The following is a 56,288-nucleotide window of genomic DNA, read 5'->3' on the forward strand; positions in this document are numbered from 1 at the left end:
GCGCCTGGCCCAGACCACCGTGCAGGGCAGCCAAAAGAACCCGTTGAAATTCGCCGTCGATGCCGGTGAAGCGCTGGGCATTCTGTTGCAGGGCAACAAGCCGGGCCAATTGCCGGCCGAGCAAGCGATCTCCCGTGCGTTCCGCGATTTGCAGGCGCATCAGGTGGCCTTGCTGACCGCCAGCCGCGCCGCCGTTCGCGGCACTCTTGAGCACTTCTCGCCACAACAGCTGACCCTGCGTTTCGAGCGCGACAACAAGCCGTTGCTCGCCACCTCCGGCAGTCGCTGGAGAGCTTATGGGCGTTATCACCAGGCCCTGCGTCAGGACGATGACTGGAGCGAACGTCTGTTGGCCCGCGACTTCGCCCAGGCCTACGAAGAACAGATCCGCCTGATTTCCACCCTTCACACCGACCACCAAGGATGATGCGCATGTCTCGCTGTTCCACCGCTTTTTTCAAGATGCTGACTGCGTTCGCTGCTTTGGTGCTGCTGGCCGGTTGCTCGTCGCTGTCGCCGTATTCCACCGTGACCAAACTCAACCTGAAGCTGACCGCCAGCGATCAATTGAACCCGGACCTCAACGGTCGTCCGTCGCCGATCGTCGTGCGCCTGTTCGAGCTCAAGCACCCGGTGGCCTTCGAGAACGCTGATTTCTTCAGCCTCTACGAACGCGCCAAGGAATCCCTGGCCCCGGACCTGGTGGCCAGCGAAGAACTGGAACTGCGCCCAGGCGAAACCGTCGAGCTCAAGCTCAGCGTGGAAGAGGGCAGCCGTTACGTTGGCGTGCTCGCCGCCTACCGCGACCTGCCGGAAACCAAGTGGCGCTACACCGTGCAAATCACTCCGGTGCAAGTCACCGCGGCTGACCTGACCCTCGATCAGGCCGGCATCCGCAACACCCATGAAACGCTCGCCAAGGCGGATGACTGAACATGAATGCCCATAAAGTCATTTGGCAGGAAGGCATGCTGCTGCGTCCGCAGCACTTCCAGCACAACGATCGTTACTACGACCACCAGATGAAGACCCGCACCCAGTTGCTGGGCAGCTACACCTGGGGCTTCCTCAATCTGGAAATCGACTTGCAGTTCCTCAACATGGGCAAACTGGTGATCAGCCAGGCCTCGGGGATTCTGCCCGACGGCAGCCTGTTCGAACTGGGCGGTAACACCGAGCCGTTGGCCCTGGACGTGCCGCCGAACACCGGCAATACGCCGATCTACCTGGCACTGCCGTTGGTGACGGGTAACCACATCGAGGCCCGCCGCCCGGAGCAATCCGACGTGCTGGCGCGCTACACCGCGTATGAAGCGGAAGTGGCCGACTCCAACGCCGGTGATGACTCCGCCAGCCAGGTCAGTTGCGCCCGTCCGGACTTCAAGCTATTGCTCGGCGAGCAGCAGAGCGATCAGGCCTACGTGAAGCTGAAGATCTGCGAAGTGCTCGACACCACGCCTGACGGCGTGATCAGCCTCGACCCGGATTTCGTGCCGACCTACATTCAGGCGCACTCGTCCAGCTACCTGCTGTCATGCCTCAAAGAAGTGATCAGCATGCTCGGCCACCGGGGCGACACCATTGCCGACCGGATCCGCTCCAACGGCAAGGTCGGTGGCGCGGAAGTCGGCGACTTCATGATGCTGCAACTGATCAACCGCACTGAACTGTTGCTGCGCCATTACCTCGGCCTGGAACAGGTTCACCCGGAAGAGTTGTACCGCACGCTGCTGACCATGCTCGGCGATCTGGCGACGTTTTCCAGCGACAGCAAACGCCCGCGTCTGGACAGCCGTTACCAGCACAGCGACCAGGGCGCGAGCTTCCGCAAACTGATGGAAGCGATTCGTCAGGTGCTGTCGATGGTGCTCGAACAGCACGCCATCGAACTGGTTCTGCAAGCGCGTCAGTACGGGATCATCGTGTCGCCGTTGCACGACCACAAACTGCTGGGCTCGGCTTCGTTCGTGCTCGCGGCCAGTGCCAACTGCGACTCCGAAGAACTGCGCCATCGCCTGCCGGCGCACCTCAAGGTCGGCCCGGTGGAGCGCATCCGCCAACTGGTCAACCTGCACCTGCCGGGCATCAAGGTCAAACCGTTGCCGGTGGCCCCACGGCAGATCGCGTTCCACTCCAACAAAACCTATTTCATCCTCGAACTCAGTTCCGAAGACCTGGCGCAACTCGAACGCTCCGGCGGCTTCGCGTTCCACGTGTCCGGCGAATTCGCCGAGCTTGAACTGAAATTCTGGGCCATCAGGAACTGACCGACATGATCAAGGACATGGAACACACCCAGGACGACAAAACCGTCCTGCTCGACCGCCAGGGCCACGGCCCGGCCTCGAGTCCGCTGACTGACTTCGCGGCACCGCCGCGTTTTGAACAGTTGGAAGAACGGATGATCTACGCCGCGCGCCTGCGCCCGGCCGAAGCGTTCAACATCAGCCTCAATTCGCTGGTGGCGGCGGCGTCCGAGCTGCTGTCGGAAGTGGTGCGGCTCAAACACAGCGACACCCGCGAAGACCTGTACGCGCTCAACGAGCGGCTGACCGCCGGGCTGAAACTGTTTGAAGTGCGGGCGCTGCACAATGGCGCCGAAAGCAGCCAGGTGATGGCCGCCCGTTACGTGCTCTGCACCGTGGTCGACGAAGCCGTAGTCACCACGCCGTGGGGCAACGAAAGCGAGTGGTCGCAGATGAGCCTGCTCAGCAGCTTCCACAACGAAACCTTCGGTGGCGAGAAGTTCTTCCAGCTGCTGGATCGTCTGTCGAAAAACCCGGTCAAGCACCTGCCGATGCTGGAGCTGATGTACCTGTGCCTGTCCCTCGGCTTCGAAGGCAAGTACCGCGTGCAAGCCCGCGGCATGCTCGAACTCGAAGGCATCCGCGACGCTTTGTATCGGCAGATTCGCCAACTGCGCGGCGACGTGCCTCGCGAGTTGTCGCCGCATTGGGAAGGCTTGAACGATCAGCGTCGCAGCCTGGTGCGCATCGTGCCAGCGTGGATGGTGGTGCTGTTCACCGTGGTGTGCCTGGTGGTGATGTATTCGGGCTTTGCCTGGGTGCTGGGCGAACAACGCGAAACCGTTCTGCAACCTTATCAGCAGCTTGATCCGGCCACGGCTCAGCCGCAGTCGAAGCCGTAAACAGGGACGTGTGATGAAAAAGTTTTTCAAGAAAGTCGGCGCATTCCTGCGCCAGACCTGGGTATGGACCCTGTTGCTGGTGCTGTTCGTCGCGCTGCTGGTGTGGTTCGTCGGGCCGCTGCTGGCGGTCAATGACTACAAATTCTGGGAAGGTTCGACCTCCCGGTTGCTGACCATCAGTGTGTTGTTCCTGATCTGGGGCCTGACCATGGTCTTCGTCAGCTGGCGTGCCGGTGTGCGCAAAAAGGCTGTGGAAGCCACCGAAGACGGCCAGGACCGTATCCGCCGTGAAGAGCTGATCGACGAAGAAGAGAAAGAGTTGAAGGTGCGTTTCAAGGACGCCCTGAAAACCCTGAAAACCTCGAGCCTGTATCGCGGCCGCAGCGAACGCTGGCGCAGTGATTTGCCGTGGTACTTGCTGATCGGCCCGCAGGGCAGCGGCAAGACCAGCCTGCTGGACTTCTCGGGCCTTGAGTTTCCGATCAACAAGATCGACCGCAAACTCACCCGCGACACCCTCGGCACGCGGCACTGCGACTGGTACTTCGCCGACCACGGCGTGCTGATCGACACCGCCGGGCGTTACCTGACCCAGCCGGACGCCGAAGTCGATGGCAGTGCCTGGAGCACCTTGCTCGACCTGCTGCGCAAGCGTCGCCGCAACCGCCCGTTGAACGGCGTGCTGGTGACCATTCCGGTGGAAACCCTGCTGGGCGGCAGCGAGCAGGACCTCGAAACCCTGGCCCGCCAGGTGCGTGCGCGCCTGCAAGACGTGCATCAGAAACTGCACGTCGATGTGCCGATTTATCTGGTGTTGAGCAAGGCCGATCGCCTGCTCGGTTTCGACGAGTTCTTCGATCAACTGACCCGCGAAGAAAGCGATCAGGTCCTCGGCACCAGCTTCCGCAAAGAGCAGAGCGGCACCGATGTGGCCGTGCTGCGCGCCGAGTTCGAAGAGCTGCTGCGTCGCCTCAACAGCCAGGTGATCATGCGCATGCACCAGGAGCGCGACACCCAGCGCCGTGGCCGCATCCTCGACTTCCCGCATCAACTGGGGCAGATCGGCGAGCGCCTGTGCCTGTTCGTCGACCTGGCGTTCACCGGCAACCGCTACCAGCGTGTCAGCCAGTTGCGCGGTTTCTACCTGACCAGCGCACCGCACCTGACTCAACAGATGGACCAGACCACCGCCAGTATCGGCGCCAACCTGGGCATGAGCGCCGGCATGCTGCCAACCCTGCGCAGCGGCCGTTCGCGGTTCATTCACCATTTGCTCAGCCGGGTGATCTTCCCCGAGGCCGACCTGGCCGGTCTGGACAAGCGCGAGCGCAGCCGCATCCACTGGGGTCAACGTGCCCTGTACGTGGGCGCACTGGCGGCATTGGCGCTGTTCGGCATGCTCTGGGCGGGCGGCTTTTCGGCCAACTATGAGCGTCTGGAAAACCTGCGTTCCCTGGCACAAACCTGGAACCAGCAACGCTCGGCCCTGACTGCGCGCGATGATTCCATGGCGGTGCTCAAGACCCTCGACACCAGCTACGCGGCGACACAAGTGTTCCCGAACAAAGGTGACGTGTCGTACCACGAACGTGGTGGCCTGTACCAGGGCGAAGACGCCAATCCGGTGGTCAAGAGCGCCTACGAGCGTGAGCTCGAAGCGCAACTGCTGCCACGGGTTACGACGCTGCTGGAAGGGCAGATCCGCGCCAACATGAAGGACCGCGAACGCCTGCTCAACAGCCTGCGCGCATACCTGATGCTGAACATGAAAGATCGCCGCGATGCGGCATGGCTGAAGGATTGGGTCGCTACCGAATGGTCCCAGCGTTACGCCGGCAACACCGCGGTGCAGAACGGTTTGAACACCCACTTCGAGCGTTTGCTCAAGCAGCCGTTTATCTACCCGCTCAACGAACAACTGGTGGCGCAGGCGCGTCAGGTGCTGCGCAGCGAGTCGCTGGCCAACGTGGTTTACCGGATGCTGCGCGAGCAGGCTCGCAACCTGCCGGAATACCGCCTGAGCCAACACATCGGCCCGCAGGGTTCGTTGTTTGTCGGCACCGATTACGTGATTCCGGGGTTCTACACCCAACAGGGTTATCAGCAGTATTTCTCGGTCCAGGGTTCGGCGCTGGTCACCGATATCCTGCGTGATAACTGGGTGCTGGGCGAAGGCTCGGGCATCAGCGGCATGGACTTGCGTCGCCTGATGGTCGAGCTGGAGCAGCTGTACTTCCGCGACTACGCCAACTTCTGGAGCGAAGCGGTCGGCCAGGTGGCTCTGCCCGCGATCAGCGATTTCAGTGAGGGTGCCGAGCAACTGGCGGGCCTGACGTCGGCCAATTCCCCGGTGCTGCAACTGCTGGTGGAAGTGCGCGAGAACACCCGTTTCCCGGCGGAAGCCGAACCGGTTGATGAAGCCGCCGATGCCGCCGCGAAACTGGGCGAGCAGAAGGGCAAGCTCGGCAAGTTGGGCAAACTGGCGTCGGCCGCAGCGGACGCGGCGTCTGACATGGCCGCGACCAAAAACCTGCCGGACACCGCGAAGAAATCCCTGCAACGTCGCTTCGAACCGCTGCACCGCTTGCTGGATGACAACAACGGCCCGGCCGCTGATTTGACTCCGGCCCTGCAAGCACTCAACGACCTGCAAATGCAAATGGCAAGCCTGGCCCGCGCCAGTTCACCGGAGCAGGCCGCGTTCGAAATGGCCAAGACCCGCATGAGCGGCCAGCGTGATGCGCTGAGCACCCTGCGCAATGCGTCGAACCGTCTGCCGCGCCCTGTCAGCGTGTGGTTCAACGTGCTGGCCGAGGACACCTGGCGTCTGGTGCTCAACGATTCCTACCAGTACCTGAACCAGCGTTATCAGAGCGAGCTGTACAGCTTCTACGGCAAGGCGATCAACAAGCGTTACCCGTTCAGCGCCCACAGCACCAGCGACGTCGCGATCAGCGATTTCCGCGAGTTCTTCAAGGCCCAGGGCATCGCCGATCGGTTCTTTGATACCTACATGCGTCCATTCGTCAGTGGCGACCCAGGCAACTACCGCCTGCGCAGCATTGACGGTCACAGCATGCCGATCTCCAAGGTCTACCTCGACCAGATGGCCGCGGCACAAGTGATCCGCCAGAGCTTCTTCGCCATCAACCCGGCCGAGCCGCAAGTGCAGTTCAAACTGGAGCCGTACACCCTCGACCCGGCGGTCAGCCGTTCCGAGTTCAAGTTTGGCGACAAGACCATCGAATACCGCCACGGCCCGATCGTGCCGGTGTCGTTCAAATGGCCGACCGATGCCGAAGACGGTCGCACCAGCCTGGTTCTCGACAAAATGGCTGGCCGCCCGATCGGCATCGAGAAGAACACCGGCCCATGGTCGTTGTTCCGTCTGTTCGACCTGATGCAGACCGAGTACCTGACCGGTCGCGACGTGCTGGTGCTCAAGGCTGATGTGGGTGGCCTGCGCGCCAACTACTTGCTGTCGAGCCAACGCACGCCGAACCCGTTCGACATGGGCGTGCTGCGCACCTTCCGTATGCCGGTGCAGCTCTGATGCTGGTTGCCGGCCCCTGGCGCAGCGCTGCGCGTACCGATCCGGGCAAGGTTCGGGCGCGCAACGAAGATGCCTTTCTCGACTGTCCACAGCAGGGGCTGTGGGTGGTCGCGGACGGCATGGGCGGTCATCAGGGTGGCGACATCGCCAGCCAGTTGATCGTCGCCAGCCTGGCGGAATTGCCGGTGCAGGATGACTTCGACGAACGACTCAAAGGTATTCGCCAGTGTCTGCACTGGCTCAACCGCCGCTTGGGTCAGGAGTTGACCGTCACCGCCGGCCGTCACGACAGCATCATGGGCAGCACCGTGGTGGCGCTGCTGGTGGAAGGCAATCGCGCGGCCTGCATCTGGGCCGGCGACAGCCGCTGCTACCTGTGGCGCGGCCAGCGTTTGTATCAGCTGTCCAAGGACCATTCGCTGCAACAACAACTGATCGACGAACAGAACATGAGCGTCGAAGACGCTCGCGCGCATCCTGCCGCTCATGCGCTGACCCGTGCGGTCGGCGCGGCCGAGCAACTGACGCTGGATGTGTTGGAACTCGAGGTCTATCCCGGCGATGCGTTTCTGTTGTGCAGCGACGGTTTGTATCAAGGGCTGACCAGCGATGCCCTGGGCAACGCCCTGAGCCTGACCGCGCCGCACGTTGCGCTGGAGCGTCTGTTCGACGGCGCTCTGCGTGGCTCGGCCCGGGATAACCTGACTGCCGTGGTGATCCGCCAATGACTGAACTCATGCCACCGATCGACGACCTGCTGGTGACCGAGGAAGAAGCCAATAACCTGACTTACTTCGCTTTCGCCACATCGCTAAACGGAAAGCCGCATCAGGCCAAACCTGCGCTGGCGCCGACCCGGGCCAGCATCAGTGAACTGCCCGACGTGCTGGCGGGACGTTACCGCATTGAGCGTCTGCTCGGTGCCGGTGGCATGGGCGCGGTTTACCGTGCACGGGATCTGCTGCGCGAACAGTTCGGCGATCCCGACCCTTACATTGCGCTGAAAATCCTCAGCGAAGAATTTGCCGAATCGCCGGACGCCAGTGCCTTGCTCTACAGCGAGTTCACCCTGACCCGGCGACTGCGCCACGACAACGTGCTGCGTTTGCACACCTTTGAAGTGGACACCGACTGCCAGCGGGCCTTCATCACCATGGAACTCATGCGTGGGCTGACCCTGGACAAATTACTCTGCGAGCGGCCCCTGGGCCTGCCGTGGTTCGAGCTGCGCGACATCGCGCTGCCGCTGCTTGATGCGCTGGCCTACACCCACGCCCGCGGCGTGCTGCACGGCGACCTGAAGCCGAGCAACGTGATGCTCAGCGAAGAGGGCGTGCGTCTGTTCGACTACGGCCTCGGCCAGGCCGAAGAGGGCATCTTGCCCGGCCTGCCGCACCTGAGCCGCGACCGCTTCAACGCCTGGACCCCCGGCTACGCCGCCCCCGAACTGCTCGAAGGCCAGCAACTCTCAGCCAGCGCGGACGTGTACGGCGTGGCCTGCGTGCTCTACGAATTGGCGGGCGGCAAACACCCGTTCCGCCGCTTGCCGTCGACCGAGGCCCGCGACGGCCATCTCGACCGCGAGCTGCACGCACCTCGGAATCTACCCAAACACTGCTGGCCAGCCCTGCGAACGGCGCTGGCTTTCGATGCGGCCAAGCGCACCATCACCGCCGCCCAATTGCGTGACGCCCTGGGCGCCACTTCGTCTTTGCTGCAACGCCTGCGACTGCGGGCGTAACGGATGACTACCGAACAGGGAGCAAGCAATGTTCAACTCAGCTAACGAAACGCACTTCAGCCTCACCGTCGAAGACTATGCCGGCGACCTGCAAGTGCTGTCGTTCACCGGCACCGAAGGCATCAGCCAGCCGTATCGCTTCGACCTGGAACTGGTCAGCGAAAACCCGGATCTGGACCTGGAAAAGCTCCTGCACAAGCAGGCATTCCTCGCATTCGACCCGAAGGGTTCTGGCATCCACGGCCAGATCTACCGCGTCGCCCAAGGCGATGCCGGCAAGCGCCTGACTCGCTACAAAGTCTCCCTGGTGCCGCACCTGCAATACCTGCATCACCGCACCAACCAGCGCATCTACCAGCAGATGTCGGCGCCGAAAATCATCGCCCTGATCCTCGAAGAACACGGCATCAAGGGCAACGCCTACCGCTTCCAGCTGAGCACCCCGTGCCCGGACCGCGACTACTGCGTGCAATACGACGAAACCGACCTGCACTTCGTCCAGCGCCTGTGCGAAGAAGAAGGCATTCACTACCACTTCCAGCACAGCGAAAAAGCCCACCTGCTGGTGTTCGGCGACGACCAGACCGTGTTCCCGAAACTCGGCCAGCCCACCGCCTACGTGCAAGGCAGCGGCATGGTCGCCGACGAGCCAGTGATCAAAGGCTTCAAACTGCGCCTGGAAACCCGCACCGGCCGCGTCACCCGCCGCGACTACGACTTCGAAAAGCCCAACCTGCGACTTGAAGCGGCGTACAAACCCGACGGCGAAAGCACCGAACCGGACCTGGAAGACTACGACTACCCCGGCCGCTTCCTCGACCGTGCACGCGGCAAATTCCTCAGCCAACGCGCCCTCGAACGCCACCGCGCCGACTACCAACAAGCCGAAGGCCATGGCGACCAGACCACCCTCGTCAGCGGCCACTTCGTGGAAATGTCCGACCACCCACGCACCGAGTGGAACGACCTCTGGCTGCTCACCGAAATCGTCCACGAAGGCAAACAGCCGCAAGTGCTCGAAGAGGCGGTGACCAGCGACACCACCGACAACAAAGACGACTTCCACCAGGGCTACCGCAACCGCTTCCTCGCCACCCCGTGGAACGTGTTCTACCGCCCAGCCCTGGAACACCCAAAACCCCGCGTCCTCGGCAGCCAGACCGCCATGGTCACCGGCCCCAAAGGAGAAGAAATCCACTGCGACCAATACGGCCGCATCAAAGTGCAATTCCACTGGGACCGCGAAGGCCTGGCCGACGACAAAACCAGCTGCTGGATGCGCGTCTCTTCGAGCTGGGCCGGCGACCGCTACGGCGCCATCGCCATCCCGCGCATCGGCATGGAAGTCCTCGTCACCTTCCTCGAAGGCGACCCCGACCAACCGCTGGTAACCGGTTGCCTGTACCACAAGGAAAACCAGGTTCCCTACGACCTGCCAGCGAACAAAACCCGCACCGTCTTCAAAACCCTCAGCTCACCGGGGGGCGGCGGGTACAACGAACTGCGGATCGAAGACAAGAAAGGGGCGGAGCAGATCTTCATCCATGCCCAGCGGGATTGGGATGAAAACGTCGAGCACGACCAGAAGATTCGGGTGGGGAATGAACGCCACGACACAGTGGTGAAGAACACCTACACCGAGCTGAAGGCCGAAGAACACCGCACCACCATCGCCGACCGCAAGACTGAAGCGCGGATGGATGATCACCTGACGGTGGGGCAGAACCAGCACATCAAGCTGGGGACTGCGCAGCTGACCAGTGCCGGGAAGGAGATTCACCTGAAGGCTGGGGACAAGATTGTCATCGAAGCAGGGATGGAACTGACGGTAAAAGCGGGCGGGAGCTTCATCAAGCTCAATGCCGGTGGGGTTACCGTGGTTGGGCCGGTGGTGAAGATTAATGCTGGCGGGTCGGCGGGGAGTGGGACCGGGATTGGGATTAAGCCACCGGTGCTGCCGGGGGCGGCGGATAAGGATAAGGCGGGGAGTTTGATGGATCAGGCGTTGGGGAATGCTTCGCCTGAGAAGGTTAAACCGAAGGCTTTTTTTGTGTTTTCTGAGTGATCGACATGAATGGTGTTTTGAAGAAGAGTGGTGGCCTCGCTGTAGCGGTTTTCACCGCGTCGCTGCTGAGCCTGTTTCATGGCAGTGCTTATGCGGATGAATGCCCGTCTGAGGATTTTGCCCAGTTCCTTCCGGCGTTCTCTGCGAATGCTGAAACTCAGCAGCGGTTGACTGCGATGACGGTGAAGTCGCTGGTTTTGAAACCGGTGGGAGAGCATGGAGTTTTTGAGCCACAAACGACGGGAGTTAACAGCTCCAATTTGGCGTTTCCGCTAATGGCGCCTGTGGGCACAGACAAGACTGAGGGTGTTGAGGTCGAAGCGATCGACGATAGTCATTTCAACGTAGTGGATAAGCGAGCGGGCAACAGCAACATCAAGATTTTCAACTTTTCTCGACAAGCGTGTTGGGTCTTGGAGGGAGTTGAGGATTGGTCGATTAGTGAGAAAGATCTCGTAGTGGCGAGCAATCCTCACATGAGCAAGGCAGAGAGCTTTTGCTTTCAACGTGCGGAAGCCTTTAGAGGTTTGGGGGGGCTGGAGCAGTACCGACTCACGGGGGAGTTGTTTGAAGCCTCTCTGGAAAACTATCTATGCGCTGCAGCTTCCGGCGATCCTCAAGCCAGTTTGAATGCTGCAAGTTTGAGTCTTTCCGGTATGGCGCCGCAGTTAAAAAACGAGAAGGTTGAGCAGCTATTCAAGGCAGCAGCAACCACCTTGCCGGAGGGGGCAATGAGTCTTTCGTTATTTTATTGCGTTGGTAACAACATTTCCTCTGACGGTCCTTGCCAGCATCCAGCACAGGCTGAAGAAGCGCTGACGCACGCTGCCCGTATGGGAAGTGCCTTCGCGATAAATGCACTCGGGCGTGCCTTTGAAACGGGAGAATTGGTTACAAAGGACATGTCCAGGGCGGTTGCTTGCTACCAACTCGCTGCCAAACAAGGCAGTAAAGGGGCTATCGCACATCTGGACCGCTTGAATAAGCAGCCAGCCGGAACTTTCAAAGCCAGCTATTGCTATTGATTATTGCAGGAAGCAGAAATGACAGAGCCACTTGATTTTTCGAGCAACTATACCAGCGCTAATTATAGATATAAGGAGGGAGGGAACGGTTTTGACGTTGAGAATGGAAAAAAAGTTGTCGACTGCTCTCATATGGTTAACTTGCTGCTTACAAGTGCCGGCTACGAAGTCCCTTATCAGAATACAGCGGCTCTCAATGACGGGGAGGCCCTTCAATACTATGATGTGATTAGTCCTGCTAATGTAAGGCGTGGAGATATCGTCCTCTGGATTAACGCAACGTCCAATCATGAAAATAAGACGTTAAATCATACGGGGATTGTCGAGTTTTATGACAGCACATTAGACTCTGAGTTTGGCGAGTTCTTTGGGGCACAAAGTTCTGGTCCAGCCACTGCACCATTCGGCGCTTTGGGGAAGGCTTGGTATTGGCCAGTTCCTACAAAGTTTTTGAGAGTTAAAGAGTCGACAAGGACGGGGGGGAATCCAACTCCGACACCTGCCCCTGCACCCGCTCCCGCCCCTGTTCCAGCGACATCGCCGTTAATGAACTTCCAATATCCTTTTAGAAAGGCTGACGGAAAACAGTTCACTGATGCTGAGGAAGTCTACAAAGCACTTGAGGGTGAAAAGTCAGGCCATTACCTACTGGGGAGCAACAAATTTTGGCATGGCGGCATCCACATCAGCGATGCAAGTGCCCCACAATGCGTACTGAATGAGCCGATACGCTGCATGGCCGATGGCGAAGTCGTTGCGTATCGCCTTAACGAGGATTATTTGGAGTCGACCTTCGGTGACAACGAGAAAAAGCTGAAATATTCCAACTCCTTCTGCCTGGTGCGTCACGAGTACAAGTCGGCACCCAATCCGGAAGAAGGGCCGAACAAAGGCAAGCAAAACAAGCTGAACTTCTACAGTCTGTATATGCATTTGTTGCCTTATAAGCGCTACCCGCTATCCGAGGAAGAAACACCAAAACCCAAAGTGACCATGAAGGTAAATGACTTCAAGGCATACGACGAGTTTCCCGAAACAAGCAGCGTTCAGTCACCCGGAAAACTGGCTATGGGCACCAAGCTTGAGGTGCTGGAGGAGAGACGCGTCGGTAACGTCACCTATGCCAAAGGAAAAATTCTTTCTGGCAGTGTAAAGAACGGGTCGCACAAAGTTCGTGAAGCAGGGAGAGAGGTCTGGTTCGCCTATTTGAAGAATGATGCACCTTACCAAAACTCCCAACCTAAACGTATTTGGCTCGCGGACGATGTTCCAGAACGTGCGAAGCCAAAGTATTGGCAAGGGAAAGTAAAAGCTAGGACGTGCAAACGCTTGGCGATGTATGCCGCACCAGCGAGCTCTACGAATGGGCAACCTGCAGGTGCGCGTATAGAAGAAAGTCGAGAGATAACGGTCAGCAGCACTATTGCGTTCGATAGCAAAGATGTTGTGAGCCTGGTTCTCGACAACAAATTGCGGCGAATGGCCCCATGTACACCGGTGGTAGCTAGCATATGGACAGGCACGGGGAACGTACCAGCAAATTTCTGGGCCATTGTCGAAAACGATCCGGATAGCCAGTACGTGCAGTGGGAGACGCTCACGCCTACAGAGTTTGAGGTTGTGACGACTAGCATTGGAATCAAGGCTGGCGACCCGATCGGTTACTTGGGTAAAACTGAAAATCTCGTCGACGAACAGGGCATGACGGACAGTAAATTCCAAGTTCATGTTGAGATATTCAGCGCCGAAGCCGACGTTAATGATTTCCTCGATAACGTCGCCGGTTTGAAAATTGGTAGGCAGTACCTGCATTTACCGGTAGGTACGCAGCTTAAGAAAAAATTGCCCGCTACCGGGACGAGTGATCCTTCCAAGAATGAGCATGCTATCGACTTGGGTAAGGTGCCAGTTGTCAAGGAGGGCAGCGAGGATTGGTATGAAGTCTCCGTCATTGAGGACGATCAACCGATTTCCGGATTGATAAAAAAATCTGACGCGAAAATGATCACTCCACACGATTGGAAGAAAATGGGCTTTCAAATTGTGGAGGAAAGTAACCCGAAAGCCGATGGCTTTCTTGATCCTGAGGATATGCCCCAGTTCTTTAAGGATCTTTTCAAGAAAATAGACAAAAACGGTGATGGTGAAGTAGAACCTACTGAGCTTGCTGAGGCATTGAAGGGTGCTGCCACAAGAGACCAATGGACAAAGCTAGTAGCCCACCATCCTACAGAGTGGAAAGAAGAGTCGGGATCTGAAAAATGGAAGAGACTAGACTCACTTTTGGAGGTTTCAAAGAAACGTCTGGCACATGAGAAAGAAAGAATAGATGGGTATGTTTTTTGGGATAAGTTGTCTGATAAGTCCCCGGTTGCTTCTGGGTTGATTTATCACTTTCATCCTGTCGGGTTTGTTGCCAATTTTCTAGCCATGGAAGATGACAATGACTTGAAGTGGCTTAAAGTCGATAAAGGTCAATTAACATTTGATGCGGAGGGAAATGATCTGGAAGATTCCGCGAACCCTTTGCACCAGTATTTCAGTCGGAAAGTGCATTGGCCAGGTGGTGCGTCCGGTATTACGATTGGCAGGGGATATGACCTTGGTCAAAAGTCGGATCCACAGGGTGATCTTGCAGCGGTAGGCATTTCTGAGCCATTACTAGGTTGGTTGATAGGGTCGAAGGGCCTAAGCGGTACTGCCGCTAGAGATTATCTTAATAATGCCAGTCCTGAGATTCGGAAAATCTTTATTACGCGTAAGCAGCAGTACAAATTGTTTACTTCTGTTTATGACGATATGAAAAATAAAGTTATTACAATATCAGGGCAGGCTTTTAATATTGGTGAGTACGGTGCGTTGAATTGGGATGCGATTGATCCAAAAATTCAAGATATGATTGTGGATCTGAGGTATCGAGGGGATTATACGCCGACATCAAGGATATTGGTTCAGCGGCCTTTTGTTCAAAACAATAGGGCTGAATTGAAGTCTATTATGTCCAATCAAAACAATTGGTCAAATGTTCCGTTAGATCGCTTTACTAGGCGTAAAAATTATCTATAAGGTGAGAAATGAAAAACTTAATGCTGTTGGTAGGTTTGGCTTTTTCCTGCTGCGCCTTGGCCGCGGATGAAAAAGATCCAGTTGTAAATATATATAAAGCCGATACGGCTGTCATTTCTGGTAAGTTAGTTCGCTACTATCAGTCGCTGGGCAGCCCTTGCATAAAAGTTCAGGTCCTAAAGCCAGGTGGCAAAGGTGCTGCCAGTAACTCAATGGATTTTTGCAGTATTTCTGGAAAAGGCTTCAACACCGATTTCTCGGAGGTTGTGCTGGAAAAAGGAGAGTTTTCCAATAATGAACTTTTATTCACTCTAACTCTTATGTCTCTAACACAGGGCGCAGACATTACTGAGGTATGTAAGTTTAAGATTGACGGTGAAGCGCTCAGTGGGCCGAGCTGTGATACGCGCTAATGCTCTTAACAGGCGTAAAGGGGGCGGATTTATTTGTGAGATGGATTTAACTTTCGATAAATAAATCTGTCCCGAATGGTACTTGTGTTAATGGTTGTTGCGAACGAAAAAGCATACACATATTACATTTATCGCATGAAATGGGGGCAGACCACGCTTCAATAATTATCTGTAAAGAAATGAAGTGGGGCCCGACCACGATTCAATAATGATCTGAAAAACGTGGTCGGGCCCCGTGTTCTCTGGGGGTCGCCGACTCTAACGATATACCGAAAATGACCAGGCGTATTAGAGGGGATGGTAATTTAGTTGGAACGGATTCGGAACATCCCTGGCCGCCTGAAGCTCATTTCACGGATCGAGAAGCAATGACAAATAAATTACTAAAGTTTTTTTGAGGCGTACCCGAATGATTCGACTGATCATACTATCGCTTTTTATCTACAGTGGCGCGGCTTGGTCTAACCCAGTAGAACATAAGCTATTGTGTAAAGATTCTGACCAAGATTCCGACTCAGAAGTTGGTTTGGTGCTCTCTTTCGAAGGGGGGACTTTTTCTCTTAAAAATCCTGATCGCGGGTGTCGGTCTGATTATATCTATAGAGAGGCGTCAGATAAACCTAGCGATTCCGTCATATTTTCTTATCCAACCAGTGATGATATGGGGCTTAATGCTCAGGTCATGATTTTTTCTGCTTCAGCTAAAGGCGGTGAAGCTAACTATATTGGATCTATTCCTGCTAGCGCCTCTGAGTTGCAGGACGGGAGCTACAAAGATATTCAACAATCTGGCGGCTCAATATACGAAAGTATTTATCGTATTGATGGCGCTAAAGTTTTGACTTTGACGCCAAGCAAGGAGTTGATCATTTCCGATGAACAATGTGTCTATAAAGAAAAAAGTAGTAGTGCTTGTCGGAAAATGCGGGGTAGCTTTAAACACCCTATATGTGTTTTTAACTACGGTGAACGTAAAGTTCTTGCCGACGCGGATGAATGCGCGGATATGAGCGAGAACCTTTAAAACTTGACAGCGAAAAGGGGACTGATTTATTTACAAGGTAGCTTTGGCTGTTGATAAGTAAATTTTTCCACTTTTCTGTTAGCATTCATGCTATGGATTGTCTGAATTGGTAACCTCTCCGCCGAGTGTGTTCCATAAGAGGGTATTATGATGAGGTTACACACTTGCTGGCAGTGGCTGATTGCGTCAATTCTGGCGTCTGGTGTTGCTCACGCAGATTCGTTAGAAGCGTGTGGGGCATTTATACCTGAAATACCTGGGTTTAAAGTGACGGTGAAATCGGAGAATAGTATTTGCTATGGGGAGTTGGTTTCTCTCGTAGAGTTAAGTCCACCAATCCTTGTTGAGGAAAACACTTTTACCATCCGGCCGATTTCATTTCGAAATGCGCTAAAGGAGTCTGGGCGCTTTAGTAGAAAAGGTGGCTATATTTATAATTACTCGGTAGATGGAGCTATTGAACAAGTTTCTGAGAAAGGAAAGGTGAACGTTGAACGTTCAGTTGCGTTTGGGGCAGCAGAGCTGCGAGTGACAATGTCCCCGTTTACTCTGTGGGATTCAGAAAAAAGCATTAGCAAAGTGCAGGAAAAATTTTCAATCTTGAAGTCTGGCTTAAAGTTTAGTTGTTTTTACGGTCTCGTGGGTGTGGGACGCTCGACAGCGACGTTGTCTGCGTGTGTACCTAAGTCCTCTAATAAAACGGACCCTACCATTGAAGATATCAAGGCTGCGTTTGAGAAAATAAAGCCTTTACGCGGATGAAGATGGGTAAGCGAAAAGGGGGCAGATTTATTTACGAAGGCCAGCCTCCGCAAAAAATAACAGCAGCTCTTTCCTACCCCTGTGACTAGTTCTAAGGCGCGCCCTTTTCTCCTGAACGGATTCGAGATGAAAAAGCTACTCCCGTTACTCATATTTTTCCTCCCCCTGACAGCCCACAGCCAAGTCACCTCCGACAACTACTGCTTCGAAGGCACCAACTCGATCAAGTTCGAGTTCCGAACCTTCTACGACCACGACAGCAATTGGTCGGGTGGTTTCGTCAAATACGCCAAGTCGAAAACGCCCATTTCTATCGTGCTGACGGATCACCAGGAGGAAATACTCGATCCTGACGCGCCATCGCAGCTCACCTCGACTTGGTCCGAGATTGTCGACGGCAAGGTCACGGGAACCTATGAGTGGGTCACCCAAGCGGCGATGAGCGTTTCGATGGTGTACACAAAGAAGTCCAACGGCAAGGAATACAGTTTCCTGCTTAACCCCAATGTCGATGTTTCTCTAGACGGTGGTTGCAAGTGGGAGCAGGGCGATCAATGACTCGGGTGAGTTTGGGTTTGGCGCTGTTCGGGTTATTGGGTTCGGCGTCGGCGGGGGCCGAGGTAACATCGTTCAACCCTGTTAAAAACGTTGAAGCGATGTTGGAAGTGAACGGGCCGAAGGTGACGGTGACGGTTCAAGTCGATGCTCGCGAGCCGCGAACCATCGACTTTGCCGCTGAAAAATCCCTGCACGTCGCTATCGATGATTTCAACTTCGATGGCATGAAAGATTTTTCTGTCTGGCAGATCGACGACGGCATGGGCACCTACACGATCCACCGGATTTTCATCTACCGGCCGAAAACCGCTGACTTCGAGGAAGTGCAGCCGGATTGTGGCGATGGTTTCGTCAATCTCCGTGTAGACAAGAAACGCAAAGTCTTGCTCAGCACTTACTGGGGAATGGACGGGCGGCAGTCATGCGTGACGCGCTTTCACAAGCGCTGAGCCTGAACCCGTCACGGTAAACGTTTAACGCTTGTGCATCTGACAACCCCCATTTTCCATTAAACTCCCCGCCCTCAAGGAATGCGCTCAGGACACGGAATGCCAGCCCCCTCTTTCTCTCTTCGCTCCACGATGGTGCTTTGGCTGTATGCCGCCGCGATCGTGCATGTGCTCGCCGGTCTCACGCTGACCTGGGCCGGTCATTCCGGATTACTTGACGGCTATCTTCACGCCCTCGAACTCGCGTTCTGGGGCGCCGATGCGGTTCCTGCTGCCGGTCACGAGCAGCAGGTCTGGTGGCTCGCGTTGTTCGGCGCGACGCTGCAAAGTTATTCGCTGTACATGCTCGCGTTGGTGCACCTCGGCAACCGTCTTAAAGCACCCGCAATTTGGGGATGGTTGATGGCTGGCGTTCTGTTATGGGCACCGCAGGACATGTGGCTTTCAGCGCAAAAACAGGTCAGGTCGCATCTGTGGCTCGACGGTTTTGCGCTGCTGGTGCTGTTGCCGCCGCTGGTCTGGTTGCTGCGCCATGATCGTCGGAAATCCCCTCCAGAAAGATAGTGAGCAAGTCCAACCCGTTTGCCGGCGGCGCCTACAAGCGGGTGCTGATCAGCAAAAAGGGGACGAATTTATTTTGTAAAGTAGGTTTTAACTTTCGATAAATAAATATCTCCCCATTTTTTAAACTAAATGGAATTAAGCTCTGTGGTTAAAAATACAATTTTCTTGGCGTGCTCAGCATTTTTTGTATTTAGCGTCGCTACCGTTAAAGCAGAACCGTTCTATTCCGCGAAGATATTACAGGCCGACTATTCTGCGGCCCCTAACTTGAGACTGCTAATTAGAATTCAAGATGTAGAAACGGGAAGTAATGAGCCGAGCGGCTCTACTCGAGCGGACTGTATGCGTGCTAGCAAGTCAGCTGCTCAGCCTGGGCCAACCCCTTGCTTTTCTTTCGAGCTGGATGAGGGAGATGGAAATGTCGGTGTTTTAAAGCAGACTCTGCTAAATGATCCGCAGCGGGGAAGCGACCCAATTTATATTGAGTTGCTTTACAAGTCGGAGCAGACAAAAAATCAATATGGGTGGTTTGATAATAAAACGGTTAAGCTAAGAGTTGATGACAATAATGGATTGAATAACTGGGATGCGGATCTGCCTCAGGGTTTGCCTCAAGTAAAAATAGTGCAAGAGAGCGATATTTATCAGTTGGTTTTGGCGGATGCGGATGCGCTGCTTAATTCGGCTTACCATGATAAGGCAAATCGTTTAAGTGACGAAAAAAGAACCGCGTTTCGTGAGGTTCAACGAGCTTGGATGAAGTTTCGGGATCTCGAGTGCGTAAAGTCTATATATGGTGAGCAATCTGCTAGTTGCTTGATTCGTCTGACCCTTGATCGTGCCAGGCAAATCGCGGTTGCTCCGCCATCAAAGTAGCTGAAATAAACTTAAAAATAGGTATGTTCCATAATCAAGGATTGAAGACAGTGAAACGCTTTGTTTTAGGGTTAACCAGTGTGCTAATCGCGTTCGCGCTACTGCCGGTTTCAGCCGCGTTCGCCCAAGACGACTGCAGTGAAATCAGCTCTAGCTCGCAGGTTGTCCCGTGTTCCGAGGCTGCAAAGAATTCCGCAGATTCTCAGTTGAATACGAGCTATCACCAACTGATGGCAAGGCTTGAATCTCAATATTCAGTTGACCCGAAATTAGGGGGGGAGTATTCGACGCAGGTAAAGGAATCCCAGCGTGCGTGGATCAAATTACGGGATACGAATTGCACCGTAGAGGCGTTCGAGATTGAGGCAGCCATGCCGGCTCATGTGGCGGTTGTGAACAATTGCATTGCAAAGATGAGTCGGGAGCGTTCGGCTTATTTGGATGGGATCGCGCCTGAGACTGTGGGTCGTTCAGGCAGTGGGGGCGGGGGAAGTGCTTCGTGTCCTTCCTCAGACTTCGCGCAGTTTCTGCCAGCGTTTTCCGCCAATGCCGAGTCCCAGAAGCGCCTAACCGCACTGGCGGTGAAAATATTGGTATTGAAGCGGACCTCGGACCCTGGTCGATTTGAACCGCAAATTACTGCGGAGACTGGCACCAGTTTGACGTTTCCGTTGATGGCAGCGATGGAGGGCAAGACTGAAGGGGTTGAGATCGAAACAGTCGATGACGCTCACATGAATGTTGTGGATAAACGGGCCGGTAACAGCAACATCAAGATTTTTAACTTTGCTAAAAAGTCGTGCTGGTCGCTGGTGGGGATTGAGGATTGGTCGATCAGCGAGAAGGAGCTTGTCGCACCCGATAGACCCGGAATGAGCCGCGCGGAGAACCTTTGTTATCAACGTGCTGAGGGCTTGGGTGGGTTGGGGTTTCTTGAACGATACCGGCTGACTGGGGAGTTGATTGAAGCGTCCCTGGAAAACTATGTCTGTGCTGCAGAATCGGGTGATCCACAGGCAAGTCTATCGGCGGCAAGCTTAAGTCTTTCGCAGATGGCGCCTCAGCTGGAAACCAGCAAGGTTGAGGCTTTGTTCAAAGCGGCATCGACGACAGCGAGCGGCGCGCTGGGTTATGCCACTTATTTTTGTAACGGTAATTCCACCGACTATAACGGCCCTTGCCTCCACCCCGAGCAGGCAGAAAGGGAAGTTATTCGCGCGGTTTCCATGGGATCCACAGAGGCGATGAACTACCTGGGGTCTTCTTTTGAGAGTGGTGAATTGGGAACAAAGGATATGTCCCGGGCGTTGGCCTGTTATCAGATGTCAGCTGATAAAGGTAGCCCGGGGGGTAGCGACGGCGTGAAGCGTTTGGTTTCGCAAGGCTCAGACATAAAGGCCAGTCACTGCCTGTAAATTTCGCGGTGCAGGTATAACGCTGAGGAAGGGGACGTTAAGTCCCCTTCATATTTTTCGCTACGCCTTCGCCCGATGCTCCGCCGGATTCGGCAAATCAATATGATCCAGCGCTCGCTCCACCAACAACTGCGCCCCATCCGCCATTCTGCTGAGTGCCAGGGCGACTGAGCGGCGGGTGCCTTCGATGTCGTCGGCCAGGTCGGCGGCGATGGCACTGATGGATTTCAGGTCTTCTGAGGCGTTGGCCAGGAGGGCTTCGGTGTCGATGTCGGGGGAGACGGTGAAGAGCTTGCCTTTGCGCTTGGGTTTTTCGTTGGGGGGTGGGGCGAAATGATGGTCGAGGGCGCGTTCAGCGGCTTCGTGGAGTTTTCTGGAATCGAAGGATTCGTAGGGGGATGTGGCTTCGTTTTCAGGAGGATTTGGTGTTGGCTTGAACATAGATGTAATCCCGTAATTAAGGAGCCGACACCGTTTCGCGTGCACTTCGAAAGAGGTGGCAGCTGTGCATAGGTGTGCAAGACCGGCGGGATTACCCGGCAGACCCGAAGGTCTCCCATACACAGCCGCCATAACGGTTCGCGAGCATAGAAAAATGCTCGATGAATTGCCATAACCATTGTGTATCCCGCCGGACTTGCACGTCCGTGTCACCGATTTTGCGGTGACGAACAGAGGTTATCGATGAGCGCGAGCGCTGGATAGTTCATGAACAGCCCGGCGTGTTGAAGGAAATGTCCGATGGTGTCGACGTCTACGTAGGCGGATGATTGAGCGTTTTTAAACACGACACCTGAGCCGTTTAAACCGTAGGTTTTTTGAGTGATCAACATGGATTGTATTTTTAAAAAAGGATACGGCTTCACGGCGGCGCTGATGGGCGCCGTTGTTCTGAGCCTGTTCCTTGGCGGCACGGATGCGTTCGCTGAAGATCAACCTTGCCCGTTCGACGTGCCTCAAACAGAACTGAAGGTTGCAAGCTGCGTTCAGGAAGGGGGCGTGAACGTACTCAAGCTTGTACCCCGTAACCAGCCGGACTACGCCAACAACTTCGATAGTCTCCCCACTGTCATTGTCACTGGGAAAAATCTGCAGGACATTTTGGCGGTTGTCGGAATCGACAATACACGGCGCTACAACAAGCTGATCGAACTGCCTGATGCTGAATCAATCATGGAGTTTTCGGACGCTACGGCGACAGCCAAAGCGTCGATGCAGCAGCAAGGCTGGAAGCTGCTGGACATGAAAAACGTCATTTATCCTGGGCCGGGCGGTGTTGAAGGGTTCGGATTAATCTGCAACACACTTCAAGCAGAAACAGCACAGGGCTTTGTCGTTGTTTCTCAGTGCAATACTTTTTATGAAAGCGAGAGATCAAGCCTGAAAAAGATCCTTTCCAGGATCACCTGCGAACCCCCAAAAAGTGAAGCATTCCCAGCGCTCAACACAGACTCGGGCTCTATCGTTTTCAACCACGCCAAACTGCCCGAAGACGAATCCCAAGACGCCGATGACGTCGCCATCAACGTCGATTATGTAAATTGTGCCGATGGTACAAAAAAGAACATAGGCGGCCTGCCATTTTTGGCGGCCACTGGACGAGTGCAAGCGGCTTTCTTTGCGCAGGCTGAACCCGAAGCCGAGCCGATGCTATTCGTCATTCATGCGGTCGGAATCAGAGCTGATACGGGCGTTAATTATTTGGGCGAGTATTACACCACTCATGCGTATTCCCGTACGGCGGCGGGTTATGTGAGAGATGAGCGGCTGTCGAATTATTTTGGTAATGGCGGCGATATTGCGCGCGATTCCGAGTCGTCGGAGTTGATCTACACGTTCCCTTATAAAACCGCTGAGGGGATCGTCGCCAAACTCAATTCTGCCGCCTATAAACGCTGGGCAGCGGGGGACAGGGTGACGCTCACGATTAACAAAAAGACCTCGATTCACAGTTCGCCCGTTTTGGCGGACATGACGAAAATGTATTTGATCAAGGGCGACTCGGTGTTGCAGGAAGGGGTTGAGGCCGGGTGGCTGCAAATCATGTTTAAAACCCCCAAAGGAAAGGAAATTCGGGGCTGGGTTCAATGCAACGATGCCGATGGTTGTTAGTCGACTTTCTATTAGAAATTTTAGAGGCGAGACCGGTCCTGTGATTAATCACTAAATCTCCCGATTTCCTTTAGACTTGCGCCCCTCAAGGAAGACCTCAGGACACGGAATGCCAGTCCCCTCAAATACCCTTCGCCAAGCCCTGGTCGTTTGGCTATACGCCGCCGCACTGGTGCATCTGCTCGTCAGCATCCTGCTGACCTGGGCCGGCCATTCCGGTTTGCTCGACGGCTATCTGCAAACTATCGAAAAAGCCTTCTGGTTGGCCGACACCGTACCCACCGCCGCCCGCGCGCAACAAGTCTGGTGGCTCGCCCTATTCGGCGCCACGCTGCAAAGCTATTCCCTCTACATGCTCGCCCTCGTGCACTTCGGCCATCGTCTTAAAACCCCTATGGCATGGGGCTGGTTGATTGCCGGCATCGTGCTCTGGGCGCCGCAGGACATGTTGATTTCCCTCCAGGCGCAGGTCTGGTCGCATCTGTGGTTCGACAGCTTCGCGCTGCTCACTTTACTGCCTCCGCTGATCTGGCTGTATCGCCACGACCGCCGCACCTCCACCTCAACACACACCGAGTGATGCCAACCATGCCTGACTTTTCTCTCCTGGATTGGGCGATTGCTCTGTTGATTGCCCAGGCCTGCCTGGGTGCGCTCGATACCCTGTACCACCACGAACTGACGGTGGCGTTGCCGTATCGCCACAGTGCCCGGCTGGAGTTGTCGATCCACGCGATGCGCTCGTGTTTCTACGGGATTCTGTTTCTGGGCATGGCGCATCTGGCATTCCACGGCACGTGGGCGATTGTGATTGCGCTGCTGTTCGCGCTGGAGATCGGCCTGACGCTGTGGGACTTCGTGGTCGAGGACCGCAGCCGCAAGTTGCCGGCCATCGAGCGCATCATGCATACCGTGCTGGCGGTGAACGGCGGGGCTTTCTTTGCTCTGTACGGGGGGCAATTGGCGCAGTGGGCGAGTTTGCCTACCGGCCTGAGCGCTATCGATTTCGGCTGGCGTGGCAGGTTGCTGACGCTGTTCGCTATCGGCGTTACGGCTTCGGGTATTCGTGACGGATTGGCGGCGTTGCGCATGCAGCGCGAAGGTAAGCCGTCTAACCCGTTCGCTGGCGGAGCTTACAAACGGGTACTGGTGACCGGTGGCACCGGGTTTATCGGTGAAGCCTTGGTCAATCAATTGCTCGACGCCGGCCACACCGTCAGCGTGCTGGCTCGCGATCCTTTGAAAGCCGCGTACCTGTTCGACGGCCGCGCCCGTTGCCTGCGCTCGCTGAGCAAACTCGGTTACAACGAAACCTTCGACGTGGTGATCAACCTGGCGGGGGCACCGGTTGCTGGTCCGCGTTGGAGCGCCAAGCGTCAGGCGCAACTGATCGCCAGTCGCGTCAATACCACCGAAGCGCTGATGACTTGGCTGAAAAATGCCACGCATAAACCGGCGTTGTGGGTTCAGGCGTCGGCCATTGGTTTCTACGGCGTGCGCGATGCCAGCGAACGTCTCGATGAAACATCGACCAGGGGCGATGGCTTCATGGCCGAACTCTGCGCGCAATGGGAAACGGCCGCGCAACCGGCCACTGAGTTCGGTGTGCGTCAGGTGGTGATGCGCCTCGGCGTGGTGTTCGGGCCGGGCGGTGCGTTGTTGCCGTTGCTGATTCCGTTTCGCCTGGGCTTTGGCGGACGCATGGGCGATGGTCAGCAGATCATGAGCTGGGTGCATCGCGACGATGTGATTCAAGTGATCGCACGCGCGTTCGATGATGAGAGCTTGAGCGGCACTTACAACTTGGTGGCGCCGGATACGGTCAGTCAGGCAGCGTTTGCGGAGCAGGTCGGCAAGGTCTTGAAGCGTCCGGTGTGGTTTCACATTCCGGCGGCACCGGTGCGCGCACTGGCGGGGGAAATGGCTCAACTGTTTTTCGACGGCCAGCGTGTGGTGCCCGAGCGTTTGAGCGAGGCGGGCTACACGTTCCGCTATCCAACCCTCAACGCCGCCCTGCGCGATCTGGCCTGAGGATTGTTCATGAGCAAGCCCCTGATGTACCTGCTGGCCGGCAACGGTAGCGCCGCCGATTGGTGGGATGATGCGCTGCCGCACTTTCAGCGCTATCAGGTGGTGCCGCTGGAGTTGCCGGGCTTTGGCAACAATCCACAGGCACCCTGCGAAGACCTCGCGGCGTACGCTCAAGCGTTGCTCGCGATGACGGTGCAGGGCAGCGCGATCATGGCGGTCGGGGTGAATGCGTTGCTGGTGTTGCATGCGCTGCAACGTCAGCCGGGGCACTTTTGCCGCAGTGTGTTGCTCGCGCCAGTCGGGGCGTTCTTGTGGCAACGACGGCTGCCAGCGTTGATGTCGCCGCTGCCGATTCGCAAGACCATTCACTGGTTGCTGGCGAACAAACCAGCGCTTTTTAAACACAAGTTCTCCAATCAGACTTGGACACCCGCGCAATACCAGCGCATGGGCGCCGGGTATGCCCGCTGCCGCGCGTTTGTGCCGCACTGGGACTTGGTGCGAGCAGACACCGCGTTGCCGCTGCTGGAGTGGATCACTGATCCGGTCGAGCTGGTCTGGGGCGATCAGGACAATGTGCTGGGCATCGCTCAGGCCGCAGCATGGTCAGCCATTCTTGCCCGCGCCGATTTGACCATCAGCCTGAAACCCGGTTGGGGTCATTACCCGTGGATCGACTCGCCGGCCGAATTCGCTGCGTGGCTGGAGTCGGGCGAGCGTGGGTTCGTCGCGCATACCAAGGGCGGGCGCTTGCGTCTGGCCGAGTTGGCCAGGCAAGCGGTGCCGCCGGCGCTGTCACTCAATGATTGTCACGATGAACGTCTGCCGGCGTTTCTCGCGAGCCAACCGGACGCCACGTGGGCGGTGCGCTCCTCCAGTTATGGCGAGGATCAAGCCGATGCGGCGAATGCGGGTTTGAGTACCACGTTCCTGCGGGAACCGACGCCCAACGTGCCCGCGCGCATTGCCGAGCTGAGCGCGGCAGGTGTGGAAGAAGTGGTGGTGCAACGCTTCATCACACCGCAGTTGTCCGGGATCGCTTTTGTGCGACATCTGTCGGTGGAACTGGAATGGGTCGAAGGTCATCTTGAGTCGTTGGCCGATGGTCGGGTGAGCCCCGAGCGGGCGATCCTTTCCCGCCTCGGCGACTCTTGGGGCAGCGATACTTTCAAACCTTCCCACGGCCTGACAGCGGACCTGTTGTGGCGTTTTCTGCAAGACGTGTTGCGAGTCTTCCATTACGTGCCTGGCGACGTCGAATGGGCCTGGGATGGCCAGCAACTATGGTTGCTGCAATACCGGCCGATCAGCGATTACGGCTGGCGTCGGCACCTGACTGCCGCCAACATCGCCGAGATCCTGCCGCCCCAACCCAGCACTTTGGTGGAGTACGCCCAACGGCGTGCAGCGGCGAGTATTCCAGCGATCATGGCGCGTTGGGATTCGCGGGTGTTGCAGGACAACGAACCGTTCACGGCGGTGTTTAGCGGCGCCTCGTACATCAACAACGATTTGTTTCTCGCACGACTCGCAGACTGGGGCATCTCTGCCAGCAGCTACGCCGGCGAAGTCGGTGGCGCGACTCCGTATCTGCCTTGGCGACCGCTACGGATGTTACATTCGCTACCGTTATTCCTGCGTATGCAGCGCGTTGCTCGCGGGCATTTGCTGAGCCTTGAGCATGGCTTGCGGCGCTTCGACGGTGAACTGTCCGAGCTCACCACCCAAGGCGCCGACGGCCGGCAACTGGCCGACTGGTTCACCCGATTTTATGTGTTCGTGGTGCAAGGCAATCTGTGCATCGCCACCTCACTGGCCAGCAGCGGCGGCGACCTGTTGGGACGGCCACCGACGGCTTATGACGACCTTGAACACAGCCCACATCGTCTGCCGTGGGAAACCGATCCCGCCACACCGCGCCCGGCACCAACCGACCTGCCGTTGCAGGCCTTCCCACAGTGGCCGGGGTTTATCCGCTTAGCCCATTCAACTGGCCTGCCGGGCCTGCGCGGCTACTACCTGCAAGTGCGTGAGTGGTATCGCGACAATCTCATGCGGATCTTCTTCCGCCTCCATCACGCCATGCCGCTGGCAGATCGAGAGCATTGGTTTGCGCCGCATCCCGACGTTCGTACCCGCGACGGCAGCTTCTGGCAGGACGGTCGCGAAGGCACGGAGCAGGCGACCGGGTTCATGATTTATCCGGGGCAGGTGCAAGGCGTGCTCGGCGCCGACATCCTGCTCGAAGACACCCTCGATCCGGGGCGTCATGCCCACTATCAGGCAGCGCGGGCGGTGATTGCGCGAATGGGCGGGCGCCTGTCCCATGGCTCGACGCTGCTGCGCGAGCTGTGTAAACCTTCGGCGGTGATGCCGCAGGTTGATCCGGGGTGGGTCGGGTGTGAGGTGTTGTATCGCGATGGTGAGTTGAAGCTGATCATTCCAGCGAACAAGGGATGAACCGACTGCTGTTGAGCAGTCGTCGATAACGTTATGCACAGGGATGTCGGTTGATGGGCTTAATCAAGTCTTCATGGCTGCGGAGTTCGCTACTTGGCTGGGTTGCGCTGACGCATACAGCTCTCGCCGCCGATGCCGTGGTGGTCGGCGGTGAGTCAGGCCAGTCGGCGGTTGCACACGGTCCGACCGAGGCTGTTGTCGAGCTGGATACGTGTCGGTTCTCCATGCCGTTGTTGCAAGACCAATGGCTGACGTTCGATCGCTTTTATCTGGTGTTTGTCGCGGGTAAACAACTGCCCGCTCGGGCCCGCGCGCCTGGTTTATGGCAGGCGGAAACATCGAGCGGTTATGACTGGCATTTCGAGAAGTCCGACAACCTGAGTCAGCCGTGGTTTGGCGTGATGTGTGAAAACGCTGACAGCTTCTCCCGGCTCACGGCCCGGAAGCCCCCGGAAGAGGACTCCATCGCGCTGCAAGTCCTACGTGATGACAACGACCGCAGATGCCCGGCGACCCTGACCGATCACGGTTGGGAGCCCACGTCGCTGGCGGGCCCCAAGAAAAGCTACACCTTCGAGGCACTGGGTGGGGAGAAGTCATCTGGGTTCATCTTCGGTTTCCATGACAAATCACGACGTCACATCACTCGCGTTGCTTTCTGCTTGCTCAGGGGCGAAAGCGTACTGATCGGCTCAGCAGAGTCAGGCTCATCCACTCCTTTGGCTATCAGCGCCGAAGGGTTTGAACAAATCAAAACAGCGGTGCGCAGTATTGTTTTTGAGAAAGCAGCCCAATGATGTACCCCATATACGGAGTTACAGCGTGAAAGGATGTTCAGTTCTACTCGGAGGCCTCTCGGTCATTGCCACGTCTATGGCTTTCGCCGCCGACCCGGACTTCAAGGACTACACCGTCACCCCAGTGTTCACCGGCACCAACCATGAACCGGTACCGCAAGAAAACGGCAACGCGATGATGGATCAAGCACGAGCGCGGGCTCTGAAAGGCAAGGTCAATTTCGCCGGTCATTACATCCTGTACAGGCTCGGTTGTGGCGGCAGCGCCATTTGCGGCGAAGTGCTGGATGCGCGTACGGGGGACGTTGTCGTCGGGCTGCCGAACGCATACGACGGCAGCACTTTCGATATGGCCTACCAGTCCGATAGCCGCTTGATCTTCATTTCCGGCCTCGCGCTCGATGGCGAAGAGGACGCGCAAGGCAATCGGTTGGAAAGTCGTTACCGGGATCGTTACTACGAGTTTGTGAACAATGAGTTTCGGCTGCTGACGATCACTGACGCGGAATCACCGCCGCTTGATTAAGGATGATTGGATGAACCGTTTTTTCATTCAGCCCACGCTGAATGCTCTTTTACTTTTGCCCCTCGCCTACGCCATCCCGGTAACCGCCGAAGCAGGAGCCGACGGCTATGCAAAGTGCCTCGCAAAAAAACAGCCCAGTTAACGGTGAAAGGGAATTTTCCATGAATCAGCGTCTTCTCGCGGGCAGCCTTTCGCTGCTGCTCTCGTTTCCAACTTTCGCTGCGCCTGCGGATGCCTACACCCAACGCGATGTCATGCAGTGTGACGGCGTTCAAGTGGTGTTGGTTTCGTCCTGTCGATCCGTGACGGTGCAGGAAACTGAAACCCACGTAATCCCGGTCTGCTCCGACCAGACAATCAACATCGGCGGCAAAGTGCTTCGGCGCAACATCGACAAGGTTTCACAGCTCACGTCCGACGGTGCGAAGACGAAGATGCTGAGTAACGTGGTAGTGGCGATGGATTGTGTGAAAGGAACCACGGGCAGCCTGGTTTCAATCGGCGGTTATGGCGGGTGCGGATCCTGCCCGGAGTGGCGCGGGTATTACTCCACGGCCGGCCGGTTAGAGCATTACAGCTACAGCAATAGCTATCGGTCGTTTGGTTCGAAAGGTTCTTGGGAAGGGCTCATCGAGGCTTATGGCGTCACGAAGAGACAACTGCAATCGGAAAGCCCTGCAGTGAAAAGGATTGTTTATGGCCAGCCTTAAGTGGGTGTTGATATTCGGCTGCCTGTTTGCCGCCAGAGCCTTTGCCCAAGACCTGCCAATAGTCGGTGTCGGCGGGCACACAGTGACGTTTCGGGCGACAGAATGGACGATGCCCGGTGTGGAGTCGGCGACCGCTTGGTTCACCGCAAACGGCAAAACTTTCCCGCTCTTCGGCCCCGATATTGGCGCCGATGCACACCCCGATTTGCTCAGTCCTGACAAGAAAACCTTGTTGCTCGACCCGGTGAGCTTCGGCATGTTGTCGGTCGAGAGTGGTGAAGAAAAACTGGTGTCGCAACAGCATTGCGATGTGATCTCGATGGAGACCGGTTGCGTGCTGGCTGAGCGTTCTGCCAGTTTTTGTGTCGGTAAATGGGTGGGCAATCAGTGGGTTTCCAACGACGGTGAAGTGTTCAATCCCGTCCTGGAGACGAAGCCCCCAAAGGACTTGTTGAGGCATGTCGTGGACATCGAGCCGGCGCAGTCCCGCGCGGAATCCATCGAATGGAGCCTGAGCTTTTTGAGTCCGGAGTCCTACATGGCGTGTCATCCACCGGCGCGTAATGTTCAGGCGTTCAATAACTTGGGTTTCTACTTGGCCGAGGGTGGTAACGATGAGCTTGCTCTGAAATTTTATCGCGGCGTTGAGGCGCTCGGTAAACGCACAGTGTTGATGTTGAACATCGCCGATTCACTGTGGCGCCTTGGTCGCGAAGACGAAGCGCAGCGCTATTACAGCCAATACCGCGACGCAATGAGCGCCGATGGCAAGGCGCAGAAAATTCCGCAACGTGTAGTTGAGCGATCTGTAATTCAGGGAATGAAAATTTGAATATGTTTGTGCGCTGTATCGCGTTGTCCTTTGGATGCCTGTTTGCCTCCATCGCGATGGCCAAGGACGAATGCAAAGAGACCACCGTGAGCTGGCAGATCGATCTGTGCGTGGAAGCGGCACGCAAAGAAGCCGACGTACAGCTCAATGCTAGTTACAAGAAACTGCTAGCGCGGTTCGAGTCTCAGCAGCGGCGCGACCCTGAACAGGGCAAGGCGTTGATGGCGATGGCCAGAGAGGCCCAGCGCGCGTGGATCAAGCTGCGCGACACCACGTGCCCGCTCGAAGCCACGGAAAGCGAGCCCGGTGTGGCGCTGCATATTACGACTATCAACAACTGCGTGGCCAGAATGAGCCTGGAGCGTGCGGCTTATCTGGACACTATCGTCGCTGATGAGCCGGGTAATGTGGTTGATCTCAACAAGGTGTTCCTGTCCGGCTCCCAGCGCTTCGGCGATGTCGTGGCGCGTTATGTCAGCACCTTTGGCAGCCCTTGTTTGACGGTTCAGATTCTGGCGCCTAACGGCGGTTGGAGAGTGCTTTCCTCCAAGCGGTTTTGCAGTTTTGACGGCAAATCGTTTTGGGATGGCTATGCCAGTGCGTTGTTTGAGGATCATGCATTTGCTGCCGATGGTTTACACCTGACGCTCAGCTTGTTCGAGCTTCGTGGGGACGGAGAGAAGCGCCTCGCCTGCGTGATTCCGATTCAGAATGAGCAAATCAAAGAACTGAAGTGCAGCGCTCCTGAAGCAGCGTGAAACCATCAGTGTAAATATTTGAAGATTGATCAACAGGGAAGTGGGTGGAATTGGCCAGGCTCTTAAGTTTTATTGCTGCGCTCGGATGCATGGTCGGTTTGTCGGCTCAACCGGCATCGGCAAGTGACCTACAAACCATAGGCGAGCTGCATCCGCCGGTGGTTGCTTCGTTGGGTGATCAAAAGATCACGGTGTTCTTTTTGAAGAACAACCTTAAAGGTCAGGTTGGGGGCGTGCATGTGCCTGATGCTGAAATTTTCTACGCACCCATGAATGCGGTGAAGCCTTCGCTGAATTATGTGTGGAAGGTCGAAGTCGAACAAATTGCCTCGGTGTTCTTCTTCGAGCGCAAATTCCCTGAGCGAGCGGGGAAGTCCATGTTTGTTCTGACAAAACACAAAGTCTCGCACAGCCATTTCGAAGGTGATTCCTATTCGGTGCTGGAACTGCCGCTCTTCAAGGACGGCGATCACTTGTCCTTGCGGTTTTTTCGCGGTGACCCGCCAGACCCTGAGTTGCAGAACTGCCGCGACGGTCTAAATCTGGAAGATGACGTAGAAGTCGAGTGTGCTTACAAGGATGCGGCGAGCATTAAGAAGCGCTTGGAAGACTTGGATGCAAAGATGATTGCGGATTCAAAACTGGGTCAGGGCAACCGTCAGAAGACACTACAAACCGATGGTGACGCGGCCAGTGATTCTTGCCCCTCGACCGACTTTTCAACGTTCCTCTCAGCTTTCTCCGAACGCGCAGACGTGCAAAAAGCCTTCGTCCAACAGCCGCTGAAAATGCTCACGACTGTGGCGGGAGATCCCGAGCCTGAGATGGAAAAGCGCAGCGTCAGCGGCGATCAGATCAAGTTTCCAATCATCCCGGATCGTGTGAAACGAGAGGCCGATGGTCTTACGTTGACCGTCAAGGAAGAGCGGGGCAACAACGCCACGGCGATCCTGCAGAAGCCGGATACCGATTATGTCTTCGAGTATCAGTTTGTTCGTGGGCAATGTTGGCGGCTTGCAAAAGTCTCGGATTTTTCACTTTAGGCATGCGGTAAGCTCTACTGAGAGCACGACATCGTTTTCAAAAAAATGAGATCAGAGGGATCTGTGAAGAAGTTATTTTTAATGCTGTTGTTGGTATTGCCGCTGACGGCCCGTAGTGAGATCACAACACAGGTCTCGTGTTTCCGTTCGCTGGAAGGTAAAAACATCAATTTCGAATTCAGAACCTATTACGACTCGGTTACCCAATGGAGCGGCACTGGGGTTAGGTATAGCAAGTCGAAGAAGGCCATTTCTCTAGTCCATCGAAGCACCGAGCAAGAAATCCTGGCAGAGGATCGGCCCTATCAATTCACGACAACTTGGGTGGAAGTTTCCGAGGGGGCACTGACGGGTGAGTATGAGATGGTCCGTCAGGGTGCTCGGATCTATGGGATGACCTATACGAATTACAAATCCGGTAAGAAATATTCGTTCGATCAGGATATCAGCATGGAGGCGTCACCAGAGACAGGCTGTCAGTGGTGAGTCGAGATCATCGAGAAAGGGGACTCAACGTCCCCTTTCTCTTTCCGCGATTTCGCTACGCCTTCACCCGATGCTCCGCCGGATTCGGCGAATCAATATGATCCAGCGCTCGCTCCACCAACAACTGCACCCCATCGGCCATTCTGCTGAGCGCCAGGGCGACTGAGCGGCGGGTGCCTTCGATGTCGTCAGCCAGGTCGGCGGCGATGGCGCTGATGGACTTCAGGTCTTCGGAGGCGTTGGCCAGGAGGGCTTCGGTGTCGATGTCGGGGGAGACGGTGAAGAGTTTGCCTTTGCGCTTGGGTTTTTCTTTGGGAGGTGGGGCGAAATGGTGGTCGAGGGCGCGTTCGGCGGCTTCGTGGAGTTTTCTGGAATCTAAGGATTCGTAGGGGGATGTGGCTGGGTTTTCTGGGGGATTCGGTGTTGGCTTGATCATAGATGTTAACTTCCTGGAGTTAAGAGGCTGACACCGTTTCGCTTTGCACTTCGAAAGAGGTGGCAGCTGTGCGTTGGTGTGCAAGACCGGTCCAGGTGCCCGGCAGACCCGAAGGTCTCCGACGCACAGCCGCCATAACGATCCGCGAGCATAGGAAAACGCTCGATGAATTGCCACCAACGATTGTGCACCTGAATCGGACTTGCACGTCCGAGTCACCGATTTTGCGGTGACGAACAGAGGTTATCGGTGAACGCCAAGGTCGCCTAGTTCACGGACAGCCCGGCGTTTTGAAGGAAATGTCCGAGTGGTTTGAGGGCATTAAGATCAAAAGATCGCAGCCTTCGGCAGCTCCTACAGGAATGTGTTTCTTTAGGTGTAGGTCGGGTCCCTCAGAATGAAGTGCAAAGCGTGACTTAGCGGTCATCATGCGGGAAAAGCGGTTCATCTTCTTCTAACACAACCCGACAGTGGCGTTCTGGCTTGGAGCCGCTACACTGCGCCGGCCGTTCATTTTTCTTTTGAGGCTGTGCGCATGAAATTTCGTTTTCTTCTGTGGATGCTGGGTTTGTTGATGGGTAAGGCCAGTCGGACTAATCCTGCGTTTCAGCAGCAGTTGGGTGACAAGGCGTTGGTGTTTCAGCTACAGACCCTGGACGGGAAGGTGGCTCGGCATTTCTTTGTGAAGGACCAGCGCATTACCAGCAAGTCGGGCGTGTATGCAGAGCCTGCGTTTGCGATTGCCTTTAAAGACGCGGCGTATGGCTTTGCCACGATGCAGGCGAAGAACAAGCAGCTGGCGTTTATGACGGGGATTCAGGACAAGTCGATTCAGATCAAGGGCAACCCGGCGCTGGTGATCTGGTTTCAGGGGTTGACCAAGTATTTGAAGCCTAGGAAGGCGAAGGCTAAGGCCTGAGAACCTTGATCCAGTCAGGAGTGGAGGAGGCTTTTGTGGCGAGGGAGCTTGCTCCCGCTGGGCTGCGAAGCGGCCCTAAACCTGAGATTGGGTTGTTTCAGGTCGACCGTGTGGGCCGGGGTTGCGACTGCAGCGCAGTCGAGCGGGAGCAAGCTCCCTCGCCACAGGGGTTGTGGTGATCAGGTAGATCGGCGGGGGATTCATCGCGGGCAAGCCACGCTCCCACAGGGATCACCTGAAACCTGTGGGAGCGTGGCTTGGTCCGGGCGGCGATCCGACGATGCTTTTAGGCTTGGCTAAATTGCGAAGCCAATTCGCGCAGCAGCACTTCAGCTTCAAGCACTTTGCTGACCACGTCGTTGGCCTTGTCGCGAGTCAGGCCCACACGCTCCAGCAAGGCATCCGGAATGTCTTCATCCGGACCCGAACCAATCCCGCGACTACGCAGCAAACGCACGGCCAAACATACGAGGTTCGGGTACTCGGCGTAGTCGCCGTCGTAGCTCGGGTCGTGCTGGAAGCGCAGGGCGGTGGCCAGTTCTTCTGGCATGTCCCAGTAGCGCATCAGCCATGAGCCGATCTGTTCGCGGCTGATGCCCAGCAGGTGTTGCTCGACGTAGCTGTGGCACAGGTGCGGGTTGACCTCCAGGTGGCGGCAGATCAGCGAGAAGTGCGGCGGGAACACGTGGGCCAGCAGCAGGTAGCCGAAGTTGTGCAGCAGGCCGGCGAGGTAGGTCAGGCCGGCTTCCGGGCGCTGGGCGCGGGGCATGGCGCGGGTCAGGCCTTCGATGACGGCGGCGGTGTAGATCGATTGCTGCCAGTACGGCGTGGAGTGTTGCGGGTGGTCTTTGGGCAGGCTCAGGGTTTTACCCAGGGCCAGGCCCAGCGCCAGGTTGATCACCAGGTCGAAACCCAGCACGCGGACGATGGCGTCTTCCACTGAACGAATCTTGCCCGGCGAGGCGTAGTACGGCGACGCTGCCCAGCTGACGACTTGCGCGGCCAGTGCCGGGTCGGTTTCGACCACGCCGGTGATGTCGTCGATGGTGGCGTTGGGGTCGACCCGCAATTTGATGATTTTCTGCGCGGTTTCGGCCAGTGGCGGAATTTCGATGGTCGCTTCCAGGCGTTGCTGAATGCGCCGCGCGGTGAACGCTTGCACGGCCTGGGTGATTTCCTCGCGGTCATCGTCGGGACGGTCGAGGTTCGGGCGGATGCTGTGCACGGCTTCGCCGAAGTTGCCGGCGCTGGCCTTGGTCAGCATGGTTTTGAAATCTTCGCTGGTGATTTCCAGCAGCACGCCTGGCTCGCCCGAGTTGATCAGCAACTTCGGTTCGCGCAGCAGGCTTTCTTCGTACAGGCACGGTGAGCTGGTGAGCGCCGGCAGGCCGGGCAGCAGGCTCAGGCTGTGTTTGCCGAGCATTTTTACCAGGCGTTCGGTGGATACGGCGGTCAACCGGCGGCCGGTGAGTTCGGCGAGGCGGTTGAGGTCGAGCAATTGACTTTGCGGAAACAGCACCATGAGCGCGCCGACGGCATCGTCCAGCAAAACTGCCTGCACTTTGCGTGAGGCGTTCAGGCCGTGATGGTCGAGGACTTCCTGGTAGGCGATGCCCAGTTTGCCGAGCAGCAGCCGAATAACAGACGGAGCGTGCGGGGTTTCAGGGGCGAGGGCAGCTTCTGTCATGGTCTGTATCCGTTTTCAAACAATTGCAGGAGTATAACCAGCTTGTTTAAGGCCAGGGTCCAGAAACTGCGACAGTGCTCACACTTGGCCGTATTGCTGCCCATGGCGTAGCCAGCGGTCGAGCAGCGGGCTGACGTGATCCGGCCAGCGTTCGAGCAAGGCTTGGGCGGCGTCGCGCACGGCGGGCAGTAAATCGGCATCGCGCATCAGGTCCGCGACCTTGAATTGCAGCAGGCCGGTCTGGCGTGTGCCGAGCATTTCGCCGGGGCCGCGCAGTTCGAGGTCTTTTTCGGCGATGACAAAACCGTCGTTGGTTTCGCGCATGATGCCCAGCCGCTGACGGCCGATCTGCGACAGCGGTGGATGGTAGAGCAGCACGCAATGGCTGACGGCGCTGCCCCGGCCGACGCGGCCACGTAACTGGTGCAATTGTGCGAGGCCAAGGCGTTCGGGGTTTTCGATGATCATCAGGCTGGCGTTGGGCACGTCCACGCCAACTTCGATCACGGTGGTGGCGACCAGCAGTTGCAGGTTGCCGGCCTTGAATTCGGCCATGACGGCAGCTTTTTCGGCGGGCTTCATGCGGCCGTGGATCAGGCCGACCTTCAACTCGCCGAGGGCGGCGGTGAGGTCTTCGTGTGTGGTTTCGGCGGCCTGGCAGGTCAGCTCTTCCGACTCTTCGATTAGCGTGCACACCCAATAGGCCTGACGGCCCTCGGCACAAGCGCCGCGCACCCGTTCGATCACTTCGACGCGCCGGGTGTCGGTGACCAGCACCGTATTCACCGGGGTGCGGCCGGGGGGCAATTCGTCGAGGATCGAGGTGTCGAGGTCGGCGTAGGCGCTCATGGCCAGCGTCCGCGGGATCGGCGTGGCGGTCATGATCAGCTGGTGCGGACACATCCGCCCGCCGACGCCTTTCTGCCGCAATGCCAGGCGCTGCTGCACGCCGAAGCGGTGCTGTTCGTCGATGATCGCCAGTGCCAGGTTCTTGAATTGCACTTCGTCCTGGAACAGTGCGTGGGTGCCGACCACCATCGGTGCGCCGCCCGCGATCTGCTCCAGCGCGGCCACGCGGTTTTTGCCCTTGAGCTTGCCCGCCAGCCACGCAACTTCGATGCCCAGCGGTTCGAGCCAGCGCTTGAAGGTGATGAAGTGCTGCTCGGCGAGAATTTCGGTGGGCGCCATCAGTGCGACCTGATAACCGGCCTCCAGTGCTTGCAGCGCGGCGAGGGCGGCGACTACGGTTTTGCCTGCGCCCACGTCGCCCTGAATCAGCCGCAGCATCGGTTCGTGCTGGCTGAGGTCGTAAGCGATTTCGTTGCCGACCCGTTGCTGGGCGCCGGTCGGGGTGAAGCCGAGGTTAGCCAGATACTGTTGTGGCAGTTTCGTGGCTTTGGGCATGGCCGGCGCGCGCAGGGCACGCATGCTCTCGCGCAGGCGCTGCTGGGACAGTTGATGGGTCAGCAGCTCTTCGAAGGCCAGGCGGTGCTGGGCCCAGTGATGACCGAGGGCGAGCTCATCGACGTCAGCATCGGCGGGCGGGTGATGCAGGTAGCGGATCGCATCGGCCAGCGGCGCCAGTTGATAATCCCTGGCCAGTTCGGTCGGTAGCCAGTCGGGCAGGCTGCTGGGGCCGAGCAGGGTCAGGGTTTGCATGCACAATTGGCGCAAACGCTGCTGGGTCAGGCCTTCGGTGAGCGGGTAGACCGGGGTCAGGGTTTCATCCACCGGCGGCGGCTCGTCACCGGTGATGGCGCGGTATTCCGGGTGGTAGATTTCCAGCCCCGAGGCGCCGGGCCGCGCTTCCCCGTAGCAGCGAATCCGTGTGCCGCGTTTGAGGCCTTCTTTCTGGGCGTTGCTGAAATGATAGAAGCGCAGGCTGAGCCCGCCGGTGCCGTCCTGCAGACGGACAACCAGGCTACGGCGCCGGCCCATGACCACATCGGCGCCGCTGACGGTGCCTTCGATCACCGCGTCTTGCCCGGGTCGCAAATGGCCGATCGGGACCACGCGAGTGCGGTCCTGATAGCGCAACGGCAGGTGGAACAGCACGTCCTGGAGATTCTCCAGACCGACCTTGGCCAGTTTCTCGGCCATGGCTTCGCCGACACCCTTGAGTGCCGTCACCGACACTTGCGACAACTCGGTCATGACAGCGACTTAACCGGCCACCACCGGCGCTGGCGGCTTGGCCACCGAGCACAGGCGAATGGAGTCGGCGAGGATTTCAATCGCCTTGGGCCGTGGGAAGCTCGCGCGCCAGGCGATGGCCACGGTGCGGAACGGCACCGGCGCACTCAATGGACGCACTTCGATCACGCCGGGGGCGTAGTGGTGGCTGTCCACCGCCGACAGCGGCAGGATCGAAATGCCCAGGCCAGAGGCGACCATGTGGCGGATGGTTTCCAGCGAGCTGGATTCCACGGTGGTGTGCTTGGCGCCGTCGTTGCCTTTGGCCAGGGTCGGGCAGGCTTCCAGCACTTGATCGCGGAAGCAGTGGCCTTCGCCGAGCAGCAGCAGGCTCTTGTCGTTGAGCAGGGCGGCGTCGATGGATTCTTTTTGCGTCCACGGATGCTGGGCTGGCATCAGGACGTAGAACGGCTCGTCGTAGAGCTGCAAGGTCAGTACATCGGCTTCGTTGAACGGCAGGGCGATGATGATCGCGTCGAGCTCGCCGTTGCGCAGTTTGTCGCGCAGCACGTGGGTGAAGTTTTCTTCGATGTACAACGGCATCTGCGGGGCGACCCGGTGCAGTTGTGGAATCAGGTGCGGGAACAGGTACGGGCCGACGGTGTAGATCGCGCCGACTTTCAGCGGGGCGGTCAGCTGGTTCTTGCCGGCCTGGGCCAGTTCGCGGATGCCTTGGGCCTGTTCCAGGACTTTCTGTGCCTGGGCAACAATGCCTTCGCCCACCGGGGTCAGGCGCACGGCGCTCTTGCTGCGCTCGAAAATCAGCACACCGAGTTCGTCTTCAAGCTTTTTCACGCCCACCGACAGGGTCGGCTGGCTGACGTGGCAACGCTCGGCCGCGTGACCGAAGTGCTGCTCTTGGGCGAGGGTAACGATGTAGCGTAATTCTGTGAGAGTCATAGCAAGCGTCCATGAAGTTGCGGGCCAAGCATACCGGCTGCAATCGATAGACGCACGTTATCAGACTGAGTGTGCTAAGTGACACTGGGCAATGCAGGTTTGCCGTTTCCAGATATGCAAAAAGGCACCTTTCGGTGCCTTTTATAGGTTTTGTAACCGCCGAAGAACCTGTGGGAGCGGCGGTGTTTTTAGCGTCTGCGTTCCAGCGAGTAAACAAACGGTGCAACGATTTCGATGGTGCCGTTGTTCAGCATGTCGGCCGGTGGCTTGGGCAGCGGTTGGGCGCGGCGGATCATTTCCAGGGTAGCCCGGTCCAGATCGGCGTTGCCGGAGCGGCCCACCAGTTCGAACGACAGCACGTTACCTTCGGCATCCACCACAAAGCGCAGACGGTTCAAACCTTCCTTGCCGCGTTGCTGTGCGCTGGCCGGGTACTTTTTGTACTTGGCCAGGTGCGCGAGCAGGGTGCCTTGCCAACTGGCCTTGGCGGCTTGTTGCGCGGGCGATGGACCGGGAGCCGGCTGAGCGGACTTCTCCGTCGGCGCCTGGGTTGGCTGCGTGTCGCTAGGCTTCTCCTCGGAAGGCTTTTCCTTCGGTGGCTCCGGCTTTTTCTCCACAGGCTTGGGCGGTTGCGGCTTCGGCTTGGGTTTGACCGGCTTGGGCACGGCAATCTCGGCCTTCGGCGCTTCAGCGAGTTTTGGAATCGGCAGTTCTTCCACCGGTGCCGGTGGCTGTGGCGGCGTGATCACCTTCGGCGGTGCGGGCGGTGGCGGGGCCGGCATCGGCGCCAGCTCGACCATCATCGCTTGTGGCGGCAGCTCGATCGGCGGGCGCGAGGTCCAGTTCAGCGCGAGCGCAATGGCCAGCGCATGGACGCCCAGCACCACGGCCAGGCTACCGCTGTAACGCGTCAGCTTTTGGCGCGTGTTGATCATTTTTTGGCTGCCGTCTCGAGTCCGACCAGACCGACCTTCAGGTAGCCGGCGGCGCGCAGGGCGTCCATCACGCTCATCAGGTCGCCGTAGTCCACGCCTTTGTCGGCCTGGAAGAAGATCGTCGTGTCTTTCTTGCCCCGGGTCTTGGCGTCGAGTGTGGCGCCGAGGGCTTCGGTCTTCACTTCGTCTTCGCCGAGGAACAGGCGCTGGTCAGCTTTGACGCTGAGGAACACCGGTTTCTCTGGCCGCGGCGCCGGTTTGGCGGTGGAGGCGGGCAGGTCGACCTTGATGTCCACGGTGGCCAGCGGCGCCGCCACCATGAAGATGATCAACAGCACCAGCATTACGTCGATGAACGGCGTGACGTTGATTTCGTGGTTCTCGGCCAGATCGTCGTCTGCGCCTTCTTTCAAATGCAGGCCCATGGCCGATTACCCCACTTTCACCATGTGCGGTTGCGAGCTGCGCTCGGGCGGCTGGTGGTCGAGGTCGCGGCTGACCAGCAGCAGGACTTCTGCCGAGGCGTCGGACACTTGTGCCTTGTATCCGGCAATGGAGCGGGCGAAGACGTTGTAGATGACCACCGCAGGAATCGCTGCAACCAGACCCAGCGCGGTCGCCAGCAGGGCTTCGGCGATGCCGGGGGCCACGACGGCGAGGTTGGTGGTCTGGGTTTTGGCGATGCCGATGAAGCTGTTCATGATGCCCCATACGGTACCGAACAGGCCGACGAACGGCGCGGTGGAACCGATGGTGGCCAGCACGCCGGTGCCGCTGCTCATGTTGCGACCGCAGGCTGCGACGAGGCGCTCCAGGCGGAAGCTCACGCGTTCCTTGATGCCTTCCTTCTCGCGGCTGTTGGCCGACAGGCGCATTTCTTCCAGCGCGTCATGGACCAGCAGGTTGGCCAGGGTGCCTTCCTTGGCCGCCGTGGTGCTGGCTTCCTTAAGGGTGGCGGCTTTTTTCAGATGAGCGATTTCAGCGCGCAGACGACGCTTGGCGCCCATCAGCTCGAAGCCCTTGGCGATCCAGATGGTCCAGGTGATGATCGAGGCGATGGCCAGGCCGATCATCACGATTTTCACGATAATATCGGCGTTCTTGTACATGCCCCATGGCGACAGGTCGTGGGCCATGCCCAGGGAGTTGTCGGCTTCGAGAGCTTGCGGCATGTCCGCGGCGTCTACGGCCTGGACCGGATCGGTCGCGACAGGTGCGGTTTGAACGGCTGGTGTTTGAGTGGCCGCAGGCTGTGTGGCCGGCGCTTGCGCATCGGCGAATGCGGCGGTCGGCGCCAGCATCAGGCTGAGCAGCAGGGCGGCTACCGCGCTCCAGGCGCGAGGTCGTTTGGTTGGCGAAGCGGAGAGTTGATTGCGTGTCATGCTGGCCGGACCTGAGAGGAAAAGACGGTAAGTGTTCTTCCAGGCCTCGTAAGGCCGAGAACAAAAGTGGCTGGCATTATTGCAATTAATTCTTGTTAACAAAAGTAATAGCGTCTCTTTTTTTCTTCCATTGCTAGCTGCTTATCCATTTCGGGCGCTAGTCTGTACCTTTCTTGAGGGAGTCTTCTGATGTCCGCGCCTTCTGTTTTGATCGCCGGCTGCGGTGATGTCGGCAGCCGTCTGGCTACGCAATTGCTGGCAGGGCACTGGCAGGTTTATGGTCTGCGCCGCAATGTGTCGCGCTTGCCAGCCGGAGTGGTTGGCGTTGCGGGTGACCTGTTCAGCGCGCAATGCCCGGCTGACTGGCCGACCACGCCACTGGACTATCTGGTGTACAGCGCCGCTGCCACCGACCACGACGAGGCGGGCTATCGCGCCGCCTATGTCGAAGGCTTGCAGCATGTGCTGGGATGGTTGAAACAACATGGCCAGCAGCCAAAGCGCATTCTGTTTGTCTCCAGCAGCAGTGTTTACGGTCAGCAGGACGGTGAGTGGGTCGATGAAACCTCGCCGACGGTGGCGGGCGGTTATTCGGGGCGTTTGATGCTGGAAGCCGAGCAAGTGGCGCGTGATAGCGGCATCCCGGCCAGCATCGTGCGTCTGACCGGTATTTATGGTCCGGGTCGAGAGTGGCTACTGACTCAGGTTCGTCGCGGTTATCGCGTGGCGATCGATCCCCCGCTGTACGCCAATCGCATTCACGTCGACGACGCGGCGGGGTTGCTGGCGTTCCTGCTTGAGGCGGATCGGCGTGGAGTGGCGCTGGATGATGCTTATATAGGTGTCGATGATGCGCCTGCGCCAATGGCAGAGGTGGTGGGCTGGTTGCGTGAGTATCTGGGCGTGACCGAATGGGCCGATGATGCCAGTGTGCGTCGTGCCGGCAGCAAGCGCTGCAGCAATGCTCGGGCGAAGGCGTTGGGCTGGACGCCGCGCTATCCGAGTTTTCGCGAAGGTTATGCCGCGATCCTCGAAGGCCGCTGCTGACTTCCAGTCACCTCAAACCAAATGTGGGAGCAGGCTTGCTCGCGAAGGGGACATAACATTCAACATCATCGTTGATTGTTACACCGCTTTCGCGAGCAAGCCTGCTCCCACATGGGTTCTGCGTTGGCTTCAGGGCCGGCTTACTGCTTTTCGAGCAACCACTTGCGATCACCCGGTGTGAACGAAGGCATCTCGTCCGCCAGTGCAGTGTTCACCGTCTGGAAAATCTCCAGTTCTTTGCCCTTGCGCGCAAAGATCCAGGTATTGCCCTGGCCATTCAACTGCAGCCAGATGTTGTCGTTGCCGCCGCTCATCGACGCGCAATCGCCTGCCAGGCACAGGGCATAGCGATCTGCACCGGGCAGACCGGCGACCTGACCGTCTGCCTGGAACTGGACGGTGCTGCCTTCGCCCGGGCCGCTGAGGATTTTCCAGCTGCCGCCCATGTAAGCCGAATACAGCGCGCGCTCGAAACTAGCGCCAATAGGCGCTCCTTCCGGAACCTGGACCGATGCACGGTCGAAGACTTGCTCGGGCTCGTTGTCGTTGGCAGCCTGGTTCAGTCGCTTGCCATCACGCTTCAGCTCGCTGGCGGAGCTGCCATAAAAGTCGACATTCCAGGCGCCGGACTTTTCGCCCAGCAGCTTGCCTTCGACGTTTTCAAAACCATTGGTGTAGCGGGCCTGACCGGCCCTGGTGTTGACGTTCCATTCCAGATTCGGGCCATAGGCCTGGAGCGCTTCACGCAGGGGGCCGCCTTTGGATGCGGCATCGATCGCCACCTGGTTGATCCAGGTGCCGCTGATATCACGGTCGGCAGGGTTGCTGGCACATCCGCCCAAGAGTAGGGCGACCAGCGAGAGAGCTAGCGCGTGGCGCATGGTGGAATCCTTTCAGAACCCTTTGTACAAGATCAGTCGGCGCAGCCTCGCAAGGCTGCGCCAGACACATTACTCGATGACCAGAATGGCATCCATTTCAACCTGCGAACCCTTTGGCAGGGCTGCAACGCCGATGGCGGCGCGGGCTGGGTAAGGCTGGTCGAAGTACTTGCCCATGATCTCGTTGACCTTGGCGAAGTGGCTCAGGTCGGTGAGGAAAATGTTCAGTTTGACGATGTCTTTAAACGAACCACCGGCGGCTTCAGCCACGGCTTTGAGGTTCTCGAATACCTGGACGGTCTGGGCTTCGAAGCCTTCGACCAGTTCCATGGTTTTTGGGTCCAGAGGAATCTGACCCGACATGTACACGGTGTTGCCAGCCTTGATCGCCTGGGAGTAAGTACCGATGGCGGCCGGGGCCTTGTCGCTGTTGATAACGGTCTTGGTCATGTATGACTCCTTGTGAAGGGTGGGCTACGCGCGCATGCGGGTGATGCGGATGACCCCGGTCAGGGCGCGCAGTTTCTTGATCACGCGGGCCAGGTGCACGCGGTCGTGCACGCTGACCACCAGTTGGACCACGCTGATACGACCGTCGCGTTCGTCCATGCTGATTTTTTCGATATTGCCGTCGGCCGCGTTGACGCTGCTGGCCAGCAGGGCGATCAGGCCGCGCTGGTGTTCCAGTTCGACGCGCAGCTCGACGTTGAATTCGCCGGTGACATCCTTGGCCCACGAGAGCTGGATGCATTTTTCCGGGTTGTGGCGGATTTCGCTGATGTTGCGGCAGTTGTCCAGGTGCACCACCATCCCTTTGCCGGCGGACAGATGGCCAACGATCGGGTCGCCAGGGATCGGCGTGCAGCACTTGGCGTAACTGAGCACCAGGCCTTCGGTGCCGCGAATGGCCAGCGGACCTTCCGGGCTTGGCAGCTGTTCGCCTTCGCCGAGCAGGCGGCGGGCGACTACGTAAGCCATGCGATTGCCCAGTCCGATGTCTTCGAGCAGGTCTTCGATCAGTTCCAGGCGATATTCGTGGAGCATCAACTGCACACGCTCGGCCGGGACTTTTTCCAGCGAGCTGTCGAAACCGTTGAGCACCTTGTTCAGCAGGCGTTCGCCGAGGCTGATGGATTCGGAGCGGCGTTGCAGCTTAAGCGCATGGCGGATGTGGGTCCGCGCCTTGCCGGTGACCACGAAGTTGAGCCATGCCGGGTTCGGCCGTGCGCCGGGGGCGCTGACGATCTCGACCGTGGAGCCGCTTTGCAGCGGTTCGGACAGCGGCGCGAGACGACGGTTGATCCGGCAGGCAATGCAGCTGTTGCCCACGTCGGTGTGTACCGCGTAAGCGAAGTCGACCGCCGTGGAGCCTTTTGGAAGCTCCATGATCCGGCCCTTGGGCGTGAACACGTAGACCTCGTCCGGGAACAGGTCGATCTTCACGCTCTCGATGAATTCCAGCGAGTTGCCGGCCCGTTGCTGCATCTCCAGCACGCCTTTGACCCACTGGCGGGCGCGGGCATGAGTGCCTTTGGGCTGTTCGTCGCCGCTGGATTTGTACAGCCAATGGGCGGCGATGCCATTGTTGGCCATCTCTTCCATTTCACGGGTGCGGATCTGGATCTCGATCGGTACACCGTGCATGCCGAACAGCGTGGTATGCAGCGACTGGTAGCCGTTGGCCTTGGGGATCGCGATGTAATCCTTGAAGCGCCCCGGCAACGGTTTGTACAAATTATGCACAGCACCCAGCACGCGGTAGCAGGTATCGACCTTGTCGACGATGATCCGGAACGCATAAACGTCCATGATCTCGTTGAAGGCCCGACGCTTGCCGCGCATTTTCTTGTAGATGCCGTAGAGGTGTTTCTGACGACCGCTGACCTCACCCTGGATGCCGTCGATGGCCAGGCAGTGGCTGAGGGACTCTTCGATCTTGTTGACGATTTCCTTGCGGTTGCCCCGGGCGCGTTTGACTGCCTGGTTGATCCGCGCGGAACGCATCGGGTGCATGGCCTTGAAGCCGAGGTCTTCGAATTCTATGCGGATGGCGTGCATGCCCAGCCGGTTGGCGATGGGCGCATAGATTTCCAGGGTTTCCTTGGCGATCCGCCGGCGTTTTTCGCCGGACAGCACTTCCAGGGTACGCATGTTGTGCAGGCGGTCGGCCAGCTTGACCAGGATCACGCGAATATCGCGTGCCATGGCCATGGCCATTTTCTGGAAGTTTTCGGCCTGGGCTTCGGCTTTGGTCTCGAAGTTCATCTGGGTCAGTTTGCTGACCCCGTCGACCAGTTCGGCCACGGTTTCGCCGAACTGCGCTTGCAGCGCTTCCTTGGCAATACCGGTGTCTTCGATCACGTCATGCAGCATTGCAGCCATCAAGCTTTGATGGTCCATGTGCATGTCGGCAAGAATATTCGCCACCGCAAGAGGATGCGTGACGTACGCCTCACCGCTGCGGCGGCGTTGACCGTCGTGGGCTTGTTCGGCGTAGAAGTACGCTCGGCGGACCAGGTTGACCTGGTCCTTGCCGAGGTAGGTCGATAAGCGATCGGCGAGGGCGTCTATGCTCGGCATGATAATTCCTGCCGTTTGCTATGACCCCGCGCCGTGCTACGTCGACCAGGCATGGCTTATACTGCCTCGTTGGACTCGTCCTCGAACGCTGCGAACAGCGGTTCGTCTTCGACGATTTCAGCGTTGGCGATGAACTCGTAGCTCATCAGGCCTTCAGCGATTTCACGCAGCGCTACAACTGTAGGCTTGTCGTTTTCCCACTGAACCAGGGGCTCTTTGCCACCAGTGGCCAGTTGACGGGCACGCTTGGTAGAGAGCATGACCAGCTCAAAGCGGTTTTCCACGTGTTCTAGGCAGTCTTCAACGGTTACGCGGGCCATGGTATTCCTCGGAGCGAATGCAATATGCGCGCTGCCCGGTTGGGCGAGCGGACTCAACAGTTTAAAAAATCACCAGCGATTAGGGAAGCGCTGATTTTTTGACCAGGCTCTTCAACGCGCTATAAGCACCAATGTAAAGCCCTTGCAGCGGTTTTGGGAAGAGCTGATTAGCCGAGCAATTCAGCTAATAATTTGCCATGACGCTGCTGCTGACGCTTCTGATGCAGCTGATTGGCGCGGAAAATCGCCTTCAGGTCGTCCAGTGCGTGGGCGAAATTGTCGTTGATGATCAGGTAATCGTAGTCGACGTAATGGCTCATCTCGCTGACGGCTTCGCGCATCCGGCCTTCGATGATCTCGTCACTGTCCTGGCCGCGATTGGTCAGGCGTTGGTGCAGGGCCTCCAGGGACGGCGGCAGAATGAAGATCGAACGGGCCTGGGGCATCAACTTGCGCACTTGCTCTGCACCCTGCCAGTCAATTTCCAGAATCAGGTCGTGGCCTTCATCCAGGGTCTGCTGCAGGTGGCTTTGCGAAGTGCCATAGAGATTGCCAAACACTTCGGCGCGCTCGAGGAAATCTCCGTGCTCGATCATCTTCACGAACTCGCTGCGTTCGACGAAGTGATAGTTCACGCCGTTCACTTCACCAGGGCGCATGGCGCGGGTGGTGTGGGAGACCGAGACGCGGATCTCCTGATCAGCGTCGGTCAGGGCTTTGACCAGGCTGCTCTTGCCCGCACCCGAAGGTGCGGAAATGATGTACAGGGTGCCGGTACTGTGGGTCATGTCAGGTTTGCCTTACTCAATATTCTGTACTTGTTCGCGCATCTGCTCGATCAACACCTTGAGGTTGACCGCCGCTTGGGTGCTGCGCGGGTCGAAGGCTTTGGAGCCCAGTGTGTTGGCTTCGCGGTTGAGCTCCTGCATCAGGAAATCCAGGCGTCGACCGGCAGCGCCGCCGGATTTGAGCACCCGGCGAACTTCGATGATGTGAGTGCTCAGGCGATCCAGTTCTTCGGCGACGTCGCTCTTTTGCGCGAGCATGACCATTTCCTGCTCCAGGCGCTGCGGGTCGAGGTCGGCCTTCATGTCGGTGAAGCGGTCGAGGACTTTCTGACGCTGCGTGGCGAGCATCTGCGGGACCAGCTCACGCAGGATCACCACATCTTCTTCAATGGACGTCAGGCGTTCGTTGATCAACCGCGCCAGCTCCGCGCCTTCGCGCTCGCGGCCGGCCTTGAGTTCTTTCAGGCCTTGGTTGAACAGCGCCATGGCTTCGGCATTCAGCGCTTGCGGGTCGGCGGCGTCGGCCACCAGCACGCCGGGCCAGGCCAGGACTTCCAGCGGGTTCAGCGCGGCAGGGTTCTTGATCAGGCTGGCGACGGTCTCGGCGGCAGCGACCAATTGCGCGGCGCGCTCGCGGTCCACTTGCAGCGGTTTGCCAGTGCTTTCTTCGGTGAAACGCAGGGTGCATTCGAGCTTGCCCCGGGAAATTCCCTGGCGCAGGGCTTCGCGGACGGCGCCCTCGAGGTCGCGGAAAGATTCCGGCAGGCGCAGATGGGGTTCCAGGTAGCGGCTGTTGACCGAGCGCAGCTCCCAGCTCAGGGTGCCCTGGACGCCGGCTTTCTCGACGCGGGCGAAGGCGGTCATGCTGTGCACCATGGAGGTACCTCGCAATGCAGGTCGGCGCGTAACCCATGGTTCGCGGACCCGCTATCTGTGAATTAAAGCCGACAGGCAGCAAAGGCGCAGGATTGTAGCGCAGTGGGGCGGATGCGCCCAATCACACGCTGTGACAATGGGCTGCAGGCCGTCGGCTACGCTCTATTCAGAGCCTTCAATCGTCGGGTGATTTTTTTAGAAGTGCCCACTCGCGGCCCACGGCTCTATAATGCTCGGCAGTTTTCCGTCCCCCGTACAGGTAATCCCTATGAAACGTCCAAGTGGTCGCGCTGCCGATCAGCTCCGCTCGATCCGCATTACCCGCAACTACACCAAACACGCCGAGGGATCTGTACTGGTCGAGTTCGGTGATACCAAGGTCATCTGCACCGTCAGCGTCGAGAACGGCGTGCCGCGTTTCCTCAAGGGGCAGGGCCAGGGCTGGTTGACCGCTGAATACGGCATGCTGCCGCGCGCCACTGGCGAGCGTAACCAGCGTGAGGCGAGCCGCGGCAAGCAAGGTGGCCGCACTCTGGAAATCCAGCGGCTGATTGGTCGTTCCCTGCGCGCTGCGCTGGACATGTCCAAGCTGGGCGACGTCACCTTGTACGTCGACTGCGACGTGATCCAGGCTGATGGCGGCACCCGCACCGCGTCCATCACCGGCGCCATGGTTGCACTGGTCGATGCCTTGAAAGTGATCAAGAAGCGCGGCGGCCTCAAAGGTGGCGACCCGCTCAAGCAAATGATCGCTGCCGTTTCGGTAGGCATGTATCAGGGCGAACCTGTGCTTGACCTCGACTACCTGGAAGACTCGGCTGCCGAGACTGACCTCAACGTGGTGATGACCAGCACTGGTGGTTTCATCGAAGTCCAGGGCACTGCCGAAGGCGCACCGTTCCAGCCGGAAGAGCTGAACGCGATGCTGGCACTGGCGAAGAAAGGCATGATCGAGATTTTCGAACTGCAGAAGGCTGCACTGGCTGACTGATTGTTTTGATGTCCGGCAAAGGAGAGCGCCATGAGTGATGAACAGCAGTTGCTTCCCACCCCGAGCTCCGAGGCTCGCCAGTGGGCGATGTTTTGTCACCTCTCGGCGTTTCTCGGTGTCTGGTTTCCGTTCGGTCACCTGATCGGGCCGCTGATACTCTGGCAGTGGAAGCGTGAAGCCGACCCGTTCATCGATGCCCAAGGCAAAGAAGCGCTGAACTTTCAGATTACCGTGGCCCTGGTCTCGGGCATCTGTTACGTGCTGATGCTGGTGTTGATCGGTTTTGCGCTGCTGCCGCTGGTCCTGATCGGGGCGATGGTGCTGTGCATCATTGCCGGGCTCAAGGCCAATGACGGGGTGCCTTACCGCTATCCCTTCACCTGGCGGTTGATCAAATAACAGGCAGTAAAAATCAGCGCGCACAAAAAAGCCGACAGCAATGTCGGCTTTTTTGCATCTGCGAAAAGACGCTTAGATCGTCAGCGTCCAGTCGTAGTCCACGATCAACGGTGCGTGCTGCGAGAACCGTGGCTGACGTGGCAGGCGTGCGCTGCGTACGAAGCGGCGCAGGCCAGGGGTCAGCAACTGGTAGTCGAAACGCCAGCCCAGGTTGAGCATCTCGGCCTGTTCGTTGTCCGGCCACCAGCTGTACTGGTCGCCTTCGCGGCTGACTTCCCGCAGGGCGTCGACATAACCCATGTTGCCGACAATCTCGTCCATCCAGGCACGCTCAGGCGCCAGGAAGCCCGGGGATTGCTGGCTGTCGCGCCAGTTCTTGATATCCAGCTTCTGTTGCGCCACGTACAGCGAGCCACAATAAATGTACTCGCGACGTTTGCGTCGCTGTTTATCCAGATAACGGGCGAAGTCGTCCATTAGCTTGAACTTCTGGTTCAAGTCTTCATCGCCATTCTGCCCCGAAGGGAGCAGCAAGGTCGCGATGCTGACCTTGTCGAAATCGGCTTGCAGGTAGCGCCCGTAGCGGTCGGCCGTCTCGAAGCCGAGACCGCTGATGACAGCCTTCGGTTGCAACCGCGAGTACAAAGCCACGCCACCTTGGGCGGGAACTTCGGCTTCGCAGGCATAAAGGAAGTAGCCATCCAGTTGGAAGGCTGGATCGTCCAGTTCAAAGGCGGAGGCGCGGGTGTCCTGCAGGCAGATGACGTCGGCATTCTGTGCTTGCAGCCAACTGAGCAAACCACGCTCGACTGCAGCCTGAATACCATTGACGTTCACACTGATGATCCGCATAAGTGGCCCCAAAAATCGCGTGCGGGTATGATACACGGCGTCTACCTAATTAGCTAAATCCGTGGTATTTGGGGTTTTTTTCATGCAAGCGTATCAACGCGATTTCATTCGTTTTGCCATCGATCGCGGCGTTTTGCGCTTCGGTGAGTTCACCCTGAAGTCCGGGCGCACCAGTCCATACTTCTTCAATGCCGGCCTGTTCAACTCAGGGAAGGCCCTGGCACAGCTGGGCCGTTTCTATGCGGCAGCCATCGTCGAGAGCGGTATTTCCTTCGACGTACTGTTCGGCCCGGCCTACAAAGGCATCCCGTTGGCGGCAGCCACCGCCGTGGCACTGGCCGAACATCACGACCGTGACCTGCCATGGTGCTTCAATCGCAAGGAAGCCAAGGCCCACGGCGAAGGTGGCAGCCTGGTTGGCGCGCCATTGACTGGCGACGTGCTGATCATCGACGACGTGATCACCGCGGGCACCGCCATCCGCGAAGTGATGCAGATCATCGCTTCCCAGGACGGCGCCAAAGCTGCCGGTGTGCTGATCGCCCTGAACCGTCAGGAGCGTGGCAATGGTGAGTTGTCGGCCATCCAGGAAGTGGAACGTGACTTCGGCATTCCGGTGATCAGCATCGTTTCGCTGAACCAGGTGCTGGAGTTCCTGGCTGACGATCCGCAGCTCAAGCAACATTTGCCTGCGGTTGAAGCCTACCGCGCCCAGTTCGGCGTGTAATCACGCTCCCACAGGGATTGCAGACAGCAAAAGACCCCGCTCAGCATGTTGAGCGGGGTCTTTTGTTTATGTATGGCCCAGTCCCCCAGCATTATTTTTTGCTGGTGCTGCTGAATGTCTCGGCTTTTTTGATCCCGCTGGGTTCATTGGTTTTCTCCGGGTACGGATCAGCCACAGCATCGCCCTGGCCAGTCAGAATTCTCCAGCCATGACGGGTGTGTGCGGTCTTGCGGAGTTGCGGGCAGGGCGGCATCGATGTTTTGCCCTGATTCGAGTATTCGTGACCGCAATCGACACAGGCATAGGTGCCAGGTGAAACATCGCTGTCGTAAGGGACGTAGTCTTTTTGCATGGGTAGACCTCCTGTGGATTCAGAGAAGATCCTATGCAGATTGCTTCCTTCGTGAAGTCGGACGTTTCGCCCAATCAGGTCAGGCATTTCCGGCGCGCATAAAAAAGATCGCAGACTTCGTCAGCTCCTACAGGTTTTTCGTACATCCGAAATCCGTAGGTGCTGCCGAAGGCTGCGATCTTTTTAAGGTTTTGAATCAGGGACGCTTGCGATTGCTGATCAGCGTACCCACACCGGTGTCGGTGAAGATTTCCAGCAGAATTGCATTTGGCACCCGACCATCAATGATCAGCGAGCTGCCCACGCCACCCTGTACCGCTTCCAGCGCGCAACGGATCTTCGGCAGCATGCCGCCGTAGATGGTGCCGTCGGCGATCAGGTCGTCGACTTGCTGGGTGCTCAGGCCGGTCAGGACCTTGCCGCTCTTGTCCATCAGGCCGGCAATGTTGGTCAGCAGCATCAGCTTCTCAGCTTTCAGAGCCTCGGCCACTTTACCGGCCACCAGATCGGCGTTGATGTTGTACGACTCGCCGTTGGCACCGACGCCGATCGGCGCGATCACCGGAATGAAATCGCCTTTGACCAGCAGGTTCAGCAGGTCGGTGTTGATCCCGACCACTTCGCCGACGTGGCCGATGTCGATGATTTCCGGCTGGGTCATCTCAGGGGTCTGGCGGGTGACGGTGAGCTTCTTCGCGCGAATCAGCTCGGCGTCTTTACCGGTCAGGCCGATGGCGCTGCCGCCGTGACGGTTGATCAGGTTGACGATGTCCTTGTTGACCTGGCCGCCGAGGACCATTTCCACCACGTCCATGGTCGCGGCGTCGGTGACGCGCATGCCATCGACAAAGTGGCTCTCGATCGACAGTCGCTTGAGCAGGTCGCCGATTTGCGGGCCGCCGCCGTGAACCACCACCGGGTTGATGCCCACGGCTTTCATCAGCACGATGTCGCGGGCGAAGCCGGTTTTCAGCTCCTCGCTTTCCATCGCGTTGCCGCCGTATTTGATCACCAGCGTCTTGCCGACATAGCGGCGAATGTAAGGCAGCGCTTCGGACAGGACCTTGGCGGTGTTGGCGGCGGCTTCGCGTTCGAGGGTCATTCAGGGCTCCGGGTGCTTCAATAGATCAAAACGGTAGTTGGAGATCAGGTGCAACGCGCTTCAGCTGGACGTGGAATACATCCTTGATGCGCTGCAATTCAGCCTCGTCATCGGCCTCGAAGCGCAGCACCAGCACCGGTGTGGTGTTGGAGGCGCGAACCAGGCCCCAGCCTTTGGCATAGTCGACTCGCACGCCGTCAATGGTGGTCAGGTCGGCGCCTTCACCCCACTGTGCGTCGTGCAGTGCATCAATGATGCTGAATTTGCTCTCTTCGGTCACATGGATATTGATTTCCGGCGTAGAAATATCGTTCGGGAAGGTCGCGAACAACTCTTCCGCAGTGGATTTCTCTTTGCTGAGGATCTCCAGCAGCCGCGCAGCGCTGTAAATGCCGTCGTCGAAACCGAACCAGCGCTCCTTGAAGAAGATATGCCCGCTCATTTCGCCGGCCAACAGGGCGCCGGATTGTTTCATTTTCTTTTTGATCAGCGAGTGACCTGTTTTCCACATCAGTGGGCGACCGCCATATTCTTTGATCAGCGGGATCAGGCGACGGGTGCATTTGACGTCGAAGATGATTTCCGCGTCGGGGTTGCGTGCTACCACATCCTTGGCGAACAGCATCAGCAGGCGGTCCGGGAACACGACGCTGCCGGTGTTGGTGACCACGCCTACGCGGTCGCCATCGCCGTCGAAGGCCAGGCCCAGGTCGGCGTTGGTTTCCTTGACCTTGGCGATCAGGTCTACCAGGTTTTCCAGCTTGCCCGGGTCCGGGTGATGGTTCGGGAAGTTGCCATCGACATCGCAGAACAGCGGGATGACTTCGCAGTTCAGGGCTTCGATCAGTTGCGGGGCAATCACGCCGGCCGCGCCGTTGCCGCAATCGACCACCACTTTCAGGCGGCGGGCGAGTTTGATGTCCTGGACGATTTCGGTGTTGTAGCGGTCGAGGATCTCGACCTTGGTGATGCTGCCCTTGCCGCTGCTCAGGTTGTTGGTCTTGAGGCGGTCGTGCAGGGCCTGGATCTGTTCGTTGGCCAGGGTATCGCCAGCTATGACGATCTTGAAGCCGTTGTAGTTCGACGGGTTGTGGCTGCCGGTGAGCATCACCCCGGATTTGCCGGCCAGTACGTTGGCGGCGTAGTACAGCGCTGGCGTTGGCACCAGGCCGACGTCGCTGACGTGGCAACCGCTGTCGGCCAGGCCCTGAATCAGTTGTTCCACCAGTTCCGGGCCGGACAGGCGACCGTCGCGGCCGACGGACACATTGGGCTCGCCCTGGGCCAGGCTCTGGGAGCCGATGGCGCGACCGAGCCAATAAGCGGTTTCAGCGTTCAAGAATTCCGGGACGGTGCCGCGAATGTCGTAGGCGCGGAAGATGCTGTCGGGGAACTTGGGTGCGACTTGGGCTGGGGTGCTCATCTGTAGGAATGCTCCATCTCGAAAGTGGCTGGACCTGCCGGCGAAGAACTCGTCGGCTGGCTCGGACTGAAGGGTATGACGGCGTTTTCCGCAGAGAGTTCGTGGTGCGAAAAGGCCATGCCACCAATGTCGACGAGTATTGGGTCGATCAATGCCTTGATTTTCAGTGGTAAACCTTCCAGATGACGTCTGTGTGATTTGTGGCGAGGGAGCTTGCTCCCGCTTGAGTGTGCAGCACTCACAAAGTCGGCAATTGTTGCCAGAATCATGGGGCCGCTACGCTTTCCAGCGCGAGCAAGCTCACTCGCCACAGGGGGCATATCAGTGGCTGCCGGAATGTCCGAAGCCGCCGGTGCCGCGCTGGGTTTCGACAAACTCTTCGACCATTTCGAAGTGCGCTTGAACCACTGGTACCAGAACAAGTTGTGCGAGGCGTTCGCCAACGACCATGTTGAAATCGGTCTGGCCACGGTTCCAGCACGACACCATCAGCGGGCCCTGGTAATCGGAGTCGATCAGGCCGACCAGGTTGCCCAGCACGATGCCGTGCTTATGGCCCAGGCCGGAGCGCGGCAGAATCAAGGCCGCCAGGCCCGGATCGCCGATATACACCGACAGGCCGGTAGGGATCAGCAGGGTCTCGCCCGGCTTGATGACAGTGTCTTTTTCCAGCATGGCGCGCAGGTCGAGGCCGGCGGAGCCGGGCGTGGCGTACTGCGGCAGCGGAAATTCGCTGCCGATGCGTGGGTCGAGGATCTTGGCTTGCAAAGCGTGCATGTAAATTAAACCTGGTTCAGACGTTCGGCGATAAAAGTGATCAGCTGGCGGGCAATCTTGCCTTTGCTGGTCTGGGCAAAAATAGTGGCGTGCAGCTCACGGTCGATCACGCTGCAGGCGTTTTCTTCGCTGTTGAAGCCAATACTCGGGTTGGCGACGTCGTTGGCGACGATCAGATCGAGGTTCTTGTCTTTCAACTTGCGGGCAGCGTAGTCGAGCAGGTGTTCGGTTTCGGCGGCAAAGCCGACACTGAACGGACGGTCGGGACGGGTGGCGATGGTGGCCAGAATGTCTGGGTTGCGTACCATCTGTAGCAACAAGCCGTCGCCGCTTGTAGGGTCTTTCTTGAGTTTCTGTGGGGCCACGACTTCCGGACGGTAGTCCGCGACCGCTGCCGAGGCGATGAACAGGTCGCAAGGAATCGCGGCTTCACAAGCGGCGAGCATGTCCCGGGCGCTGACCACGTCGATGCGTGTGACGCGATCCGGGGTCGGCAGGTGCACGGGGCCGGTGATCAGGGTCACGCGGGCGCCGGCTTCTACCGCGGCTTCGGCCAGGGCAAAGCCCATTTTGCCGGAGCTGTGGTTGGTGATGTAGCGCACCGGGTCGATGTTTTCCTGGGTCGGGCCGGCGGTGATCAGCACGTGTTTGCCGGTCAGCGCTTGGCGCTGGAAGCAGTCTGCCGCGCACTGGGCGAGGTCGGTGGCTTCGAGCATGCGGCCCATGCCGACGTCGCCGCAGGCCTGGCTGCCGGAGGCCGGGCCGAAGACTTTGAAGTCGCGGCTTTCGAGGGTTTGCAGGTTGGCCTGGGTCGCCGGGTCGCGCCACATGGCTTGATTCATCGCCGGCGCCACGGCGACTACCGCGTCGGTGGCCAGCACCAGCGTGGTCAGCAGGTCGTCGGCAATGCCTTGGGCCAGGCGAGCGATCAGGTCCGCAGTGGCGGGGGCGATCAATACCAGGTCGGCCCATTTGGCCAGTTCGATGTGACCCATGGCGGCTTCGGCCGCCGGGTCCAGCAGGTCCAGGTGGACCGGGTGCCCGGACAGGGCCTGCATGGTCAGCGGGGTAATGAATTCGCTGCCGCCACGGGTCATGACCACGCGCACTTCGGCGCCCTGGTCGATCAGGCGGCGAACCAGCTCGGCGCTCTTGTAGGCAGCAATGCCGCCGCCGACGCCCAGAACGATGCGTTTCCGATACAGCCGCTGCATAGGTCTGCCTTTCATTTCGTTGATGACTGCATGGCGATACCCCCTCCCCAGGGGTGAAATCGCCCGCAAAAAAGATGGGCTACGATATCACAGCGACCGCTACGGAACAGCGGCGCCCACTTACATGGAGGTGTTATGAGCATTCGCGATTGGCCAGCGGCGGAGCGACCGCGGGAGAGGTTACTTGAGTTGGGTTCGGCGAGTCTTTCGGACGCCGAGTTGCTAGCGATTTTTTTACGCACCGGTGTATCGGGTAAAAGTGCAGTAGATCTGGCACGGCATCTGTTGAGTCAGTTTGGCAGCCTGCGTTCACTGCTCGAAGCCGATCAAACTGCGTTCAGCAGGCAATTGGGGCTCGGGCCGGCGAAATTCGCTCAGTTGCAAGCGGCACAGGAAATGGGCAGGCGGCATTTAGCCGAACGTGCGCGCCAGAAATCGGCACTGGAAAATCCGCAGGCGGTTCGTGATTACCTGAAGTCGATGCTGCGCCACGAGCCTCACGAGGTATTCGGCTGTCTGTTTCTGGATTCAAAACATCAAGTGCTGACCTTTGAAGTGCTGTTTCGCGGCTCCATCGACAGTACCAGTGTCTATCCAAGACAAGTGGTTAAACGCGCTTTGGCCCACAACGCCGCAGCGTTGATCCTCTGCCACAACCATCCGTCGGGTAACTCCAATCCCAGTCAAGCCGACCGGATGCTGACCAAGCGCCTGCAAGAAGCGCTGGACCTGATCGATGTGCGGGTGCTCGATCATTTCATCGTCGGTGATGGCGATCCGTTGTCCATGGCCGAGTACGGGTGGATGTGAAGAGGAAAGGCTAGATGAGTCACTGTGGGAGCGAGCCTGCTCCCACGGCTTTTGTGGTGACGCTGATTACTTGAAGTTGACCTTGGAGTAATCCTGCCGGCCAAACGGGCTGACGCGATAACCCTCGACGTCTTTGCGCGTCAGGGCGAAGGCCGTGGGGTGGGCCAGTGGCAGCCACAATGCCTGTTGCTGTATTTGCGCCTGGGCCTGTTCGTAGAGCTTGGTGCGTACACCTTGCTCGCCAGTGGTCTTGCCGGCGCTGATCAGCTTGTCCAGATCCTGG

General features: G+C 58.0%; 56 protein-coding genes and 1 pseudogene (2 of these 57 cut by a window edge). 36 read left to right on the forward strand and 21 right to left on the reverse strand.

What is annotated here, in order from left to right:
- The 18 genes from tagH to AC1DQM_RS09905 all read left to right on the forward strand — a co-directional run.
- A protein-coding gene (gene tagH, locus AC1DQM_RS09820; protein WP_018927444.1) for a type VI secretion system-associated FHA domain protein TagH crosses the window boundary here: on the forward strand, positions 1–427 show its 3' end. 770 nt of this gene lie to the left of the window's left edge; the window shows 427 of its 1,197 coding nt (coding positions 771–1,197); the start codon falls outside the window, past its left edge; its stop codon occupies positions 425–427.
- A 5-nt stretch (positions 428–432) separates the two neighbouring features.
- Positions 433–933: a type VI secretion system lipoprotein TssJ gene (gene tssJ / locus AC1DQM_RS09825; protein WP_018927445.1), complete on the forward strand. Its 501-nt coding sequence runs from the start codon at positions 433–435 to the stop codon at positions 931–933.
- A 2-nt stretch (positions 934–935) separates the two neighbouring features.
- Complete coding sequence (gene tssK, locus AC1DQM_RS09830) at positions 936–2,267, forward strand: type VI secretion system baseplate subunit TssK (RefSeq protein WP_018927446.1); 1,332 nt, start codon at positions 936–938, stop codon at positions 2,265–2,267.
- Between the two features lie 5 nt (positions 2,268–2,272).
- Positions 2,273–3,148 (forward strand): type IVB secretion system protein IcmH/DotU, encoded by an 876-nt coding sequence (gene icmH, locus AC1DQM_RS09835; RefSeq protein WP_018927447.1) that lies wholly within the window; start codon positions 2,273–2,275, stop codon positions 3,146–3,148.
- 13 nt (positions 3,149–3,161) lie between these two features.
- Positions 3,162–6,701, forward strand: coding sequence for a type VI secretion system membrane subunit TssM (gene tssM, locus AC1DQM_RS09840; protein ID WP_477746096.1), 3,540 nt, complete (start codon positions 3,162–3,164; stop codon positions 6,699–6,701).
- Positions 6,701–7,429: a PP2C family protein-serine/threonine phosphatase gene (locus tag AC1DQM_RS09845; RefSeq protein WP_477746097.1), complete on the forward strand. Its 729-nt coding sequence runs from the start codon at positions 6,701–6,703 to the stop codon at positions 7,427–7,429. The genes tssM and AC1DQM_RS09845 overlap by 1 nt, the downstream gene beginning before the upstream one ends.
- Positions 7,426–8,442 (forward strand): serine/threonine-protein kinase, encoded by a 1,017-nt coding sequence (locus tag AC1DQM_RS09850; RefSeq protein ID WP_477746098.1) that lies wholly within the window; start codon positions 7,426–7,428, stop codon positions 8,440–8,442. Before AC1DQM_RS09845 ends, AC1DQM_RS09850 begins: the two co-directional genes overlap by 4 nt.
- 28 nt (positions 8,443–8,470) lie before the next feature.
- The gene (locus AC1DQM_RS09855) at positions 8,471–10,507 is read left to right on the forward strand and encodes a type VI secretion system Vgr family protein (protein ID WP_477746099.1); all 2,037 of its coding nucleotides are present in this window, start codon (positions 8,471–8,473) and stop codon (positions 10,505–10,507) included.
- 5 nt (positions 10,508–10,512) lie between these two features.
- Entirely contained in the window at positions 10,513–11,532 is a 1,020-nt protein-coding gene (locus AC1DQM_RS09860; protein WP_477743557.1) for a tetratricopeptide repeat protein, read from the forward strand.
- 18 nt (positions 11,533–11,550) lie between these two features.
- Positions 11,551–14,598, forward strand: a complete 3,048-nt coding sequence (locus tag AC1DQM_RS09865) for a hypothetical protein (protein WP_477746100.1) — start codon at positions 11,551–11,553, stop codon at positions 14,596–14,598.
- Positions 14,599–14,606: 8 nt separating this feature from the next.
- On the forward strand, positions 14,607–15,011 hold the full coding sequence (locus tag AC1DQM_RS09870) for a hypothetical protein (protein ID WP_477743559.1): 405 nt from the start codon (positions 14,607–14,609) through the stop codon (positions 15,009–15,011).
- A 409-nt stretch (positions 15,012–15,420) separates the two neighbouring features.
- Positions 15,421–16,035 (forward strand): hypothetical protein, encoded by a 615-nt coding sequence (locus tag AC1DQM_RS09875; protein ID WP_477746101.1) that lies wholly within the window; start codon positions 15,421–15,423, stop codon positions 16,033–16,035.
- Between the two features lie 147 nt (positions 16,036–16,182).
- Positions 16,183–16,797, forward strand: coding sequence for a hypothetical protein (locus AC1DQM_RS09880; protein WP_477746102.1), 615 nt, complete (start codon positions 16,183–16,185; stop codon positions 16,795–16,797).
- 126 nt (positions 16,798–16,923) lie between these two features.
- Positions 16,924–17,355 (forward strand): hypothetical protein, encoded by a 432-nt coding sequence (locus AC1DQM_RS09885; RefSeq protein ID WP_477746103.1) that lies wholly within the window; start codon positions 16,924–16,926, stop codon positions 17,353–17,355.
- A 17-nt stretch (positions 17,356–17,372) separates the two neighbouring features.
- On the forward strand, positions 17,373–17,804 hold the full coding sequence (locus AC1DQM_RS09890; RefSeq protein ID WP_477746104.1) for an XAC2610-related protein: 432 nt from the start codon (positions 17,373–17,375) through the stop codon (positions 17,802–17,804).
- A gap of 99 nt (positions 17,805–17,903) precedes the next feature.
- On the forward strand, positions 17,904–18,368 hold the full coding sequence (locus tag AC1DQM_RS09895; RefSeq protein WP_477746105.1) for a cell division protein: 465 nt from the start codon (positions 17,904–17,906) through the stop codon (positions 18,366–18,368).
- A 144-nt stretch (positions 18,369–18,512) separates the two neighbouring features.
- Positions 18,513–19,244, forward strand: coding sequence for a lysozyme inhibitor LprI family protein (locus tag AC1DQM_RS09900; protein WP_477746106.1), 732 nt, complete (start codon positions 18,513–18,515; stop codon positions 19,242–19,244).
- Positions 19,245–19,294: 50 nt separating this feature from the next.
- Positions 19,295–20,659, forward strand: a complete 1,365-nt coding sequence (locus tag AC1DQM_RS09905) for a lysozyme inhibitor LprI family protein (protein ID WP_477746107.1) — start codon at positions 19,295–19,297, stop codon at positions 20,657–20,659.
- Positions 20,660–20,719: 60 nt separating this feature from the next.
- On the opposite strand, the gene AC1DQM_RS09910 is transcribed toward AC1DQM_RS09905, so the two are convergent.
- Positions 20,720–21,100 carry a DUF6124 family protein gene (locus AC1DQM_RS09910; RefSeq protein WP_477746108.1) on the reverse strand — a complete coding sequence of 127 codons (381 nt, stop codon included), beginning with the start codon at positions 21,098–21,100 and terminating at the stop codon, positions 20,720–20,722.
- A gap of 390 nt (positions 21,101–21,490) precedes the next feature.
- On the opposite strand from AC1DQM_RS09910, the gene AC1DQM_RS09915 reads away from it, so the two are divergent.
- From AC1DQM_RS09915 to AC1DQM_RS09970, 12 genes are all read left to right on the forward strand, one after another.
- Complete coding sequence (locus AC1DQM_RS09915) at positions 21,491–22,771, forward strand: hypothetical protein (RefSeq protein ID WP_477746241.1); 1,281 nt, start codon at positions 21,491–21,493, stop codon at positions 22,769–22,771.
- A 109-nt stretch (positions 22,772–22,880) separates the two neighbouring features.
- On the forward strand, positions 22,881–23,351 hold the full coding sequence (locus AC1DQM_RS09920) for a cell division protein (RefSeq protein WP_477746109.1): 471 nt from the start codon (positions 22,881–22,883) through the stop codon (positions 23,349–23,351).
- Between the two features lie 8 nt (positions 23,352–23,359).
- Positions 23,360–24,802 carry a TIGR01777 family oxidoreductase gene (locus AC1DQM_RS09925; protein ID WP_477746110.1) on the forward strand — a complete coding sequence of 481 codons (1,443 nt, stop codon included), beginning with the start codon at positions 23,360–23,362 and terminating at the stop codon, positions 24,800–24,802.
- A gap of 9 nt (positions 24,803–24,811) precedes the next feature.
- Positions 24,812–27,262, forward strand: coding sequence for an alpha/beta hydrolase (locus tag AC1DQM_RS09930; RefSeq protein ID WP_477746111.1), 2,451 nt, complete (start codon positions 24,812–24,814; stop codon positions 27,260–27,262).
- A 53-nt stretch (positions 27,263–27,315) separates the two neighbouring features.
- Positions 27,316–28,059 carry a hypothetical protein gene (locus AC1DQM_RS09935; RefSeq protein ID WP_477746112.1) on the forward strand — a complete coding sequence of 248 codons (744 nt, stop codon included), beginning with the start codon at positions 27,316–27,318 and terminating at the stop codon, positions 28,057–28,059.
- Between the two features lie 76 nt (positions 28,060–28,135).
- Positions 28,136–28,585: a hypothetical protein gene (locus AC1DQM_RS09940; protein WP_477746242.1), complete on the forward strand. Its 450-nt coding sequence runs from the start codon at positions 28,136–28,138 to the stop codon at positions 28,583–28,585.
- Between the two features lie 10 nt (positions 28,586–28,595).
- Positions 28,596–28,727 (forward strand): hypothetical protein, encoded by a 132-nt coding sequence (locus AC1DQM_RS09945; protein WP_256580758.1) that lies wholly within the window; start codon positions 28,596–28,598, stop codon positions 28,725–28,727.
- A gap of 19 nt (positions 28,728–28,746) precedes the next feature.
- Positions 28,747–29,295 carry a hypothetical protein gene (locus AC1DQM_RS09950; protein WP_477746113.1) on the forward strand — a complete coding sequence of 183 codons (549 nt, stop codon included), beginning with the start codon at positions 28,747–28,749 and terminating at the stop codon, positions 29,293–29,295.
- On the forward strand, positions 29,282–30,127 hold the full coding sequence (locus AC1DQM_RS09955; protein WP_477746114.1) for a tetratricopeptide repeat protein: 846 nt from the start codon (positions 29,282–29,284) through the stop codon (positions 30,125–30,127). The genes AC1DQM_RS09950 and AC1DQM_RS09955 overlap by 14 nt, the downstream gene beginning before the upstream one ends.
- Positions 30,128–30,129: 2 nt before the next feature.
- Complete coding sequence (locus AC1DQM_RS09960; RefSeq protein ID WP_111453050.1) at positions 30,130–30,885, forward strand: lysozyme inhibitor LprI family protein; 756 nt, start codon at positions 30,130–30,132, stop codon at positions 30,883–30,885.
- Between the two features lie 44 nt (positions 30,886–30,929).
- A complete protein-coding gene (locus AC1DQM_RS09965) occupies positions 30,930–31,928 on the forward strand; it encodes a hypothetical protein (RefSeq protein WP_477746115.1) in 999 nt (332 codons plus the stop codon).
- A gap of 81 nt (positions 31,929–32,009) precedes the next feature.
- Positions 32,010–32,414, forward strand: a complete 405-nt coding sequence (locus AC1DQM_RS09970; protein WP_018927471.1) for a hypothetical protein — start codon at positions 32,010–32,012, stop codon at positions 32,412–32,414.
- A gap of 55 nt (positions 32,415–32,469) precedes the next feature.
- Here AC1DQM_RS09970 and AC1DQM_RS09975 read toward each other — a convergent pair whose 3' ends face one another.
- Positions 32,470–32,850, reverse strand: a complete 381-nt coding sequence (locus AC1DQM_RS09975) for a DUF6124 family protein (protein ID WP_477746116.1) — start codon at positions 32,848–32,850, stop codon at positions 32,470–32,472.
- Between the two features lie 535 nt (positions 32,851–33,385).
- Here AC1DQM_RS09975 and AC1DQM_RS09980 point away from each other — a divergent pair.
- Complete coding sequence (locus tag AC1DQM_RS09980) at positions 33,386–33,769, forward strand: hypothetical protein (RefSeq protein WP_008073421.1); 384 nt, start codon at positions 33,386–33,388, stop codon at positions 33,767–33,769.
- Positions 33,770–34,055: 286 nt separating this feature from the next.
- Here the strand turns inward: AC1DQM_RS09980 and AC1DQM_RS09985 are convergent, their stop codons facing one another.
- The 6 genes from AC1DQM_RS09985 to exbB form a co-directional block, all read right to left on the reverse strand.
- Positions 34,056–35,456, reverse strand: coding sequence for an aminoacyl-tRNA deacylase and HDOD domain-containing protein (locus tag AC1DQM_RS09985; protein ID WP_477746117.1), 1,401 nt, complete (start codon positions 35,454–35,456; stop codon positions 34,056–34,058).
- A gap of 78 nt (positions 35,457–35,534) precedes the next feature.
- Positions 35,535–37,610, reverse strand: coding sequence for an ATP-dependent DNA helicase RecG (gene recG, locus AC1DQM_RS09990; RefSeq protein WP_018927475.1), 2,076 nt, complete (start codon positions 37,608–37,610; stop codon positions 35,535–35,537).
- A gap of 9 nt (positions 37,611–37,619) precedes the next feature.
- Entirely contained in the window at positions 37,620–38,549 is a 930-nt protein-coding gene (locus tag AC1DQM_RS09995) for a hydrogen peroxide-inducible genes activator (RefSeq protein WP_008007618.1), read from the reverse strand.
- A gap of 188 nt (positions 38,550–38,737) precedes the next feature.
- Positions 38,738–39,484: an energy transducer TonB family protein gene (locus tag AC1DQM_RS10000; RefSeq protein WP_018927476.1), complete on the reverse strand. Its 747-nt coding sequence runs from the start codon at positions 39,482–39,484 to the stop codon at positions 38,738–38,740.
- Complete coding sequence (gene exbD, locus AC1DQM_RS10005; RefSeq protein ID WP_477746118.1) at positions 39,481–39,909, reverse strand: TonB system transport protein ExbD; 429 nt, start codon at positions 39,907–39,909, stop codon at positions 39,481–39,483. The genes AC1DQM_RS10000 and exbD overlap by 4 nt, the downstream gene beginning before the upstream one ends.
- A gap of 6 nt (positions 39,910–39,915) precedes the next feature.
- On the reverse strand, positions 39,916–40,866 hold the full coding sequence (gene exbB, locus AC1DQM_RS10010; RefSeq protein ID WP_064621107.1) for a tonB-system energizer ExbB: 951 nt from the start codon (positions 40,864–40,866) through the stop codon (positions 39,916–39,918).
- Positions 40,867–41,055: 189 nt separating this feature from the next.
- Between exbB and AC1DQM_RS10015 the strand changes: the two genes are divergently transcribed.
- Entirely contained in the window at positions 41,056–41,913 is an 858-nt protein-coding gene (locus AC1DQM_RS10015; protein ID WP_477746119.1) for an SDR family oxidoreductase, read from the forward strand.
- A gap of 140 nt (positions 41,914–42,053) precedes the next feature.
- Here the strand turns inward: AC1DQM_RS10015 and AC1DQM_RS10020 are convergent, their stop codons facing one another.
- From AC1DQM_RS10020 to AC1DQM_RS10045, 6 genes are all read right to left on the reverse strand, one after another.
- Entirely contained in the window at positions 42,054–42,794 is a 741-nt protein-coding gene (locus tag AC1DQM_RS10020; RefSeq protein WP_018927479.1) for a hypothetical protein, read from the reverse strand.
- A gap of 69 nt (positions 42,795–42,863) precedes the next feature.
- Entirely contained in the window at positions 42,864–43,244 is a 381-nt protein-coding gene (locus tag AC1DQM_RS10025) for a RidA family protein (protein WP_003177257.1), read from the reverse strand.
- A gap of 24 nt (positions 43,245–43,268) precedes the next feature.
- A complete protein-coding gene (gene spoT / locus AC1DQM_RS10030) occupies positions 43,269–45,374 on the reverse strand; it encodes a bifunctional GTP diphosphokinase/guanosine-3',5'-bis pyrophosphate 3'-pyrophosphohydrolase (protein WP_007934594.1) in 2,106 nt (701 codons plus the stop codon).
- 56 nt (positions 45,375–45,430) lie between these two features.
- Positions 45,431–45,694 (reverse strand): DNA-directed RNA polymerase subunit omega, encoded by a 264-nt coding sequence (gene rpoZ, locus AC1DQM_RS10035; RefSeq protein ID WP_003177259.1) that lies wholly within the window; start codon positions 45,692–45,694, stop codon positions 45,431–45,433.
- A gap of 167 nt (positions 45,695–45,861) precedes the next feature.
- Complete coding sequence (gene gmk, locus AC1DQM_RS10040; RefSeq protein WP_018927481.1) at positions 45,862–46,482, reverse strand: guanylate kinase; 621 nt, start codon at positions 46,480–46,482, stop codon at positions 45,862–45,864.
- Positions 46,483–46,494: 12 nt separating this feature from the next.
- Complete coding sequence (locus AC1DQM_RS10045; protein ID WP_018927482.1) at positions 46,495–47,358, reverse strand: YicC/YloC family endoribonuclease; 864 nt, start codon at positions 47,356–47,358, stop codon at positions 46,495–46,497.
- A 268-nt stretch (positions 47,359–47,626) separates the two neighbouring features.
- Here AC1DQM_RS10045 and rph point away from each other — a divergent pair, with 268 nt between their 5' ends.
- Positions 47,627–48,349 (forward strand): ribonuclease PH, encoded by a 723-nt coding sequence (gene rph, locus AC1DQM_RS10050; protein ID WP_007934600.1) that lies wholly within the window; start codon positions 47,627–47,629, stop codon positions 48,347–48,349.
- Between the two features lie 30 nt (positions 48,350–48,379).
- Positions 48,380–48,748 (forward strand): DUF4870 domain-containing protein, encoded by a 369-nt coding sequence (locus tag AC1DQM_RS10055; RefSeq protein WP_018927483.1) that lies wholly within the window; start codon positions 48,380–48,382, stop codon positions 48,746–48,748.
- Between the two features lie 72 nt (positions 48,749–48,820).
- Here the strand turns inward: AC1DQM_RS10055 and AC1DQM_RS10060 are convergent, their stop codons facing one another.
- Positions 48,821–49,600 carry an exodeoxyribonuclease III gene (locus AC1DQM_RS10060; RefSeq protein WP_007934608.1) on the reverse strand — a complete coding sequence of 260 codons (780 nt, stop codon included), beginning with the start codon at positions 49,598–49,600 and terminating at the stop codon, positions 48,821–48,823.
- Between the two features lie 82 nt (positions 49,601–49,682).
- On the opposite strand from AC1DQM_RS10060, the gene pyrE reads away from it, so the two are divergent.
- A complete protein-coding gene (pyrE, locus tag AC1DQM_RS10065) occupies positions 49,683–50,327 on the forward strand; it encodes an orotate phosphoribosyltransferase (RefSeq protein ID WP_018927484.1) in 645 nt (214 codons plus the stop codon).
- A gap of 91 nt (positions 50,328–50,418) precedes the next feature.
- On the opposite strand, the gene AC1DQM_RS10070 is transcribed toward pyrE, so the two are convergent.
- From AC1DQM_RS10070 to coaBC, 5 genes and pseudogenes are all read right to left on the reverse strand, one after another.
- A complete protein-coding gene (locus tag AC1DQM_RS10070) occupies positions 50,419–50,679 on the reverse strand; it encodes a hypothetical protein (RefSeq protein WP_477746120.1) in 261 nt (86 codons plus the stop codon).
- A gap of 196 nt (positions 50,680–50,875) precedes the next feature.
- Positions 50,876–51,781, reverse strand: coding sequence for an acetylglutamate kinase (gene argB / locus AC1DQM_RS10075; protein ID WP_018927486.1), 906 nt, complete (start codon positions 51,779–51,781; stop codon positions 50,876–50,878).
- 25 nt (positions 51,782–51,806) lie between these two features.
- Positions 51,807–53,183, reverse strand: a pseudogene (locus AC1DQM_RS10080) (phosphomannomutase/phosphoglucomutase); the annotation flags it as partial.
- 342 nt (positions 53,184–53,525) lie between these two features.
- On the reverse strand, positions 53,526–53,981 hold the full coding sequence (gene dut, locus AC1DQM_RS10085) for a dUTP diphosphatase (RefSeq protein WP_018927488.1): 456 nt from the start codon (positions 53,979–53,981) through the stop codon (positions 53,526–53,528).
- 5 nt (positions 53,982–53,986) lie between these two features.
- Entirely contained in the window at positions 53,987–55,195 is a 1,209-nt protein-coding gene (gene coaBC / locus AC1DQM_RS10090) for a bifunctional phosphopantothenoylcysteine decarboxylase/phosphopantothenate--cysteine ligase CoaBC (RefSeq protein WP_019650096.1), read from the reverse strand.
- Positions 55,196–55,330: 135 nt separating this feature from the next.
- Here coaBC and radC point away from each other — a divergent pair, with 135 nt between their 5' ends.
- Positions 55,331–56,005, forward strand: coding sequence for a RadC family protein (gene radC, locus AC1DQM_RS10095; protein WP_086944350.1), 675 nt, complete (start codon positions 55,331–55,333; stop codon positions 56,003–56,005).
- A 66-nt stretch (positions 56,006–56,071) separates the two neighbouring features.
- On the opposite strand, the gene AC1DQM_RS10100 is transcribed toward radC, so the two are convergent.
- Positions 56,072–56,288 carry the end of an ABC transporter substrate-binding protein gene (locus AC1DQM_RS10100; protein ID WP_477746121.1) on the reverse strand. The gene runs 1,370 nt beyond the window's last position, so the window shows 217 of its 1,587 coding nt (coding positions 1,371–1,587); its start codon lies beyond the right edge, outside the window; its stop codon occupies positions 56,072–56,074.

The organism is Pseudomonas sp. 01L34 (assembly GCF_056400265.1).

Coding starts and splice junctions, on each gene's coding strand:
- AC1DQM_RS09950 (WP_477746113.1), top strand. CDS start 28,747: ATGAATCAGCGTCTTCTCGCGGGCAGCCTTTCGCTGCTGCTCTCGTTT.
- AC1DQM_RS09880 (WP_477746102.1), top strand. CDS start 16,183: ATGATGAGGTTACACACTTGCTGGCAGTGGCTGATTGCGTCAATTCTG.
- AC1DQM_RS10015 (WP_477746119.1), top strand. CDS start 41,056: ATGTCCGCGCCTTCTGTTTTGATCGCCGGCTGCGGTGATGTCGGCAGC.
- AC1DQM_RS09860 (WP_477743557.1), top strand. CDS start 10,513: ATGAATGGTGTTTTGAAGAAGAGTGGTGGCCTCGCTGTAGCGGTTTTC.
- radC (WP_086944350.1), top strand. CDS start 55,331: ATGAGCATTCGCGATTGGCCAGCGGCGGAGCGACCGCGGGAGAGGTTA.
- AC1DQM_RS09925 (WP_477746110.1), top strand. CDS start 23,360: ATGCCTGACTTTTCTCTCCTGGATTGGGCGATTGCTCTGTTGATTGCC.
- AC1DQM_RS09940 (WP_477746242.1), top strand. CDS start 28,136: ATGGCTTTCGCCGCCGACCCGGACTTCAAGGACTACACCGTCACCCCA.
- pyrE (WP_018927484.1), top strand. CDS start 49,683: ATGCAAGCGTATCAACGCGATTTCATTCGTTTTGCCATCGATCGCGGC.
- argB (WP_018927486.1), bottom strand. CDS start 51,781: ATGACCCTCGAACGCGAAGCCGCCGCCAACACCGCCAAGGTCCTGTCC.
- AC1DQM_RS09870 (WP_477743559.1), top strand. CDS start 14,607: ATGAAAAACTTAATGCTGTTGGTAGGTTTGGCTTTTTCCTGCTGCGCC.
- AC1DQM_RS09955 (WP_477746114.1), top strand. CDS start 29,282: ATGGCCAGCCTTAAGTGGGTGTTGATATTCGGCTGCCTGTTTGCCGCC.
- AC1DQM_RS10020 (WP_018927479.1), bottom strand. CDS start 42,794: ATGCGCCACGCGCTAGCTCTCTCGCTGGTCGCCCTACTCTTGGGCGGA.
- AC1DQM_RS09850 (WP_477746098.1), top strand. CDS start 7,426: ATGACTGAACTCATGCCACCGATCGACGACCTGCTGGTGACCGAGGAA.
- exbD (WP_477746118.1), bottom strand. CDS start 39,909: ATGGGCCTGCATTTGAAAGAAGGCGCAGACGACGATCTGGCCGAGAAC.
- AC1DQM_RS10070 (WP_477746120.1), bottom strand. CDS start 50,679: ATGCAAAAAGACTACGTCCCTTACGACAGCGATGTTTCACCTGGCACC.
- AC1DQM_RS09995 (WP_008007618.1), bottom strand. CDS start 38,549: ATGACTCTCACAGAATTACGCTACATCGTTACCCTCGCCCAAGAGCAG.
- gmk (WP_018927481.1), bottom strand. CDS start 46,482: ATGACCCACAGTACCGGCACCCTGTACATCATTTCCGCACCTTCGGGT.
- icmH (WP_018927447.1), top strand. CDS start 2,273: ATGATCAAGGACATGGAACACACCCAGGACGACAAAACCGTCCTGCTC.
- AC1DQM_RS10025 (WP_003177257.1), bottom strand. CDS start 43,244: ATGACCAAGACCGTTATCAACAGCGACAAGGCCCCGGCCGCCATCGGT.
- AC1DQM_RS10060 (WP_007934608.1), bottom strand. CDS start 49,600: ATGCGGATCATCAGTGTGAACGTCAATGGTATTCAGGCTGCAGTCGAG.
- AC1DQM_RS10055 (WP_018927483.1), top strand. CDS start 48,380: ATGAGTGATGAACAGCAGTTGCTTCCCACCCCGAGCTCCGAGGCTCGC.
- AC1DQM_RS09945 (WP_256580758.1), top strand. CDS start 28,596: ATGAACCGTTTTTTCATTCAGCCCACGCTGAATGCTCTTTTACTTTTG.
- AC1DQM_RS09845 (WP_477746097.1), top strand. CDS start 6,701: ATGCTGGTTGCCGGCCCCTGGCGCAGCGCTGCGCGTACCGATCCGGGC.
- AC1DQM_RS09855 (WP_477746099.1), top strand. CDS start 8,471: ATGTTCAACTCAGCTAACGAAACGCACTTCAGCCTCACCGTCGAAGAC.
- AC1DQM_RS09985 (WP_477746117.1), bottom strand. CDS start 35,456: ATGACAGAAGCTGCCCTCGCCCCTGAAACCCCGCACGCTCCGTCTGTT.
- AC1DQM_RS09865 (WP_477746100.1), top strand. CDS start 11,551: ATGACAGAGCCACTTGATTTTTCGAGCAACTATACCAGCGCTAATTAT.
- coaBC (WP_019650096.1), bottom strand. CDS start 55,195: ATGCAGCGGCTGTATCGGAAACGCATCGTTCTGGGCGTCGGCGGCGGC.
- AC1DQM_RS09875 (WP_477746101.1), top strand. CDS start 15,421: ATGATTCGACTGATCATACTATCGCTTTTTATCTACAGTGGCGCGGCT.
- AC1DQM_RS09915 (WP_477746241.1), top strand. CDS start 21,491: ATGGATTGTATTTTTAAAAAAGGATACGGCTTCACGGCGGCGCTGATG.
- tssJ (WP_018927445.1), top strand. CDS start 433: ATGTCTCGCTGTTCCACCGCTTTTTTCAAGATGCTGACTGCGTTCGCT.
- exbB (WP_064621107.1), bottom strand. CDS start 40,866: ATGACACGCAATCAACTCTCCGCTTCGCCAACCAAACGACCTCGCGCC.
- AC1DQM_RS09960 (WP_111453050.1), top strand. CDS start 30,130: ATGTTTGTGCGCTGTATCGCGTTGTCCTTTGGATGCCTGTTTGCCTCC.
- spoT (WP_007934594.1), bottom strand. CDS start 45,374: ATGCCGAGCATAGACGCCCTCGCCGATCGCTTATCGACCTACCTCGGC.
- AC1DQM_RS09935 (WP_477746112.1), top strand. CDS start 27,316: ATGGGCTTAATCAAGTCTTCATGGCTGCGGAGTTCGCTACTTGGCTGG.
- AC1DQM_RS09895 (WP_477746105.1), top strand. CDS start 17,904: ATGCCAGCCCCCTCTTTCTCTCTTCGCTCCACGATGGTGCTTTGGCTG.
- AC1DQM_RS09970 (WP_018927471.1), top strand. CDS start 32,010: ATGCTGTTGTTGGTATTGCCGCTGACGGCCCGTAGTGAGATCACAACA.
- AC1DQM_RS09885 (WP_477746103.1), top strand. CDS start 16,924: ATGAAAAAGCTACTCCCGTTACTCATATTTTTCCTCCCCCTGACAGCC.
- AC1DQM_RS09975 (WP_477746116.1), bottom strand. CDS start 32,850: ATGATCAAGCCAACACCGAATCCCCCAGAAAACCCAGCCACATCCCCC.
- AC1DQM_RS10000 (WP_018927476.1), bottom strand. CDS start 39,484: ATGATCAACACGCGCCAAAAGCTGACGCGTTACAGCGGTAGCCTGGCC.
- tssK (WP_018927446.1), top strand. CDS start 936: ATGAATGCCCATAAAGTCATTTGGCAGGAAGGCATGCTGCTGCGTCCG.
- rpoZ (WP_003177259.1), bottom strand. CDS start 45,694: ATGGCCCGCGTAACCGTTGAAGACTGCCTAGAACACGTGGAAAACCGC.
- recG (WP_018927475.1), bottom strand. CDS start 37,610: ATGACCGAGTTGTCGCAAGTGTCGGTGACGGCACTCAAGGGTGTCGGC.
- AC1DQM_RS09920 (WP_477746109.1), top strand. CDS start 22,881: ATGCCAGTCCCCTCAAATACCCTTCGCCAAGCCCTGGTCGTTTGGCTA.
- AC1DQM_RS09910 (WP_477746108.1), bottom strand. CDS start 21,100: ATGTTCAAGCCAACACCAAATCCTCCTGAAAACGAAGCCACATCCCCC.
- tssM (WP_477746096.1), top strand. CDS start 3,162: ATGAAAAAGTTTTTCAAGAAAGTCGGCGCATTCCTGCGCCAGACCTGG.
- rph (WP_007934600.1), top strand. CDS start 47,627: ATGAAACGTCCAAGTGGTCGCGCTGCCGATCAGCTCCGCTCGATCCGC.
- AC1DQM_RS09980 (WP_008073421.1), top strand. CDS start 33,386: ATGAAATTTCGTTTTCTTCTGTGGATGCTGGGTTTGTTGATGGGTAAG.
- AC1DQM_RS09930 (WP_477746111.1), top strand. CDS start 24,812: ATGAGCAAGCCCCTGATGTACCTGCTGGCCGGCAACGGTAGCGCCGCC.
- dut (WP_018927488.1), bottom strand. CDS start 53,981: ATGCACGCTTTGCAAGCCAAGATCCTCGACCCACGCATCGGCAGCGAA.
- AC1DQM_RS10045 (WP_018927482.1), bottom strand. CDS start 47,358: ATGGTGCACAGCATGACCGCCTTCGCCCGCGTCGAGAAAGCCGGCGTC.